This window comes from Mycobacterium sp. NGS50, assembly GCF_059812545.1.
The window spans coordinates 112,647-162,050 of the sequence record NZ_JCALCW010000009.1; the positions used below are offsets into that span (position 1 = coordinate 112,647).

Annotated in this window: 47 protein-coding genes (1 of these 47 cut by a window edge); 29 read left to right on the forward strand and 18 right to left on the reverse strand. The window is 65.3% G+C overall.

Annotated features, from left to right (window positions below; translation table 11 throughout):
- The 6 genes from AC5Y36_RS08795 to AC5Y36_RS08820 form a co-directional block, all read left to right on the forward strand.
- Positions 1-396, forward strand: partial view of a sigma-70 family RNA polymerase sigma factor gene (locus AC5Y36_RS08795; RefSeq protein ID WP_500040483.1) — the final stretch only. 498 nt of this gene lie to the left of the window's left edge; the window shows 396 of its 894 coding nt (coding positions 499-894); the start codon falls outside the window, past its left edge; it ends in the stop codon at positions 394-396.
- 91 nt (positions 397-487) lie between these two features.
- Complete coding sequence (locus AC5Y36_RS08800) at positions 488-1,810, forward strand: ABC transporter substrate-binding protein (protein WP_500040484.1); 1,323 nt, start codon at positions 488-490, stop codon at positions 1,808-1,810.
- Positions 1,807-2,697 (forward strand): carbohydrate ABC transporter permease, encoded by an 891-nt coding sequence (locus AC5Y36_RS08805; RefSeq protein WP_500040485.1) that lies wholly within the window; start codon positions 1,807-1,809, stop codon positions 2,695-2,697. The genes AC5Y36_RS08800 and AC5Y36_RS08805 overlap by 4 nt, the downstream gene beginning before the upstream one ends.
- Positions 2,697-3,548, forward strand: coding sequence for a carbohydrate ABC transporter permease (locus tag AC5Y36_RS08810; protein ID WP_500040533.1), 852 nt, complete (start codon positions 2,697-2,699; stop codon positions 3,546-3,548). The genes AC5Y36_RS08805 and AC5Y36_RS08810 overlap by 1 nt, the downstream gene beginning before the upstream one ends.
- The gene (locus tag AC5Y36_RS08815; RefSeq protein ID WP_500040486.1) at positions 3,548-4,600 is read left to right on the forward strand and encodes an ABC transporter ATP-binding protein; all 1,053 of its coding nucleotides are present in this window, start codon (positions 3,548-3,550) and stop codon (positions 4,598-4,600) included. The genes AC5Y36_RS08810 and AC5Y36_RS08815 overlap by 1 nt, the downstream gene beginning before the upstream one ends.
- 23 nt (positions 4,601-4,623) lie before the next feature.
- The gene (locus AC5Y36_RS08820) at positions 4,624-5,589 is read left to right on the forward strand and encodes a patatin-like phospholipase family protein (RefSeq protein ID WP_500040487.1); all 966 of its coding nucleotides are present in this window, start codon (positions 4,624-4,626) and stop codon (positions 5,587-5,589) included.
- A 62-nt stretch (positions 5,590-5,651) separates the two neighbouring features.
- On the opposite strand, the gene AC5Y36_RS08825 is transcribed toward AC5Y36_RS08820, so the two are convergent.
- From AC5Y36_RS08825 to AC5Y36_RS08855, 7 genes are all read right to left on the reverse strand, one after another.
- The gene (locus AC5Y36_RS08825; protein ID WP_500040488.1) at positions 5,652-6,116 is read right to left on the reverse strand and encodes a hypothetical protein; all 465 of its coding nucleotides are present in this window, start codon (positions 6,114-6,116) and stop codon (positions 5,652-5,654) included.
- A 160-nt stretch (positions 6,117-6,276) separates the two neighbouring features.
- On the reverse strand, positions 6,277-6,615 hold the full coding sequence (locus tag AC5Y36_RS08830) for a carboxymuconolactone decarboxylase family protein (RefSeq protein ID WP_500040489.1): 339 nt from the start codon (positions 6,613-6,615) through the stop codon (positions 6,277-6,279).
- A gap of 18 nt (positions 6,616-6,633) precedes the next feature.
- Positions 6,634-9,435: an aconitate hydratase gene (locus AC5Y36_RS08835; protein ID WP_500040490.1), complete on the reverse strand. Its 2,802-nt coding sequence runs from the start codon at positions 9,433-9,435 to the stop codon at positions 6,634-6,636.
- Between the two features lie 90 nt (positions 9,436-9,525).
- A complete protein-coding gene (locus AC5Y36_RS08840; protein WP_500040491.1) occupies positions 9,526-9,861 on the reverse strand; it encodes a DUF732 domain-containing protein in 336 nt (111 codons plus the stop codon).
- A gap of 69 nt (positions 9,862-9,930) precedes the next feature.
- A complete protein-coding gene (locus tag AC5Y36_RS08845; RefSeq protein WP_500040492.1) occupies positions 9,931-10,563 on the reverse strand; it encodes a maleylpyruvate isomerase family mycothiol-dependent enzyme in 633 nt (210 codons plus the stop codon).
- Positions 10,560-11,048, reverse strand: coding sequence for an SRPBCC family protein (locus AC5Y36_RS08850; protein ID WP_500040493.1), 489 nt, complete (start codon positions 11,046-11,048; stop codon positions 10,560-10,562). The genes AC5Y36_RS08845 and AC5Y36_RS08850 overlap by 4 nt, the downstream gene beginning before the upstream one ends.
- Positions 11,045-11,395: an ArsR/SmtB family transcription factor gene (locus tag AC5Y36_RS08855; protein WP_500040494.1), complete on the reverse strand. Its 351-nt coding sequence runs from the start codon at positions 11,393-11,395 to the stop codon at positions 11,045-11,047. The genes AC5Y36_RS08850 and AC5Y36_RS08855 overlap by 4 nt, the downstream gene beginning before the upstream one ends.
- Before the next feature lie 289 nt (positions 11,396-11,684).
- On the opposite strand from AC5Y36_RS08855, the gene AC5Y36_RS08860 reads away from it, so the two are divergent.
- On the forward strand, positions 11,685-12,056 hold the full coding sequence (locus AC5Y36_RS08860; protein WP_500040495.1) for an STAS domain-containing protein: 372 nt from the start codon (positions 11,685-11,687) through the stop codon (positions 12,054-12,056).
- A gap of 132 nt (positions 12,057-12,188) precedes the next feature.
- On the opposite strand, the gene AC5Y36_RS08865 is transcribed toward AC5Y36_RS08860, so the two are convergent.
- Together AC5Y36_RS08865 and AC5Y36_RS08870 are read right to left on the reverse strand one after the other, a co-directional pair.
- Positions 12,189-13,241, reverse strand: coding sequence for a DUF6670 family protein (locus AC5Y36_RS08865; RefSeq protein WP_500040534.1), 1,053 nt, complete (start codon positions 13,239-13,241; stop codon positions 12,189-12,191).
- A gap of 19 nt (positions 13,242-13,260) precedes the next feature.
- A complete protein-coding gene (locus tag AC5Y36_RS08870) occupies positions 13,261-13,890 on the reverse strand; it encodes a TetR/AcrR family transcriptional regulator (protein ID WP_500040496.1) in 630 nt (209 codons plus the stop codon).
- Between the two features lie 88 nt (positions 13,891-13,978).
- On the opposite strand from AC5Y36_RS08870, the gene AC5Y36_RS08875 reads away from it, so the two are divergent.
- Positions 13,979-14,809 carry a phytanoyl-CoA dioxygenase family protein gene (locus AC5Y36_RS08875; RefSeq protein WP_500040497.1) on the forward strand — a complete coding sequence of 277 codons (831 nt, stop codon included), beginning with the start codon at positions 13,979-13,981 and terminating at the stop codon, positions 14,807-14,809.
- Positions 14,810-14,826: 17 nt separating this feature from the next.
- Positions 14,827-15,210 (forward strand): RidA family protein, encoded by a 384-nt coding sequence (locus AC5Y36_RS08880; protein ID WP_500040498.1) that lies wholly within the window; start codon positions 14,827-14,829, stop codon positions 15,208-15,210.
- Positions 15,211-15,220: 10 nt separating this feature from the next.
- On the opposite strand, the gene AC5Y36_RS08885 is transcribed toward AC5Y36_RS08880, so the two are convergent.
- The gene (locus tag AC5Y36_RS08885; RefSeq protein WP_500040499.1) at positions 15,221-16,189 is read right to left on the reverse strand and encodes an acyl-ACP desaturase; all 969 of its coding nucleotides are present in this window, start codon (positions 16,187-16,189) and stop codon (positions 15,221-15,223) included.
- Positions 16,190-16,477: 288 nt separating this feature from the next.
- Here AC5Y36_RS08885 and AC5Y36_RS08890 point away from each other — a divergent pair, with 288 nt between their 5' ends.
- The 10 genes from AC5Y36_RS08890 to AC5Y36_RS08935 all read left to right on the forward strand — a co-directional run bounded on the left by AC5Y36_RS08890 (position 16,478) and on the right by AC5Y36_RS08935 (position 26,392).
- Positions 16,478-16,819, forward strand: coding sequence for an ArsR/SmtB family transcription factor (locus AC5Y36_RS08890; protein WP_500040500.1), 342 nt, complete (start codon positions 16,478-16,480; stop codon positions 16,817-16,819).
- Between the two features lie 4 nt (positions 16,820-16,823).
- Positions 16,824-17,306 carry an NADH-quinone oxidoreductase subunit B family protein gene (locus tag AC5Y36_RS08895; protein ID WP_500040501.1) on the forward strand — a complete coding sequence of 161 codons (483 nt, stop codon included), beginning with the start codon at positions 16,824-16,826 and terminating at the stop codon, positions 17,304-17,306.
- The gene (locus tag AC5Y36_RS08900; RefSeq protein WP_500040502.1) at positions 17,303-19,273 is read left to right on the forward strand and encodes a proton-conducting transporter transmembrane domain-containing protein; all 1,971 of its coding nucleotides are present in this window, start codon (positions 17,303-17,305) and stop codon (positions 19,271-19,273) included. The genes AC5Y36_RS08895 and AC5Y36_RS08900 overlap by 4 nt, the downstream gene beginning before the upstream one ends.
- 5 nt (positions 19,274-19,278) lie before the next feature.
- The gene (locus tag AC5Y36_RS08905) at positions 19,279-20,229 is read left to right on the forward strand and encodes a respiratory chain complex I subunit 1 family protein (RefSeq protein WP_500040535.1); all 951 of its coding nucleotides are present in this window, start codon (positions 19,279-19,281) and stop codon (positions 20,227-20,229) included.
- 5 nt (positions 20,230-20,234) lie between these two features.
- Complete coding sequence (locus AC5Y36_RS08910) at positions 20,235-20,897, forward strand: hypothetical protein (protein WP_500040503.1); 663 nt, start codon at positions 20,235-20,237, stop codon at positions 20,895-20,897.
- The gene (locus AC5Y36_RS08915) at positions 20,897-22,366 is read left to right on the forward strand and encodes a proton-conducting transporter transmembrane domain-containing protein (protein ID WP_500040504.1); all 1,470 of its coding nucleotides are present in this window, start codon (positions 20,897-20,899) and stop codon (positions 22,364-22,366) included. Before AC5Y36_RS08910 ends, AC5Y36_RS08915 begins: the two co-directional genes overlap by 1 nt.
- A gap of 32 nt (positions 22,367-22,398) precedes the next feature.
- A complete protein-coding gene (locus AC5Y36_RS08920; protein WP_500040536.1) occupies positions 22,399-23,835 on the forward strand; it encodes a hydrogenase large subunit in 1,437 nt (478 codons plus the stop codon).
- An 87-nt stretch (positions 23,836-23,922) separates the two neighbouring features.
- Positions 23,923-25,128 carry a sodium-dependent bicarbonate transport family permease gene (locus tag AC5Y36_RS08925; protein ID WP_500040505.1) on the forward strand — a complete coding sequence of 402 codons (1,206 nt, stop codon included), beginning with the start codon at positions 23,923-23,925 and terminating at the stop codon, positions 25,126-25,128.
- A gap of 171 nt (positions 25,129-25,299) precedes the next feature.
- Positions 25,300-25,677 (forward strand): nitrite reductase small subunit NirD, encoded by a 378-nt coding sequence (gene nirD / locus AC5Y36_RS08930; RefSeq protein WP_500040506.1) that lies wholly within the window; start codon positions 25,300-25,302, stop codon positions 25,675-25,677.
- 193 nt (positions 25,678-25,870) lie between these two features.
- Positions 25,871-26,392 carry a DoxX family protein gene (locus tag AC5Y36_RS08935; protein ID WP_500040507.1) on the forward strand — a complete coding sequence of 174 codons (522 nt, stop codon included), beginning with the start codon at positions 25,871-25,873 and terminating at the stop codon, positions 26,390-26,392.
- On the opposite strand, the gene AC5Y36_RS08940 is transcribed toward AC5Y36_RS08935, so the two are convergent.
- A complete protein-coding gene (locus tag AC5Y36_RS08940) occupies positions 26,389-28,728 on the reverse strand; it encodes an arylsulfatase (RefSeq protein ID WP_500040508.1) in 2,340 nt (779 codons plus the stop codon). The genes AC5Y36_RS08935 and AC5Y36_RS08940 overlap by 4 nt on opposite strands.
- Positions 28,729-28,902: 174 nt before the next feature.
- On the opposite strand from AC5Y36_RS08940, the gene AC5Y36_RS08945 reads away from it, so the two are divergent.
- From AC5Y36_RS08945 to AC5Y36_RS08955, 3 genes are all read left to right on the forward strand, one after another.
- Positions 28,903-29,499, forward strand: a complete 597-nt coding sequence (locus tag AC5Y36_RS08945) for a TetR/AcrR family transcriptional regulator (RefSeq protein WP_500040509.1) — start codon at positions 28,903-28,905, stop codon at positions 29,497-29,499.
- A complete protein-coding gene (locus tag AC5Y36_RS08950) occupies positions 29,496-30,749 on the forward strand; it encodes a cytochrome P450 (protein ID WP_500040510.1) in 1,254 nt (417 codons plus the stop codon). The genes AC5Y36_RS08945 and AC5Y36_RS08950 overlap by 4 nt, the downstream gene beginning before the upstream one ends.
- A 156-nt stretch (positions 30,750-30,905) precedes the next feature.
- Entirely contained in the window at positions 30,906-32,234 is a 1,329-nt protein-coding gene (locus tag AC5Y36_RS08955) for a multicopper oxidase family protein (protein ID WP_500040511.1), read from the forward strand.
- Positions 32,235-32,257: 23 nt separating this feature from the next.
- Here AC5Y36_RS08955 and AC5Y36_RS08960 read toward each other — a convergent pair whose 3' ends face one another.
- The 3 genes from AC5Y36_RS08960 to AC5Y36_RS08970 form a co-directional block, all read right to left on the reverse strand.
- The gene (locus AC5Y36_RS08960) at positions 32,258-33,940 is read right to left on the reverse strand and encodes a hypothetical protein (RefSeq protein WP_500040512.1); all 1,683 of its coding nucleotides are present in this window, start codon (positions 33,938-33,940) and stop codon (positions 32,258-32,260) included.
- A gap of 576 nt (positions 33,941-34,516) precedes the next feature.
- Complete coding sequence (locus AC5Y36_RS08965) at positions 34,517-35,701, reverse strand: TetR/AcrR family transcriptional regulator (RefSeq protein ID WP_500040513.1); 1,185 nt, start codon at positions 35,699-35,701, stop codon at positions 34,517-34,519.
- 189 nt (positions 35,702-35,890) lie between these two features.
- Entirely contained in the window at positions 35,891-36,367 is a 477-nt protein-coding gene (locus AC5Y36_RS08970) for a MarR family winged helix-turn-helix transcriptional regulator (protein WP_500040514.1), read from the reverse strand.
- Positions 36,368-36,465: 98 nt separating this feature from the next.
- Between AC5Y36_RS08970 and AC5Y36_RS08975 the strand changes: the two genes are divergently transcribed.
- The 5 genes from AC5Y36_RS08975 (at position 36,466) to AC5Y36_RS08995 (ending at position 42,024) form a co-directional block, all read left to right on the forward strand.
- A complete protein-coding gene (locus AC5Y36_RS08975; RefSeq protein WP_500040515.1) occupies positions 36,466-37,089 on the forward strand; it encodes an NADPH-dependent F420 reductase in 624 nt (207 codons plus the stop codon).
- 297 nt (positions 37,090-37,386) lie between these two features.
- Entirely contained in the window at positions 37,387-38,106 is a 720-nt protein-coding gene (locus tag AC5Y36_RS08980; protein ID WP_500040537.1) for a TnsA-like heteromeric transposase endonuclease subunit, read from the forward strand.
- A 98-nt stretch (positions 38,107-38,204) separates the two neighbouring features.
- Positions 38,205-40,202 carry a transposase gene (locus tag AC5Y36_RS08985; protein ID WP_500040538.1) on the forward strand — a complete coding sequence of 666 codons (1,998 nt, stop codon included), beginning with the start codon at positions 38,205-38,207 and terminating at the stop codon, positions 40,200-40,202.
- Positions 40,199-41,215 (forward strand): TniB family NTP-binding protein, encoded by a 1,017-nt coding sequence (locus AC5Y36_RS08990; protein ID WP_500040539.1) that lies wholly within the window; start codon positions 40,199-40,201, stop codon positions 41,213-41,215. Before AC5Y36_RS08985 ends, AC5Y36_RS08990 begins: the two co-directional genes overlap by 4 nt.
- A gap of 308 nt (positions 41,216-41,523) precedes the next feature.
- Entirely contained in the window at positions 41,524-42,024 is a 501-nt protein-coding gene (locus AC5Y36_RS08995) for a hypothetical protein (protein WP_500040516.1), read from the forward strand.
- Positions 42,025-42,400: 376 nt separating this feature from the next.
- On the opposite strand, the gene AC5Y36_RS09000 is transcribed toward AC5Y36_RS08995, so the two are convergent.
- From AC5Y36_RS09000 to AC5Y36_RS09010, 3 genes are all read right to left on the reverse strand, one after another.
- Complete coding sequence (locus AC5Y36_RS09000; protein ID WP_500040517.1) at positions 42,401-42,841, reverse strand: hypothetical protein; 441 nt, start codon at positions 42,839-42,841, stop codon at positions 42,401-42,403.
- 268 nt (positions 42,842-43,109) lie between these two features.
- The gene (locus AC5Y36_RS09005; protein ID WP_500040540.1) at positions 43,110-46,157 is read right to left on the reverse strand and encodes an MMPL family transporter; all 3,048 of its coding nucleotides are present in this window, start codon (positions 46,155-46,157) and stop codon (positions 43,110-43,112) included.
- A 150-nt stretch (positions 46,158-46,307) separates the two neighbouring features.
- Positions 46,308-46,733, reverse strand: coding sequence for a DUF6188 family protein (locus AC5Y36_RS09010; protein WP_500040518.1), 426 nt, complete (start codon positions 46,731-46,733; stop codon positions 46,308-46,310).
- 282 nt (positions 46,734-47,015) lie between these two features.
- Between AC5Y36_RS09010 and AC5Y36_RS09015 the strand changes: the two genes are divergently transcribed.
- Entirely contained in the window at positions 47,016-47,720 is a 705-nt protein-coding gene (locus AC5Y36_RS09015) for a TetR/AcrR family transcriptional regulator (RefSeq protein WP_500040519.1), read from the forward strand.
- A gap of 717 nt (positions 47,721-48,437) precedes the next feature.
- On the opposite strand, the gene AC5Y36_RS09020 is transcribed toward AC5Y36_RS09015, so the two are convergent.
- The gene (locus AC5Y36_RS09020; RefSeq protein ID WP_500040520.1) at positions 48,438-49,052 is read right to left on the reverse strand and encodes a TetR/AcrR family transcriptional regulator; all 615 of its coding nucleotides are present in this window, start codon (positions 49,050-49,052) and stop codon (positions 48,438-48,440) included.
- A gap of 89 nt (positions 49,053-49,141) precedes the next feature.
- Here AC5Y36_RS09020 and AC5Y36_RS09025 point away from each other — a divergent pair.
- Positions 49,142-49,404 (forward strand): alpha/beta fold hydrolase (locus tag AC5Y36_RS09025; protein WP_500040521.1); only part of this gene is annotated, 263 nt, incomplete at its 3' end.

The window sequence follows — 49,404 nt, forward strand, 5'->3', positions numbered from 1 at the left end:
TCCGAGGCATCCACCGACAACCGGGGTACCGCCGAGCATCTCAAGATAGCCGAGGCGTTCCTGGCCGCGTCACGACACGGCGACATTCCCCGCCTGCTCGAACTATTGGCGTCCGGCGTGGTGCGCCGTGTCGATCGTGTGCTGGTGCCCGCCGATGTTGCCACCGAGGTGTCCGGCGCGACCCGCGTCGCCGAGGAGACCCGGCGCTTCACCCGGCGCGCCCGCGCGGGCGTCGTGCTGCTCGTCGACGGCGCACCCGGTATCGCCATCGCGCCCCACGGCCGCCTGGAAGCGCTGCTGCGCCTCGGCATCGGTGAGGACGGACGCATCCACACCATCGACATCGTCGGCGACGCCGATCGCCTCGACGCCGCCGTGCTGAGACTGACCCCGTGACTCAGAACGGTCTGTCGGCCCCTCCTTGGGTCTGATTACCCGTTCGGTGCGAGAGGATGGACCGCGAGGACCAACAGGCGGACGGAGCGCCATGGCCGACACAGCGATAGGGCGGCGGACGATACTGCGTGGCGCCGCCGCGCTCGGTGCGGCGGCGTTGGCGCCGTGGGCTGGCGGATGCGCAAGCAATGACGACGCGTTGACGTTCTTCTTTGCCGCCAATCCCGAAGAGGCCGACGCCCGGATGCGGGTGATCGAGGCCTTCCACCGCCAGCACCCCGACATCGCCGTGCGCACCGTCTTGTCGGGGGGAAACCCGATGCAGCAGATGTCCACCTTCTGCGCCGGCGGCAAATGCCCGGACGTGCTGATGGCGTGGGAGTTCTCCTACGCCGGCCTGGCCGAGCGCGGGGTGCTGCTCGATCTGAAGGCCCTGCTGGCGCGGGATCATGGGTTCGCCGCCGAGTTGCGGGCCGACAGCATCGGGCCCCTCTACGACACCTTCAACTACGGCGCAGGACAGTACGCGTTCCCCGAACAGTGGTCGGGAAATTTCCTGTTCTACAACAAGCGGCTGTTCGCGCAGGCCGGTGTGACCGCCCCGGCCCGCTGGGATCAGCCGTGGACGTTCGCGGAGTTCCTGGCCGCCGCCCGTGCCCTCACCCGGCGCGACAGCCAGGGCAAGGTCACCCAGTGGGGCTTCGTGGACACCTGGGTGCCCGCCTATTCGGCCGGCCTGTTCGGCATGAACAACGGAGTCGCCTGGTCGACGCCACGAGTCAACCCCACCCGGCTGAACTTCGGTGACGATGCCTTCATCGACGGGGTGCAGTTCTACGCCGACCTGGCCAACACCCACAGGGTGGCGCCCAGGGCGTCTGACGCCCAGTCCATTTCGACGATGAACCTGTTCGCCTCCGGCAAGGCCGCGATGGCGCTGGGTGGGCACTGGCGCTACCAGACGTTCGCGCGGGCGCCCGGGCTGGATTTCGACGTCACGGTGCTGCCGGTGGGACCGTCGGCGCCGGCCGGCGGCGCCTACTCGGACATCGGCACCACCGGTCTTGCCATCGCCGCCAGCAGCCCACGCAAGGAACAGGCCTGGGAATTCGTCAAATTCGCCACCGGCCCGTCGGGTCAGTCCGTGATCGCCCAGTCGGGGCTGTTCGTGCCGGCGCTGCGATCGGGCATCGGATCGTCCGGATTCGCCACCGCGCACCGGGGTTTGGAACATCTGACGGTACTGACCGATGGCCCCGCGCGTTCGCACGGTCTGCCGATCACGCCGGTGTGGGAGAAGGTCAACGCGCTCATCGACCGAGCCTTCGGGCCGGTGTTGCGGGGGAGTAGGCCCGCCACCTCCCTGAAAACCCAACTGACACCGCAGGTCGACGACGTGCTGGCCGGCGCATGACCGCGCGTGCACCGGTGCGCCGACGTGCGCGGGCCGGCCGCATCTTCGTCGCCCCGAATCTTGCCGCGATCGCGGTGTTCATGCTGTTTCCGCTGGGCTTCTCGCTGTATATGAGTGTGCAGCAGTGGGATCTGTTCACATCGCCGCAGTTCGTCGGCCTGGGCAACTTTCGCGGGCTCGTCGACGACCCGCTGTTTGTGATCGCGCTCCGCAACACGGCGGTGTTCATCGTGGGCAGCGTGGTTCCGACCATTGCCGTCAGCCTGGCGGTCGCCGGGGCGCTGAACCGGAAACTTCGAGGTATCAGCGTGTTCCGGACGGTGGTGTTCCTGCCGCTTGCGGTGTCGTCGGTGGTGATGGCGGTGATATGGCAGTTCGTGTTCAACACCGACAACGGGCTGCTCAACATCATGTTGAGCTGGGTCGGGCTCGGGCCGGTGCCCTGGCTGATCGAGCCGCGCTGGGCGATGGTGTCGTTATGCCTGGTCAGCGTGTGGAAAAGTGTGCCGTTCGCGGCCGTCGTTCTGCTGGCCGCGATGCAGGGTGTCCCGGAAAGTCTGCACGAAGCAGCCCGGATCGACGGCGCCGGTGAGCTGCGGCGGTTCTTTTCCATCACGGTTCCGATGATTCGTGGCGCGTTGTCGTTCACGGTGGTCATCTCGGTGATCCACGCGTTTCAGGCATTTGACCTGGTGTACGTGCTGACCGGGTCGAACGGCGGACCGGAAACCGGCACCTATGTGCTGGGGATCATGCTTTTTCAGCATGCGTTCGCCTTCCTGGACTTCGGCTATGCCTCGGCGCTGGCCTGGGTGATGTTCGCTGTTCTGCTGGTGCTGACCGTGTTGCAGCTGCGGCTGGCGCGTCGAGACACGGTCGAGCAGTGATGGTTCCGGCACTGACCCAGCGACGGATCACCGCCGGTGTCGTCCGTGCGCTTCTCTGGTACGCGGTGCTGGCCGCCATCGCGCTGTGTGCGCTGTTCCCGATCCTGTGGGCGCTGGCGGGGTCGCTCAAGCAGCAGGCCGAGGTGACCGAGCCGATCCTGTTTCCGGCGCATCCGCAGTGGTCCAACTATGCCGACGTGTTCGCCCGGATGCCGTTCTGGCGGATGTTCTGCAACACCGTCCTCTATGCCGGATCTGTCACGGCCGGACAGGTTTTCTTCTGCTCGCTGGCCGGATACGCGTTCGCCAGGCTGCCGTTCAAAGGCCGCGACACGTTGTTCGTGCTGTATCTGGCGACGCTGATGGTGCCGCTGACCGTGACCGTCATCCCGCAGTTCATCCTGATGCGGGTGTTCGGCTGGACCGACACCATGTGGGCGATGATCGTGCCCGGGCTGTTCGGCAGCGCGTTCGGCACCTACTTGATGCGGCAGTTCTTTCGCACCTTGCCAACGGATCTCGAGGAGGCGGCCATCCTCGACGGATGTTCGCCGTGGCAGATCTACTGGCGGATTCTGTTGCCGCACGCCAAACCCGCTGTGATGGTGCTCGCCGTGCTGACCTGGGTCAACGTATGGAACGACTTCCTGTGGCCGTTGCTGATGATTCAGCACAAAGACATCGCGACACTTACCCTCGGTTTGGTGTGGATGCAGGGCCAGTATGTCGCCGAGTGGCCCGTGCTGATGGCTGCCTCGATGCTGATTCTGGTGCCGTTGGTGGCGATTTACGCCGTCGCACAACGCGCCTTCATCAGCGGGATCGCCATGACCGGATTCGGTGGTCGCTGATGGCATCGGTGACGTTCGACCAGGTGACGCGACGCTACCCCGGCAGCGACCGGCCGGCGCTGGACCGGCTGGATCTGGCGGTGGGCGACGGTGAGTTCGTGGTGTTGGTCGGGCCGTCCGGTTGCGGGAAGACGACGTCGCTGCGGCTGGCGGCCGGACTGGAAACGGTGGATTCGGGGCGCATCCGGATCGGCGACCGCGACGTGACCGATGCCGACTCCAAGGACCGCGACGTGGCCATGGTGTTTCAGAACTACGCGCTCTACCCGCACATGACGGTGGCGCAGAACATGGGATTCGCGTTGAAGGTCGCCCGCACCGCCAGATCCGAGATCCGGGCGCGGGTGCTCGACGCGGCGAAGCTTCTGGACCTCGAGCCTTACCTGGGCCGCAAACCCAAAGATCTCTCCGGCGGGCAACGGCAGCGCGTCGCGATGGGCCGGGCCATCGTGCGGCGGCCCCGGGTGTTCTTGATGGATGAGCCGCTGTCGAACCTGGACGCCAAATTGCGGGTCCAGACCCGCAACCAGATCGCGAGTCTGCAACGTCGCCTGGGCACCACCACCGTCTACGTCACCCACGATCAGGTGGAGGCGATGACGATGGGCGACCGGGTGGCGGTGTTGTGCGACGGAGTCCTTCAGCAGTGCGCCGCCCCGCGCGAGCTTTATCGGGCTCCCGCCAACGTGTTCGTGGCCGGGTTCATGGGCTCACCGGCGATGAATCTGTTCTCCCTGCCGGTTGCGGACGGCGCGGTGTCGATCGGCGGCTGGCCCGTCCGGGTGCCGCGCGAGGTGGCGGATGCTGCCGGTGAGGTGGTCGTCGGAATCCGGCCCGAAGATCTTGAGGTGGACGCGGCCGGTATCGAAGTCGTCATCGATGTCGTCGAAGAACTTGGTGCCGACGCGTATCTGTATGCCAGCAGCGACGAAACCCCCGTCGTGGTACGGGTGGACGGCCGCCGGCCGGTGCACCGGGGCGACCGATTGCACCTGCGCCCGGTGGCGGACCACCTGCATTTCTTCGGCGCAGACGGTAACCGCATCGGCTAGCCGTCAACGACTATCCTGACGATATGGTCTCTGCGCGAGCCGATCTGGTTTGCGAAGGCGGCGGTGTACGCGGCATCGGCCTGGTCGGCGCAATCGACACGCTGGCCGGGGCCGGCTACCGGTTTCCGCGGGTTGCCGGCTCGAGCGCGGGCGCGGTTGTGGCCGCCCTGACGGCGGCCTTACAGACCGCCGGCGAACCATTGAGCCGGCTGGAGGAGACGATGCGCAGCATCGACTACCGAAAGCTCGCTGACCCCAGCCTGATCGGGCGGGTTCCCGCAATCGGCGGTGTGCTGTCGGTGCTGGTCCACGACGGCTTGTATCGGGGCGACTACCTGGAGAAGTTGCTCACCGGGCTGCTGGGCGACCTGGGCGTGCACACCTTCGGCGACCTGCGCACCGGGGAGATCCCCGCTCAGTACGGCTGGTCGCTGGTGGTGACTGCCAGCGACCTGTCCCGACGCCGGCTGGTCCGGATCCCGTGGGATCTGAGGAGCTACGGCATCGATCCGGACGAGTTTGCGGTGGCACGGGCGGTGCGTGCATCGTCGGCGATCCCATTCGTGTTCCAACCGCTGCGGGTGCGCGGCGCCACCTGGGTCGATGGCGGACTGCTGTCCAACTTTCCGGTCCAGCTGTTCGACCGGCCCGATGCCGACCCGCGCTGGCCGACGTTTGGTATCCGGTTGTCGGCCCGACCCGGTATCCCACCGACACGGCCCGTGCACGGACCGTTTTCACTGGGTTTCTCCGCGCTGGAAACATTGATCAGCAATCAGGACACCGCCTACCTCGACGACCCGTGCACGGTGCAGCGGACCATCTTCGTGCCTGCCCAGGAAGTCAGCGCGATCGACTTCGAGATCACCGCTCAGCAGCGCGAGGAACTCTACGACCGCGGCGTGCAGGCGGCGCGACAGTTCCTGCGGGCCTGGAGTTTCCCGGACTATCTGGCGACGTGCCAGGCGCCGCCGACGATCGCGCAGTAGGGCGCGTTGCCCGCAATGAACACGGCACTCGCGCCCAATCGCCACCGGTGCTCGATAAAAAGTCACGCTGCACGCGGTATATCCGGTCGTGAACCGGCTGGTTGCGGAGCAGACTGACTCGCTGCGGGCTTCCAGCCGACGTAGGTCAGATACAGGCCCGCCAAGGCGAACCCCACATAGAGGACCCGCCACCACAGCATCGCCGCACCCACCGTGTCCGCGACCGACATCATCGCGGTGGGGAAGGCCACCAGCAACAGCCCTTTGAGCGCGGCCAACCATCCCATCGCGGAGACGATGCTCGCAGGAGCGCCGCGCCAATAGGGGTGCAGCGCGATGACCACCAGACCGGCCAAGAGTGTGAATGCGCCGGCCGTCCACGTCCACAGCGGGCTTGAGTCGACATCGGAGACACGGGCGAACAAGTCCGGTGCACGCACGATCGCCACGATGGTGGCGATCGCAAGGAAGGGGCCGATCACGCGGGCGAACAGGCGTGTCTTGGCCTCAGTCTGTGACGTGTTCATCGTCGTTTCCTTCCACGACCTGTCATCTGAGGCGATGACCCCTTCATCTGACCCGATACCGGCCGCAGGGTGGCAGAGGCCAACGGCCCGGCACCCATGGGTCATAGGTCACGAACCGATCGGCGTGGACCGGGATGCGAGGTTACCGCGGGCTCAGCATTCAGTGCTGGTGCAGACTGCCGAGCACGTCGAGGGCCAGGGTTGAGTGCGCGTAGGCGCCGCCGGCGCGCATCTCGGCGGCCACCCAGATCGCCTCCATGATCTCCTCGTCGCTGGCACCCTTGCGATGGGCGAGTTTGGTGTGGCCCTGGATGCAGTACGGGCACTGGGTGGTGTGGGCGACCGCGACGGCGATCAGTTGTTTGGTCTTCTCCGGCAGCGCCCCGTCAGCGAACACCGCGCGGGAGAACGCCTCGAAGGCCTCGTGGGTGTGCGGCGCGAGTTCCTTACGGCGCTCGTAGACCTCGCGAGTGGCCGGGGGATACAAGCCGTCGCTCATGGGTGTCTCCGTCTCTACTCAGTCCAGCAGTTGCCGCAGTACGTACTGCATGATTCCACCGTGGCGGTAGTAGTCGGCTTCTCCGGGGGTGTCGATGCGCACCACCGCGTCGAATTCGACGTCACCGGCGCGCACCTGCACGGTGTCCGGGATGCTTTCAGCCAGCGCGGTGATCCCGGTTACCTCGAAGGTCTCCTCGCCGGTCAACCCGAGCCGGTCGGCATTTTGTCCGTCCGGGAACTGCAGCGGTAGCACACCCATCCCGATCAGGTTGGAACGGTGGATGCGCTCATAGGATTCGGCGATCACCACCCGCACCCCGAGCAGGACAGTGCCCTTGGCAGCCCAATCCCGCGAGGAGCCCGAACCGTATTCCTTGCCGGCCAGGATCACCAGCGGGGTACCGGCGGCGAGGTAGTTGACCGACGCATCGTAGATGGTGCTCACCGGGCCGTCCTCGCGGGTGAAGTCGCGGGTGAAACCGCCTTCGGTGTCCGGTGCCAGCTGGTTGCGCAACCGGATGTTGGCGAACGTGCCCCGAATCATCACCTCATGGTTTCCGCGTCGCGACCCGTAGGAGTTGAAGTCCTTGGACTCGATACCGTGCTCGGACAGGTATGTACCGGCCGGCGAATCGGCCCGAATCGATCCGGCCGGGCTGATGTGGTCGGTGGTCACCGAGTCTCCCAGCTTGGCTAGCACCCGTGCGCCGGTGATATCGCCGAGTGGCTGCGGCTCGCGCTGCATCCCGTCGAAATACGGTGGCCGGCGGACATATGTCGACTCCGAATCCCACGCGAAGGTATCGCCTTCGGGCACCGCGAGGCTGCGCCAGCGCTCATCACCGTCGAACACGTCGGCGTAGCTGTCGGTGAACATCTCCGCCTGCAGGTTGGCGCTGACAACGGAGTCCACCTCGGCTTCCGAGGGCCAGATATCGCGCAGATACACCGGCCGCCCGTCGCCGTCGGTGCCCAGCGGATCGCTCAGCAGATCGGTGTGCAGGGTGCCGGCCAGCGCGTAGGCCACCACCAGCGGCGGGGAGGCCAGGAAGTTCATTTTGGTCTCGGGGTGAATGCGCCCCTCGAAATTGCGGTTGCCCGACAGCATCGAGCACACCGTCAGGTCGCTGTCGGTGACGGCGCGGCTTACCTCGGGGATCAGCGGTCCGGAGTTACCGATACAGGTGGTGCAACCGTAGCCGACCAGGTTGAAGCCGAGCTTGTCCAGATACGGTGTGAGCCCGGCTCTCTCGTAGTACTCGGTGACCACGCGCGAACCCGGCGCCAGGGTGGTCTTGACCCAGGGTTTGCGGGTCAGGCCCTTCTCGACCGCGTTTTTGGCCAGCAGTGCCGCACCCACCATCACCGATGGGTTGGATGTGTTGGTGCAGGAGGTGATGGCGGCGATCACCACGTGGCCGTTGTCCAGTTCGACCGTGGAGCCGTCGGCCATGTCCACCGGTGTCGGCGCTGACGGCCACTCGTGGTCCTGGCCGTCGCTGCACGGGGTGCGCGGTCTGCCCGCGGCCTGGCTGGTCTGGCCGAACGCGATCGGGTCGCTGGCCGGGAAGGAGTCAGCGGACGCCTCGTCGAGTTCGGACAGCGCCTGCTCGGTCGTCTCGGCGCCGGCCAGCAGTGCGGCGACCGCGCGCGGCGCGACCCGCAGCGGGATGCGGTCCTGGGGCCGTTTGGGCCCGGCGATGGACGGTTCGACGCTGCCCAGATCCAGTTCGATGGTCTGGGAGTAGCTGGGCTTGCGATCGGGGTCATGCCAGAGGCCCTGCTCCTTGGCGTAGGCCTCCACCAGTCGGATGTGGTGATCGGAGCGTCCGGTCAGCCGCAGGTAGTCGCAGGTGACCGCGTCGATCGGGAAGATCGCGCAGGTGGCCCCGTATTCGGGGCTCATATTGCCGATGGTGGCCCGGTTGGCCAGCGGCACGTTGGCCACGCCGGGCCCGAAGAACTCGACGAACTTGCCGACGACTCCGGTGCGGCGCAGTAACTCGGCCACGGTCAGCACCAGATCGGTGGCGGTCGTGCCGGGCTGCAGTTCGCCGGTCAGCTTCAGCCCGAGGACCTGCGGGATGAGCATGCTCATCGGCTGACCCAACATGGCCGCCTCGGCTTCGATACCGCCCACACCCCAGCCCAGTACACCAAGACCGTTGACCATCGGGGTGTGCGAGTCGGTGCCGACCAGGGTGTCCGGGTACGCACTCGGCCCGCCGGATCCGTCACGAGTGAACACCACGCGGGCAAGGTATTCCAGGTTCACCTGGTGACAGATTCCGGTGTCGGGAGGCACCACGGAAAAGTCGGTGAATGCGTGCTGTGCCCAGCGCAGCAGTTGGTAGCGTTCGGCATTGCGCTCGAACTCCAGTTCGGCGTTGATCCGGAACGCGTCGCCCCGCCCAAACGCGTCGGCGATCACCGAGTGGTCGATCACCAACTCGGTGGGACACAGCGGGTTGATGCGGTCGGTGTCGCCGCCCAGGTCGGTGATGGCATCGCGCATGGCGACCAGATCGACCACACACGGCACACCGGTGAAGTCCTGCATCAGTACTCGGGCCGGGGTGTAGGCGACCTCCCGCCCGCGTTCCGCGCGGGGATCCCAGTCCGCCAGCGCGCGGACCTGTTCGGCGGTGACCAGTCGGCCGTCCTCGTTGCGCAGCAAGTTCTCCAACAGCACCTTCAGGCTGTACGGCAGCGCTTCCGAGCCATCGATGCGGTCCAAGCGGTGGATCTGGTAGGTGGTGTCGTCGACAGCGAGCCCAGTACGCGTTCCAAAACTGTCGAGAGCGGTTTCGGAGGCCATGATGACCCTCTCGCGGGGGATTGGGTTTCACTACCCAACGTAGTCGCAGAGCGCAGCCCGCGGCAGGGCCTTAGGTCCTGTGGTCGACTCTTAGCCCGGGTGGTTGGCCGCGCTCTGCAGGACCGGCAGTTGTTCGGGGCAGTAGGTGTTGATCCCCGCACCGACGAACTGCCACGCCTGGGCGTTGGTGGCGCCCTTCTGCAGGTTGGTGTTGACGAAGTGCACCGACTGGGCAGCGTCGTGATCGACGCCCTTCTCCAAGCGTTCGCAGGTGATCTTGGCCAGCCAGGCGTTGTAGTCCCGCGGGCCGTAGATGCCGTAGCCCTGCAGCTCAGCGGCGAAATCGGTGTCGACATCGGCTGACGCCGGTGCGGCGAGCGCAACACCCAACGCGGCGACGATCGCGGCCAGCCCGGTTACCTTCATAGGCTGAATAGTACATCTAACGTTTTTGTGTGTGCACCCCACGGGACGGCGGGTGTTTTCAGCCGGGTGTCACAACCGGGCCGCGAGCGCCGGCACTCCGGGTCCGGTGAGTTCATCGACTGCGCTGCGGCGGCCGGTGATCGCCATCAGGAGCGCTTCTCCGGTTCCGGTGACCTCGGTGCCGCGGCCGTGTGCCCAGTCCACATCGGTGGCCCGCAACCGTAGACCGCGGATCCGTCGCCAGGCTCCCAGCCTCGGATTCGGTGGTACCGCGTTCAATACCCGAAGCAGCCGGTCGGTCGGAATGGTGCGGGGCTGTCCCAGAGCGCGACGGATGTCTTGGTGATGGACGGTGCCATCGACCAGGGCGATCATGCCGCCGAAGCCGGCGGTCAGCCCGTGTGGGTAGAGGTGCTCGTCCAGGAAGTCGAGGAGTTGCTGCGGGCTCAGCGGGGCGAATTCGTCGACGCCGATCTGGTTGGTCCGCACGAAATAGCCCTTGACGAATCGCGCGATCAGCGCGACGGTGTTCAGCTCTTCGTAGCTGACCATGTGTGCGACGACGTCTTTCACCGTCCATCCGGCGCACAGGCTCGGCTCGTACCACTGCTGGGGGCTCAGGGTTGCCAGGTATGCGGCCAGCTCGGTGCGTTCCGCCTGGGCCATCTCCATCAGCGACGGCCCGGCCGATTGGGCCGTCATGATTGCCCGCCCTGCTCGACCAGGTCGATATAGCGCTGCAGATACAGCGGCCAGCCGGCATCGCCACCCACACCGTTACCGACCGCCTGCCAGCCTGGGCCGTGGCGGTCGAGATGCCGATGTTCGAGCTGTACCCGGGTTCGCTGCGGCGTCTCGGCGATGAAGCGAACCTCCACCTCGCTGGCCTTGGCCGGATCCGCCTGCACCTGCCACGTCGGGCCGATGTCCCAGCTGAACATGACCCGGTCGGGTGGCTCGTAGGCCAGCACCCGGGCCCAGCAGCACTCGCTGCCGTCGATGCCGCGGTCATAGATGCGTCCGCCAACCCGGGCCTCGAAAATGGTCTCGGTGATCGGCACGCTGAGCAGATTGTGCTCACGCGGCTTGAAGTCACCGAATCGAGCGGTGAACGTTTCGAAGGCGCGCTCGATGGGTGCGTTGACGACGATGTGCTGATGCACCGACGTTGAATCCGGATGGCTCATGACTTCGCTCCTTTGTCGGACTTTCTGCCGGCCCGGCCATCCGGCTGCTCAGCCACCTCCTGGAAGGAAGCCAGGGCCTGTACCCAGAACTGATCGAGTTGCGTACGCAGCGCCTCGATGCCGGCCGGGTCGAGTTGGTAGAGCCGGCGCGTCCCCTCCGCCCGATCCCGTACCAACCCAACAGATTTGAGGACCTTGAGATGCTGCGATACTGCCGGCCTGCTCACTGGCAGATCGCGGGCCAGATCGCCCACCGCGCGCGGACCCGATGCAAGCTGTTCGACGATCGCGCGGCGGGTGCGGTCGCCGAGGACGTCCCAGAAATCCTCCGCTTGGTAAGTCACCACGAACCGTAAGTTACCACTTACGCATACGGGAACTCAAGGCTACTGATGAGTAGCTCCGAGATTTGCTGGCCGGACCCGAATTCGAATCCTCACCAAAGTATTAAAGGTGCCACCCCACGGCCTTAAAGAGGAGCTTTAGCTTTGAGGTCACGTGGAGGTAACGGGGGCTCCGGTGACGGGATTCCTGCGTACAACAGGGGAGGCGGATATGACTACTGCGAATGTCGACTCGGCTCGGCGGTTGACGTACCGGTACGGAAACCCCATCGTCGAGTGCGATGGAGCCCATATGCGCGCCCAGTGCCGTCAGCTTGCCACCGTGGTGACCATCGCCGGTGACATCAACACGACCAACATCGATCGTGTCACCAAGTACGCCACCCGTTACGTACTCACCGAAAAGCCTTTTGTGCTCGATCTCAGTGAGGTGCACACCTTCTCGCCTGAGGCCATCGCATTGCTCTGGGCTGTTGAGCAAGCCTGCTCCGCCGCGGGGGTGGAGTGGTCCTTGGTCGCCGGTGACCCGGTAGACGTCGTCCTACAGGCTCAAGGTGAGCCGGCCTTCGCGACCGCTGACTCGGTGCCCGAAGCGCTCAACATTTTCCTCGAAGGCATGCTGGCGCGCCGCCGGTTACTGCCGATGCTGCACAAGACCGCTTAGAGCAAAGGGATCAGAACAATGCTTATCGACATTCGGTGGCTTGGATTCTTGCTGGGGCACCGGCACCACGCACCCCACCCGGTGGCCTCGCACTCGTAGCGAGCTCCTCGCCGTCTCGACCCGGCGCCTCGACTATCGGGGCTCGCAGTCGATCCACTCGAGGTAGCCGCTGCCGGTGATCGGGCGGCTATGAAACGCGCCGGTATAGGTGTAGGCGCCGACGTATCCGCGTCCGTGCCCGTAGCGCAGCGGTGTATCGACGTCGGCGGTGAATCCGATCAACTCGTTGCCGTTGTCGCGCACGCTCCACCGAAGCCGGGCGGGAACCCGCATGACTCGGCCACGCTCGTCGACCTGATCGTCGTCCTGGTAGGCGAGCACTTCGAAGCGCACATCGTCGAAAACCTGTGCTGGCCCGTTCAGGGTGCGTAGATGCGCGAGTCGGCATGCGGTGGCACCGGCGGCACGCACGTCGGTCAGCAGTAGTTGGGTGCGTTCGTCGAGGTTGACGATCTGATAGGTGAAGAAGTCCACCGGTAGCTTCAGCCAGTCGGGAACGGGCCGGCGCGTGAGGGCCTGATGCGTGCGGGCGCGGGCGTACTCGACCGTGCACAACCCGGAGATCTTGGTGGAACCGGTGGTGTCGGACAGCGTTCCGGTGTAGGTGGCCAGCAGACTCAGGTGGTCGTAGACCGGCGTGCGGACAAACCAGGAAACGTGGGGTGTCGTCGCGATCGCGAGGTTGGTCTGCATCTGCTGGTAGCGGGCGTCGACGGTGAAGTTCGGATAATCGGCGGTGATCGTCAGGTCGCTGCCCCATGCCAAACGACTTCCGTCGGCGGCGAATTCGCAGTCCGCGACGACGTCGTAGGCGCGGTAGTGATGTTGGGCGCCGCTTGCGGTGGACGACAGCACGGTGGCGGTGTTGCGAGCGTCGGCCGCCGCCAGGTAGTCGTTGTCGAACGCGGTCAACCCGGTGGGGCCGATCAGGGTCATGGTGTTGAGGTAGCGATACGGGGCGGGCAGCTCGGGGATGAACACACCGTAGTGAACACACGACCACTGTCGCGAATCATGATGGGGGCGAAGGATGTGCGGGCTGGCGAACGGCCGCGTGGAGGCCTGCATGCGCGAATCGACCCGGGGCAGAACCTGGTTGACGACAAACCTGCCCAGCGTCCGCATCGCGGACTCGTGTGTGGGCCTACCCACCGGCCCTCAGCTTCTCCAGTTGCTGCAGCACCACGGCCTCCAGGTGGCCCGGCGGAAACCGGTTGGGTTCACTGACGGCATGCAGCGCCAGTCCGTCGATAAGCGCGCAGAGCACGTCGCACTCCACTCCGGGATCGAAATCCTTCCGCAGTGATCCGGTGCGCTGGCCGCGGGCCAGCAGCGAGCGAACCTCCTGCCGGATTTCCCCATAACGGGCGTGGAAGGCCGCGGTGAACGCCGGTGCGGTCTCGGCACTGGCGAGGACCTGCGCATAGATGCGCCAGAGGACTTCCTTGTCGGGGTCGCTGGGCAGCGGCAGTACGCACAGGCGGCGGAGGTCTTCGTACGCACTGTTCTGCGGAGCCGTTTGCGACAGCAGATATTCGAACGGGGTGAACGCCGCTTCGGCGACCGCCACCAGCAGCTCTTCCTTGTCTTTGAAATAGTGCATCACCACGCCGGTGGTGTAGCCGATCTCGCGGGCGATCGAGCGAAGCGATGCCCCGGAGAGGCCGTCGCGGGCGATGACCCGCACCGCCGCATCCACGACTTCGGCCCGTCGGTCGCTGCCGTTGGCCGCTGACAAGCGGGTGGGCACGTGGGCGACTTCATTGACTGACATCACCGCACCTCCGGGTCTTGACAAACGCAACGAACGTGAGCAGCATAACACTCGTTAGGTACATCACAACTGTTATGAGGTAGAGGTCATGCAGGTAACCGAGCAGATGAAGCGGGATCTGGCCGACGACGGGGCGATCGTCGCCCGGGGCCTGTTCACCCCCGAGCGACTCCAACGCGTCCGCGATTCATTCGACTACGGGATCGCCCACCCGAGCCCGCAGCACGGCTTGGCGTACGCGGGCACACCCGATGAGCATTTCAACGATTACGGCAACCCGGATAACGCCGAGGTGCACCTGGCGACGATCAAGGAGTTGCAACTCGCCGATTTCGTGGCGTCACTGTGGGGATCCGAGCATGTGTGGTTCCTGGGGGAGGAGCTGTTCATCAAGAAGGGTGGCAAAGCCGGCCGGTCACCCTGGCACCAGGACACGTCCTACATGCCGGCCAACGGGCCCCACCTGCTCAATATTTGGATCAGCTTCGAGAAGCTGCCGCGCAAGAACGTGCTGGAAGTGGTCCGGGGCTCGCACCGCGGCCCACAGTACAACGGCACGAGTTATGGCAATGCGACTGACCACACCAGTCCGCTGTTCACCGACACCGACTGGCCCCGATTGCCGAACATCGAGGCCGAGCGCACCCAAGACCCGGCGTCCTGGGACGTCATCTCCTGGGACCTGGAGCCCGGTGATGCACTGGTCTTCCACTCCGGTGCCCTGCACGGCGGCGCCCCGGTGACGCCGGACTGCCCGGACCGCCACACGCTGGTGTTCCGCTTCTTCGGCGACAAGATGTTCTACCGGCCGCTGCCGACCGGCCCGGTGGACTTCAAATACGACATCAGCGAGCTCAACGACCCGTCGCTGACCCCGGGCGACCCGTACCATCCCGGCTACTACGCCCAACTGCGCTGAATCCCGAAGGAGCGACGATGCAGGTCCTGATCCCGGCCTGGATGCAGCCGATGTACGACACCTACCACTTCGCGCCCGCTGTCATCGACGGCGATCACCTGCGTTGCTCGGGCATGATCGGCCTGCATCCGGATCTCACCGTTCCCGAGGACCCGGCCGCGCAGTTCACCTTGGCCTTCGAGAACCTCGGCGGACTGCTCGCGCAGGCAGGTCTCACCTTCGCCGACGTGATCGAGATGACGACCTACCACGTCGGGCTGCAGGCACATATGGAGGCGTTCGTCGCGGTCAAGGACACGTTCATCGCCGCGCCCTACCCGGCGTGGACAGCGGTCGGCATCTCCGAACTCGCCACACCCGGTGCCCTGGTCGAAGTCCAGGTCACGGCGCGAATGCGCTGATCACCGGCCGCTAAACGAATTGCACTTCCCGTTGGCGATCTTCGCGGGCGAGCCGGCGGTCGCGCTGTTCCTCGAACTTGATCACTTGACGTTCGAGGCCTTCCAGATAAGCCGCGAGCTGTTCGCGGCGTTGCTCGCCCCGGGCGGTGAAGTCATCGCGTTCGAAGATTCGCCACTTGCGCAGGTTCGGAGTCACGACTTCGTCGAGATGCTGGCGGGGGTCGTAGATACCGTGCTTGGCCATCAAGACCCCGTTGCGACGAAAGTTGGGCATGCCTTGACCGGGCATCCGGAAGTTTTCGACCACATCGGCAACCGCCTCGATCGCCTGGTCGGGCGCAAGGTCCAACGCCGCACCGCAGATGTTCCGGTAGAAGATCATGTGCAGGTTCTCATCGGCGGCAACGCGTTGCAGCATCCGGTCTGCGACCGGGTCGTTGCAGACCTTGCCGGTGTTGCGGTGGCTCACGCGGGTGGCAAGCTCCTGAAACGTCACATAGGCGACCGACAGCAAGAAATCGGTCTTGTGCCGTGCCTCTTCCTCGGGGGTGGCCGCAAACCCGTTGGTCATGTGCTCCAAACGGGCCCGCTCCAGGGCCTCCGGGTCCACGCCGCGGGTGACGACGAGGTAGTCGCGAATCACGATGCCGTGGCGGCCTTCCTCGGCGGTCCACCGGCCGACCCAGGTGCCCCAGGCGCTATCGAGAGAGAAGTACTTGGCCGCCTCACGATGGTAGGAGGGCAGGTTGTCCTCGGTGAGCAGGTTGGTGATCATCGCAGCCTTCGCGACGTCGCTGAGTTGCGAGTGTTCCTGCGACCAAGACGCGCCGCCCAACGGCGCGGAATTGCGACCACGATCCCAGGGCACATAGTCGTGCGGATGCCACTCAGTTGTCACCGCCAGATGCCGGTTGACGTTCGCTTCGGCGATCGGCTCGAGCTCACTGAGCATCTCCCGATCGGTCAACTGTCTCGACATCGCACCTTAACTTTTCAGTACCCGGGCGGCCCCCAAGGCCAGGGCAGCGTAACTTACCCGCGCAGGGCACAGCGAAACCGCAAGAGCGATCCGGCGGTCCTGATCGCATGCTCGCCGTGGCGCAATCGTCTCGAAAGCGATCTCGTACGCCCCGGCCGAGGGCTGGTGAGCGGGCGCAAACCCGCTGATCACTAGCCGAATCCAGCCGAACGCGTACGCATCGATCAACAAGATGATAAATTCTTCAACTTGTTGATCACATAAGTGTGCAAGTTCTGAGGAGTACGTGTGGATTCGCAGCCGCTGTACAAACTCAAGGCCGAGTTCTTCAAGACCCTGGGTCACCCGGCGCGGATCAGGATTCTGGAGCTTCTTTCCGAACGGGACTGGGCGGTGGGCGAGATGCTGCCGGAGGTGGGGCTGGAATCGTCCAACCTCTCGCAGCAGCTGGCCGTATTGCGGCGCACCGGGGTCGTGCAGGCGCGTAAGGACGGCACGTCGGTGATCTACTCGATCACGTCGCCGGATATCGCCGAGCTGCTGGCGGTGGCGCGCCGGGTGCTGACGCGAATGCTCAGCGACCGCGTTGCGGTGCTGGAGGATCTGCGCACCGTCAGCGCGGCGGAATAGCGCGATGCGGGGCTGGCTGTCCAAGATTGTCCGCGTCGGCCGGGTCGTCGAGCCCGCCGAGCCCGCGCCGGTCGCCGCAATCGAGCCACCCGCAGGAGTGCGAGGTTCGCTGCAGATCCGGCACGTCGACGCCGGATCGTGCAACGGCTGCGAGGTGGAGATCTCCGGAGCGTTCGGGCCGGTCTACGACGCGGAACGGTTCGGTGCACGGCTGGTGGCCTCACCGCGGCACGCCGATGCCCTGCTGGTGACCGGGGTGGTGACGCGGAACATGGCGGGGCCCTTGCGCAACACGCTCGAGGCGACACCGCGACCGCGGGTGGTGGTCGCGTGTGGAGACTGCGCGTTGAACCGTGGCGTGTTCCAGGACGCCTACGGCGTGGTCGGCGCCGTCGGCGAAGTCGTCCCCGTCGACGTCGAGATCCCGGGATGCCCACCGACACCCGCCCAGATCGTCGCGGCGCTGCGATCGGTCACCGGGAAATGAGCACAGCGCTGGCACCGGCCGCAGCGCCGGAGATTACTCCCCGCAACGGGTTTGGCCCGCTGGCTACCGGGATCGCGACGGCGGCCATCGGCGCGGTCGGGGTCGCAACGGGACTGGCGGGTGTGTCGGGTGCCGCGCCGTCGGTGCGTATCGGCTGGCTGCTTCCGCTGAGCGGGGTGCAGCTGAGCCTCGACGCGCTTGGTGGCCTGTTCATGGCACTGACCGGCGCGGTATCGGTCGCGGCCGGCATCTATGTGATCGGCTACGCGCGGCGCGGACATTTCGGTGCTCTGCAGCTGCTGATCCTGCCGCTATTCGTAGCGGCGATGCTCACGGTGCCGGCGGCGGCGTCGGCGACGACTTTCCTGTGGGCGTGGGAACTGATGGCGGTGACCTCGCTGATCTTGGTGCTGACCGACCACACCCGCCCACAGGTTCGTGCCGCCGGATTCGTGTACGCGGTAATGACGCAGCTCGGCTTCGTCTGCATTCTGATCGCGATGGTGGCGCTCGCAGCTGCCGGCGGAGCGGATCGGTTCGCTGACCTCGGTCCGGTGCCCGACAACCTACGCACCGTCGTGTTCGTACTGACGCTGGCCGGCTTCGGATCCAAGGCCGGGCTGGTGCCGCTACACATCTGGCTGCCACGCGCGCATCCGGAGGCACCCAGTCCGGTGTCGGCATTGATGAGCGCGGCGATGGTCAATCTGGGGATCTACGGCATCATCCGCATCGATCTGCAGCTGCTGGGCCCGGGCCCACGCTGGTGGGGGCTCACCCTGCTGATCGTCGGCGGTGTATCCGCCCTCTACGGCGTGATGCAGGCTTCGGTGGCGACGGATCTCAAACGGCTGCTGGCATTCTCGACGACCGAGAACATGGGCCTGATCAGCCTCGCGTTGGGCGCGGCCACCCTGTTCGCCGGTTCGGGCGCACACGCCCCGGCGACCGTGGCCGCCGCGGCGGCGCTGCTGCACGTCATCGCGCATGCCGCGTTCAAGAGCCTCGGCTTCCTGGCGGCGGGTTCGGTGTTGGCGTCGACCGGGCTGCGCGATCTCGACCGGCTCGGCGGGCTGGCCCGGCGGATGCCGGTGACCACCACGCTGTTCGGGGTGGCTGCCCTCGGGGCGTGCGGGTTACCGCTGGGGGCGGGCTTCGTGGGGGAGTGGCTGCTCATCCAGGCCTTGATCCACGCCCCGCCCGGCCACGACACGCTGCTGGCGCTGACGGCGCCGGCCGCACTGGGTACCGTCGCCCTGGCCACCGGCTTGAGCGTGGCGGCAATGGTCAAGGCGTGGGGCATCGGATTTCTGGCGCGCGCCCGTTCGGAGCAGGCCGCCGCCGCGGACGAAGCACCACCCGCCATGGTGGCCGGCATGCTGGCCCCGGCACTGGCCTGCGTGGTTCTGGCAGTGGCACCGTCGGCCGTCGCGCCGATCCTGGCGGATGCATTGCGGACGCTGCCGGCCGCCCAGTCCGTCGACTACGCGGGGTTGGGCGCCATGGTGCGGCTACCGGGACTACCGGGATCGATCGCACCGGCGGTGATCGCGGTCGGCGTCGTCGTCGCGGCACTGGCCGCCGCCGGGCTGGCGCGATGGCGTTCGCGACGCCGCCCGGCGCCCGCAGCATTGCCGTTATGGGCCTGCGGTGCAGACGATCTCACCGCCCGCATGCAGTACACCGCCACATCCTTCGCCGAGCCGCTGCAGCGGGTATTCGACGACGTGCTGCGCCCTGACATCGATGTCGATGTCACCCATACCGCCGAGTCTCGCTATCTGGCCGACAGGATCGTCTACCGCTCCAGGATCGGCGATGTGACCGAGCGGTGGCTGTACGCACCTGTTGTCGGGGCGGTCCAGTCGGCGGCAGGCCTGATGCGGCGCGCCCACACCGGCAGTGTGCACCTCTATTTGGCGTACGGCGCACTGGGTGTGGTGACGGTCCTGGTGGTGGCGCGGTGAACGTCATGTCATATGTGGCCGGTGCGGCACAGATCGGGGCGGTCATGTTCGGCGCCCCGGTGGTGATCGGCCTGACCCGGCAGGTGCGGGCCCGTTGGGAGGGCCGTGCCGGAGCCGGGTTGCTGCAGCCGTGGCGGGATATCCGCAAGCAGCTCGGAAAACAACAGATCAACCCGGCCGGCACCACCGTCGTGTTCGCCGCGGCGCCGGCCATCATCGCCGGCAGCACACTGCTCATCGTCGCGATCGCGCCGCTGGTGGCCACCGGGTCCCCGCTGGATCCGGCCGCCGATCTGTTCGCCGTGGTCGGGCTGCTGTTCCTGGGCACCGTCGCGTTGACGTTGGCCGGCATCGACACGGGAACGTCGTTCGGCGGCATGGGTTCCAGCCGCGAAATCACCATCGCCGCCCTGGTGGAGCCCACCATCCTGATGGCCGTGTTCGCGCTGTCGATCCCGACCGGGTCGGCCAACCTCGGCGCCCTGGTGGCCACCACGACCGCACACCCGGACCAGGTGGCCACGCTGGCCGGGGTGCTGGCCTTCGCCGCGTTGGCGATCGTCATCGTCGCCGAGACCGGGCGACTGCCGGTCGACAACCCGGCCACCCACCTGGAACTGACCATGGTGCATGAGGCGATGGTGCTGGAGTACGCGGGTCCGCGGCTGGCGCTGGTGGAATGGGCGGCCGGAATGCGGCTGACCGTGTTGCTGGCGCTGCTGGCGAACCTGTTCCTGCCGTGGGGGATTGCCGGGACGCGGCCCACTGCTGCCGAGCTGCTGATCGGGGTCGCCGTGATCATCGTCAAAGTGGCCGCCCTGGCGGCGGCGCTGGCCACGGCTGAAGTGTTCCTGGCCAAGCTCCGGTTGTTCCGGGTACCCGAGCTGCTGGCCGGATCGTTTGTACTGGCGCTGTTGGCGGTCAGCGCTGCCAACTTCTTTCGGGCGCAGGGGTGACCACCATGGCCGGCCCCGACTTCGCCGCACTGATCGACTTCGCCGCGGGTGGACTTATGCTGGCGGCCGTCCTGATGGTCTGGCGACGCGACCTACCCGCCATCGTGCGGTTGCTGGCTTGGCAAGGCGTTGCGTTGGCGGCCATTCCGATGCTGCGCGGCCTGCATGACGGCGACCTCGAACTGATCGGCCTGGGTGTCGCGGTGCTGGCGTTACGGGCGGTGGCGCTGCCCTGGCTGCTGGCCCGGGCCGTCCGCGGTGAGCCGCCCAACCAGCGCGAGGCGACCCCGCTGGTGAACACCGCCAGCTCGCTGCTGATCACCGCCGGGCTGAGCGTGGCGGCGTTCGCCGTCAGCCAGCCGCTGACCCACCTGGACCCGAGCGCATCAGCCACCGCCGTTCCCGCCGCGATCGCCGTCGTGCTGATCGCCCTGTTCGTGATGGCCACCCGCCGGCACGCGATCTCACAGGCAGCCGGATTCCTCCTGCTGGACAACGGGATCACCGCAACCGCGTTTCTGCTGACCTCCGGCGTGCCGCTGACCGTCGAACTCGGCGCGTCGTTGGATCTGCTGTTCGCGGTGATCGTCATCGGAGTCCTGACCGGTCAGTTGCGCCATATCTTCGGCGGGGCCGACCTCGACGCGCTGCAGGAGCTACACGACTGATGACCGCATTGCTGCTCACCGCGATCGCCGCTCCGATGATGGCGGCCATCGTCAACCTGATCCTCGGCTGGCGGCGGCCGACCGCCGCGCTCACCGTGGCAGCCACGGTGGTGGTGTTGGCCTGCGGTGTGCTGGCGGCACTTCGCGTCGGCTCCGGGGTGCAGCTGTCCCTGGGCGGGGTACTGCGTTGCGATGCGCTCACCGCCGTCATGCTGATCGTGATCGGGATCGTCGGGACGCTGGCGACGTGGGCCGGCATCGGCTACATCGATGCCGAATTGACCAGCGGCCACACCGACACCGGCGGCGCCCGACTGTACGGGGTGCTGACGCCCGCGTTTCTGGCTGCCATGGTTCTGGCGGTGTGCGCCAACAACATCGGTGTGATCTGGGTGGCCATCGAGGCCACCACCGTCGTCACCGCATTCCTGGTGGGACATCACCGCACCCGCACCGCGCTGGAAGCGACATGGAAGTACGTGGTGATCTGCTCGGTCGGCATCGCGGTAGCGCTGCTCGGTACCGTGCTGCTGTACTTCGCCGCGCGGCATGGCGGCGCCCCTTCGGCCAGCGCACTGAACCTGGACGTGCTCACCGGCCGCGCCGGCAGCCTGGACCCGGGAGTTGCCCGACTCGCCGGTGGGCTGCTGTTGATCGGATACGGAGCCAAGGCCGGCTTGTTCCCGTTTCACACCTGGCTCGCTGACGCTCACAGTCAAGCGCCCGCACCGGTGTCGGCACTGATGAGCGGAGTGCTGTTGTCGGTGGCGTTCTCCGCGCTGATCCGGCTCAAGCCGATCATCGACGTCGCCGCAGGCCCCGCCTTCCTGCGCACGGGTCTGCTGGTGGTCGGGTTGGCCACCTTGACAATCGCGGCATTGATGCTCGTCGTGACCGGCGACGTCAAACGAATGCTGGCCTATTCGTCGATGGAGAATATGGGCCTGCTGGCTATCGCGGCCGCAGTCGGGACCACCCTGGCGATCGCCGCGCTGCTGCTGCACGTCCTGGCTCACGGCGTCGGAAAGACCGTGCTGTTTCTGGCCGGTGGACAACTGCAGGCCGCGCACCGTTCGACGGCCATCGCAGACATCACCGCCGTGGTGGGGCGTTCGCGGTTGGTGGGCGGCACCTTTGTGGTCGGGCTGCTGGTGTTGCTGGGGCTTCCGCCGTTCGCGATGTTCGCCAGCGAGCTAGCGATCGCCCGCTCACTCGCCGACGCACACCTGGCGTGGGTGCTCGCTGCCGCCATGCTGCTGATCGCGGTCGCCTTCGCCGCACTGGTCCGCAACTCCGGCCGGATGCTGCTGGGCCCCGCGAACGGTGCGGCGCCGGCGATTTCCACCCCGGCAAGCGTCGCCGGAGCCCTGCTCGCCGGAGCCGCCGCAGCCACGGTGCTCGGAATCACCGCGGGCCCGTTGACCGGCCTGTTCACCACCGCTGCAACACATCTCGGGGTTCACCCGTGAACCGGCAGCAGTGTCAGGTTTCCCAGACCGACCTGGCCCACCGCGCCGGGGAACTGTTGGACGGCGGGTTCCGGCTCGGGTTGGTCGCCGCACACGACGACGGCGCTGAGCTGCGCATCGTCTACCTGTTCTTGGCGGGCTACCCCGATCGCCGGATCGAACTGGAAATTTCGGTACCCCGCGATAAACCCTCGCTGCGATCACTGGCGCACCTGTCATTTCCAGCCGGACGGTTCGAACGCGAGATGGCCGACCTGTTCGGTGTCGAGCTGGTCGGCCATCCCAAACCGCGGCGTCTGGTCCGCCACGGCCACTGGCCGCAACACTGGCATCCGATGCGTCGAGACGCCACGCCGCCGGCGCGCTTCGAAGCACCCGATAAGTTCCCGTTCCTGACCGTTGAAGGGCCCGGGGTCTACGAAATCCCGGTCGGTCCCGTCCACGCCGGGCTGATCGAACCCGGCCACTTCCGCTTCTCGGTGGCCGGCGAAACCGTGCTGCGCCTCAAGGCCCGGCTCTGGTTCGTGCACCGTGGCATCGAGAAACTCTTCCACGGCCGCACGGCCACCGACGCCGTCGGCCTCGCCGAGCGCATCAGCGGCGACACTGCGGCGGGCCACGCGCTCGCGCACAGCCTGGCAATCGAAGACGCGCTGGGCCTCGTACTGCCCGATGCGGTGCACCGGCTGCGAGCCCTGCTGGTCGAACTCGAACGGCTCTACAACCACGCCGCCGATCTGGGCGCCCTGGCCAACGACGTCGGGTTCGGGCTGGCCAATTCCCATGCCCAGCGGATCCGGGAACGGCTGCTGCGGCTCAATGAGGCCGTCACCGGTCACCGGTTGCTTCGCAACGCCATCCGGCCCGGCGGCATCACACTGCGCGCGCTGCCGGACCCGGGGGAGCTGCGCTCGATCGCCCTCGATCTCGCCGAGGTGGCCGAGCTGACTCTGGCCAACACGATGGTCCATGAGCGGTTCGCGGGCACCTCGGTGCTGCGCAGCGAGGATGCGCGCGCGTTGGGCTGCCTGGGTTATGTGGCCCGTGGCAGCGGGTTGGGCTGCGATGCCCGCCTCGAGCATCCCACCGCAGCGCTGCCGGTCACCGAAGTCACGCACCCGGGCGGGGATGTGTTGGCCCGTTATCTGGTGCGCCGCGATGAGTTCGCCGCGGCCGCCGAGCTGGCCGGACAGTTGATCGCTTCCCACACCGGTGCAATCGAATACGCCGCTCCGGCACCGGCAGTGGGGGTGGCGATCAGCGGTGTCGGCATTGTCGAAGGCTGGCGCGGCACCATTGTGCACCGCGTCGAACTCGGCGCCGACGGGCGAATCAGCCGCGCCAGGATCGTCGACCCCTCCTGGTTCAACTGGCCCGCGCTGCCAGTCGCGATGGCCGACACCATCGTTCCGGACTTCCCGCTGACCAACAAAAGCTTCAACCAGTCCTATGCCGGCAATGACCTCTAAGGCACCGTCAGTCCGCATCGGGCGGCCGGCAGCGGCGGCCATCGAACCACTCACAGCTCTCGGCGACGATGCCGAAGGGAGATGCTGATGCTGCTGGATTTCTGGGAGAATTTCCGCCACAACTTGTTCCAGCCGCTGCTGCTGTTCTTCTACCTCGGGTTCTTCATCCCGATCCTGAAGGTGCAGTTCGAGTTCCCGTACGTGATCTACCAGGGCCTCACGCTCTACCTCCTGTTGGCGATCGGTTGGCACGGTGGCGAACAACTGGCCACCGTCGACCCCTCCACCATCGTGGGTGTGGCCGGGTTCATCGTGTTGGGCTTCCTGTTGAACTTCACGATCGGCCTGCTCGCCTACCAACTGCTGCGCCGGTTGACCACGATGCGCCGCATCGACAGGGCCACCGTCGCGGGCTATTACGGATCCGACTCGGCCGGAACCTTCGCCACCTGTATCGGTGTGCTGGCCACCGTGGGGATGGTGTTCGACGGTTATATGCCGGTGATGCTCGCTGTGATGGAGATGCCCGGCTGTCTGGTGGCGCTGTATCTGGTGGCACGGCTGCGGCATAGCGGGATGGACGCGTCGGGATTCATGCCCGATGAGCGCGGCTACAACGGGATGGCCAAACTCGGACCAGGTGCTGCCACCCAGCCCGGACTCGGACAGCATCTCGACGCCGAATGCGAGCGCGAACTCGAAGAGTTGGAGATGTCGCTGGAGCGGCGGGAGCATCCTCGGCAATCCGCCACCCGGGCCACCGGCACCGCGACCTTGCTGCGCGAAGTGCTGCTCAATCCGGGTGTGTATCTGTTGTTGGGCGGCATCGCGGTCGGCTTCATCGGCGGCCTGCAGGGAGAGAAGGTCACCCACGACGCGGACACCGTCTTCGTGGGTGCATTCCAAGGCGCCCTGTGCTTGTTTCTCCTGGAGATGGGAATGACCGCGTCCCGTCATCTCAAAGACGTCAAGGCCGCGGGCCGCGGCTTCATCATCTTCGGGCTTTTGGCCCCGAACCTGTTCGCGACTCTGGGTATAGCCGTCGCGCACAGCTACGCCTACCTCACCCACACCCACTTTCAACCAGGCAGCTACATCCTGTTCGCGGTGTTGTGCGGGGCGGCGTCCTACATCGCGGTCCCGGCGGTGCAACGGTTGGCAATACCCGAAGCCAGTCCCGCGCTGCCGCTGGCCGCGTCGCTGGGGCTGACGTTTACCTACAACGTGACGGTCGGAATCCCGTTCTACATCGAAGTCGCCCGCGCCATCACCGAGCGGTTTCCCATCACGTGACCGTCGGGCCCGCGACCACCCAGTGCGATCAAGATCACACTGTCCCGTCACGGTAGGTGCGGTCTCACAACGGTTTTGGCAGAGCCGCACAGCTGTTCCGCAAGTTGGTGTTACATCGCGGCAACATCGCCTTCCTAGCCTCGTGGCATAGCCTTCAACAGAGGAGAGGTCATGACGCTGCTGGACGATCGCAACGATGTGCAGGTTTCCTCAGGCCAGGTGTGGACCGTGGCGTGCAGCTATGACCATCTGATTCCCGGCCGCGGTGTCGCAGTGCTGCTCGACGACGGCTCCCAGGCCGCATTGTTCCGCCTCGACGACGGGACGCTGCGCGCCCTGGGTAACGTCGACCCCTTCTCCGGCGCGGCCGTGTTGTCGCGCGGCATTGTCGGCGACCGGGCCGGCCGCGCCGCCGTGCAGTCGCCGATCAAGAAGCAAGCATTCGCTCTCGACGACGGGAGTTGTCTGGACGACCCGGCGGTGACGGTGCCGGTGCACCCGACCCGACTGAGGGCCGACGGCACGATTCAGGTCGGGCGCGCCGCGTAGCCCTTCCGCCCCTCGGTCAGCCCTGTGCCCGGTGTGAGGGGGGTGCGGTGTGCCCGCGCCGCGCCGGCACACCGCATTTCAGGATGTGATGTGCTTCACATTTGTGACGGTGAACCGTGGTGTCGGCGGCGGCGTAGATACAGGCGTCTGCACGGCACGCAATCACAGACCTGACTGATCGGAGATGTCGGCCATGACCATGTCCGCGATCCCGGCGTGGCTTCAACGATCCTGCCGGACCAGCGCACCGCCGGCGGTGCTGCTGATCCGGTTCTATGTCGGGGTGGTTTTCCTCGGGGAGGGAATCCTGAAGTTCGTGCGCCCGCAGTCCCTGGGAAGCGGACGATTCGCGAAAGCCGGCATTCGGGCGGCCGAGTTCTTCGCCAACCTGGACGGTGTCTTCGAGATCGTCTGCGGACTATTACTTTTAGCGGGTCTGTTGACCCGGCTTGCGACGGTCCCGATGATCGTCGACATGCTCGGTGCGCTGCTGATCACGAAGTTCCCGATCCTGTGGGCGGGCGCACCGCTGTTCAAGTCCGAACACGGATGGTGGGATTTCCTGCACGAGGCCCGGCTGGATATCGCCCAGCTGTGTGGCAGCGTCTTCCTGCTGCTGGTCGGCGCCGGAACCTGGTCGCTGGATCGCTACGTCGCCGCCCGTGCTGGCGGCGCGGTGGCCACTGCGGTCCCTGATCCGGTCGGGCGGATCTAGGTGTAGGCGACGCGTACCCGGTGGATGCGCCCCTCGAACGGGAACGGCGCGCGGGCACGGTAGTCCAGGGATACCGGGGAGCCCAGGCACGTTCCGATGTCCAGGCAGTCGTTGGCGGTGAACAGCAGCGGTGCGCTGATCGGAACCTGTCCGTCGGCAACGGTCTCCTCGTTGACCGCGACGGTGATGTCGAGGGGTCCGGCTGGACGCGGTTCGGCATACTGCGTGGTCACCGTTACGGTGGCACGCCCCGCCGGAACTTTGTTCGCCGAGCGGATCTTGGTGCGCGACAGGATGAACAGGTTGTACTCGTAGCAGAGATATCCCTCGTCGAAGTAACACGTCAACCCACCGGCCCCGGAGCCCAGGGCATACAGCACCCCGTTCGCGCCGGAGGGGATCTCGACGTCGATGGTGACGACATTGTTCTTGTTGCCGAGCGCGGGCGCGCAGAATTCGGGCATCCGCACCGTCTCGCCGGTGAACTCCCACTCGGTGTAGGGCGGGGCGATGCGCAGCTCGGGGTGATAGACCGGCACCCACAGCCCGCCGCCGATGGGCAGCACCGCATTACGGGCCGCCTCGACCATGAACATCTCCCGCATCTGCGCGAGCTTCTCCGGCAGCTGCTCAGCCAGATCCTCAGCCTGCGCCCAGTCCTCGTCGAGGTGGTAGAGCTCCCACGCATCGCCATCCGGGGTCCAGGTCGCGATACCGTCGGGCTGGCCGGGCACCCAGGGGAGGCGCGGGCCGCGAGCCGACGCCATCCATCCGTCGTGGTAGATGGCTCGGCTGCCCATGATCTCGAAGTACTGCGTCTTTTTGCCGCCGGGGGCACCGCGGTCGGCCAGCGTGCGCGCGAAACTCGCTCCTGCCAAAGGCATTTGAGGCTCTCCGTGGACCACCCGCGGAGCTTCGATACCGACGACCTCATAGATGGTCGGTACAACGTCGTTGCAGTGCAGGAACACCTCCCGCGGTGCGGGGTCCGCAGTGATCTTGGCCGGCCAGCGCACCACCATCGGGTTGCGCGTCCCGCCCAGATGCGACGCCAGTAGTTTCATGCCCTTGTACGGGGTGGAGCCGGCCCAAGCCCATCCGGCGTGGTACTGGTTGTCGACCAACGGAGATCCCAACACATCCAGTCCGCCGAGCGCATCGAGTGCGTCGATGTGCTGGCGCACGGTGGTGGGAATCCCGTTTTGCGCCAGCAGTTCCGAGATCGTGCCGTTCTGCCCTTCACCCGAGGAGCCGTTGTCGCCCCAGATGTAGAAGAACAGCGTGTTGTCGGCATAGCCCAGGGTTTCCAGCTCATCGGCGATGCGGCCGACCTGGACATCGACGTGTTCGGCGTAGCCGGCAGCGACCTCCATCAGGCGGCGCTGGAACGGCTTTTCATCTTCGGGGATGTCGTCCCAGGCTGTCAGGGCGTCATCGCGTGCGGTCAGCGCGCAATCCTGCGGGATCCAACCTTTGGTTTTGGCGCGCTCGAACACCCGCTCCCGGTAGGCATCCCAACCGTCGTCGAATTTTCCGACGTACTTGTCGGCCCATTCCTTCATGATGTGGTGCGGGCCGTGCAGGCAGCCGCTCGCCCAATACATGAAGAACGGCTTATCGGCGTTGAACGCTTTGTGCCGCCGCAACCAGGAGATGGCGTCGTCGGCGAGATCCTCGGACAGGTGATAGCCCTCGTCGGGAGTTTTGGTCGGGGCGACTACGGTGGTGTTGCGCACCAGGTGCGGCTCGTACTGGGATGCCTCGCCCGCCAGGAATCCGTAGAAGTATTCGAAGCCCAGCCCGGTGGGCCAGTTTTCGAACGGCCCGGCGGCGGTGGTTTCCTCCGCGGGGGTGTTGTGCCACTTTCCGAACGCCGACGTCGCGTAACCGTACTGCTTGAGCACCTCGGCAACGGTGGCACTCGAGGCCGGAATCTTGCCGGCATAGCCGTCCCAGTCGTTGGCCAGCTCCGCGATCTGTCCGTTGCCGATCTCATGGTGATTGCGTCCGGTCAGCAACGACGCCCGGGTCGGCGAGCACATCGCCGTGGTGTGGAACCGGTTGTAGGACACGCCCTGCGCGCAGATCCGGTCGAGGGTGGCAGTGGCGACCTCACCACCGAACGTCGACGGTAGGCCAGGGCCGGCATCGTCGATCAGCACGATCACGACATTGGGCGCCTCGGCGTGCAGCCGTTTCTGCACCGCCCGCGGGCTGTAGGTCGACTCCTGCAAGGTGCGCCCCGCGACACTGCCCGATCCGGCCGGCGGGAACGGCAACACCGCACCGCCGGGCAACACCGGAGCCACCACCTCATCACCCAGCGTCTCAGGCAACACCTGCTCCTTTCGTCCCGGCACCCCGGCATGAATCCCTGACAGTCTGGCATGACCTGATCGGGACACCGGGCGTTCCTGCAAGCCTCCGCGGTGACGGTCGGCCGGAGGTCTTGTCAGCTCAGCGGAGTAAGCATATGGTTGGTTTTAGCAATCACTCGATTGGAGAGTCCGGTGGTCGACAGCACGCGGGACCGCATCCTCGATGAAGCGCTGCGATTGTTCGCCGAGCACGGCTACGCCGGCACATCGGTCGGGTCGATCGAAGAGGCGGCCGGACTCTCTCCGCGTTCGGGTGCGCTGTACACCCATTTCGGGTCCAAGGAACAGGTCATGGCCGCCGCCGTCGAACGGGCCATTCAGACCGCCGATATCAGCCTGACGCTCGCACCGATGCTGTCGCTGGGCAATCTCGAGGCTGAGTTGACCTTGGTGGCGCGGGGCTCGCTTGTGCTGATGACCAACTGGCGAGATCTGATCCGGGTGATGGCCAAAGAAGGGGACCGGTTCCCCGATGTGATGGCAACCGTCCGGGACCGGCTGTTCGACCGGTCCCATGAGTTCCTCGCCAAGTGGCTGCAGGACAAGTCACCGGATGAAGGTTCGTCCGAGCGGGACTTCGAAGCGATCACCTCGATCTGGCTCGGTGCTATCGAAAACTACTGGATCGCCTCCTATATCCACGATGACCGTCCGTTCGGAATCGACGAGGACCGCTTTGTCCGGCAATGGGTACGCACCCTGATGAACGCGATCGGAACAACGTCATGACACCGACACATTTCGACCTGAATGACCCGGCTCTCATCGTGGATCCGTACCAGCACTACGCGTGGCTGCGTGACGAGCATCCGTTGTATCACAGCACCGACCCGGACCTGTGGATCCTCAGTCGCCATGATGACGTCGCGGTCGCTGTACGGGACGCCGGCCGATTCTCCTCAGATCTGGGCAACGCGTCGCGATTCGCCGACAACCCGTTCAACCCGACCATGAAGCTACCGAGCCTGCTCATCCACGTCCTGGGCAGCATTGCGCCGATCCGTTCGTTGCTCACCAGCGATCCGCCGGACCATACCCAGTTGCGCCGTAAGGTAAGTCGCGCATTCACCCCCCGACGGATCGCCGAATGGGAAACGCAGATCTGGGAGATCGCCCAACGCCTGGTCGATGACATCGCCGCCAAAGCCGACGGGGCACCGGTTGATCTCGTGCGCGAGCTGGCATCCCCGCTGCCCACGATTGTGATCGCCGAGATGATGGGGATCCCGACCGATCGCCACGACGACTTCAAACGCTGGTCGGATAACCTGGTCAACGGTCTACTGACCGACGGCAGCAAGGCCAAACTGCTCTCCAGCGCGGTGGAAATCTCGCTGTTCTTCGCCCGCACGGTACGGAAGCGCCGGCGCAACCCGGGTGACGACCTGATCAGTCTGCTGGTGGCGGGTGACCGCGATACCGAGGCACTGAGCCTGGCCGAACTCATCAACTTCTGTGTCCTGCTGTTGGTCGCCGGCAACGAGACAACCACCAACCTGATCTCCAATGCGATGCTGGCGATGCTGGACCGCCCGCAGGTGTGGCAGCAGATCGTGGCTGAGCCGTCGTTGGCGGCGGCCGCGGTAGAAGAGACCCTGCGCTTCGACGGTCCAGGGCAGGGTTTGCTCCGAATCGCCACCACCGACATCACGATCGGTGACGCCACCATTCCTGCCGGTGCCAGAGTGCTTCCCCTGATCGCTTCGGCGAACCGGGATCCTCGCCACTGGGATGAGCCGGATGAGTTCCGCCTCGACCGAAAGACGGGTGACCACATCGCGTTTGGATCTGGAATCCACTTTTGCCTGGGAAACGCGCTCGCCCGCATGGAGAGTCGGGCGGCGATCGAATCACTTGCGCGCCGACTGCCAGACCTGACCCGCTCCGGAAATCCAACCAGGATCGCCAGCCCGGTCCTCCGAGGACACCGAGCGCTTCCGGTCGTCATCGGTCGCGACGTCCGGGCTGCCGTCGGCTGATCTGCGATGCGGCTCGACCGGCGTCGATTCTTGGCCTTGAGCGCAGCCGGGGCGGCAGCCCTGGCCACCGCGAGCACCGATGTGGCACTGGCTGGGTGTAGCCGTCAGACGTCGGCTGTTCCAGCCGATTACACGCTGCGCATCGGTCAAGGACTCGTGGAGCTTGCCCCCGACAAGGTGGTATCGACAACGCTGTACAACGGACAGTTTCCCGGGCCACTGCTGCGATTGACCGAAGGTAGACAGGCCGTAATTGCCGTCCACAACGACACCGACACGCCAGAGCAGCTGCATTGGCATGGCCAAACTCTGCCGGTGGACGTCGACGGCTCGGCGGAGGAAGGGACCCCCTACATTCCTGCACACGGCATGCGGCGGATCACGTTCACGCCGGGACCGTCGGGGTTCCGCTTCTACCACACCCATCTGGTGCCGGGGGCTGATCTGAGTCTGGGGCAGTACAACGGGCTGGTCGGACCGGTCTACATCGAGCCCAAACGTAATCCGGGGGAGTACGACCAGGAGATTTTCCTGACCCTCAAGGAATTCGAGCCGACCCTCAGCACCTCGGGCGATATGGACGCCGGCTTCGTCGCCGGCGAGCCCATCCCTGAATTGCGCGACCGGGGCGAGAAGGCGATGGCCGCGTCGCTTGCGGCGGGTAAGCCGCACGGGTTCGAGGTGGGTTATCAGGCCTTCAGCGTCAACGGCCGCATGCTGGGCCACGGTGACCCGATCAAAGTCAGCGAAGGACAACGCGTGCTGCTGCACGTCCTCAACGGCAGCGCCACCGATAACCGCAGTCTGGCCCTGCCGGGGCACACCTTCACCGTGATGGCACTCGACGGCAACCCGGTGCCCAATCCGGCAGCCGTACCCGTGTTGTGGCTTGGTGCCGCCGAGCGCGTCTCGGCGATCGTGCACATGACCAACCCGGGAGTGTGGGTACTCGGTGATCTCTCCGATGACGACCGCGACCAGGGCATGGGTGTCACGGTCGAGTACGCCGGACGCGGCGGGGAACCGCAATGGGTGCCGCCGCCCACCTTCACCTGGGACTACCGGATCTTTGCCGCATCAGGCGGACCAGCCGTGGCCCCCGACGAAACGATCGAGCTGCTGATCGAAAAGCGCAACGCCGAACACGACGGCTTCAACATCTGGACGCTCAACGGCAACGCCTACGACATGGATTCCCACACACCGCAATTCGATCTCACCCACGGCCGCCGCTATCGGCTGCGGTTACGCAACGCCACCGACGACATCCATCCCATCCACCTGCACCGGCACACCTTCGAAATCACCCACATCGCCGGCAGTCCGACAGCCGGGCTGCACAAAGATGTCGTCATGCTCGGCGGCTACCAAGAGCTCGCCTTCGACTTCACTGCGGACCAGCCCGGCCTGTCCCTGCTGCATTGCCACCAACAGCTGCACATGGATTACGGCTTCATGGCCCTGCTCAACACCACCGAGCGCTGATACCGGCGGGCCGCGGCAGCCGGCTAGGCGCCCAGGTCAGCGCCCAGTGCTGCGATGTCGCCTAGATCCAGCGCAGAACCGACCGAGCCGGGCGCACCGAATGCGTATTCGAGTCCCGACCAAAGCATTTGTGACACCGATTGCTCGAACTGGGCGAGTTCATCCCAGGAGGACATGAAGTCGCTCGATGTGACGGGGGAGTAGCTGCCGGCATTCATGAGCGAAACCGCCAAGTCGTCGCGCGCGTTCAGGAAGCCGGCCGTGATGCCGGTAGCCGGATCCGAGAATGTCTGGCTCAGGATCGTGTCCAGCGTGCTCGCCTCGGGAGCCTGCCCGAGGAACAGGTCGAGACGCAACGCGGCCAGAACCATCGGCAGCTGCATGTCTTTGACCAGGAGCGGGAAATTCTGCACGATCGCCGACAAAGCGCCCTGTGGGTTGGCGAACATGTCGTGTGCGACGGCGTCCAGGCTGGGAACCAGTGTCGGATCGGTCATCCGGTCCAGCACCGATGGCACGTCGGTTTGGCCGCCGAACGCCGCGGTGAATTGGTCGACGCCAATCGCGTTCTTGAGCTGGTCGACCTCGAGGTTATTCGTGACCCAACCCGAGGTGTAACTCTGGTCGCGGGCGTAGTCGTATTCGAACATGCGCTCCTGGATGTCGGCCGCACGCTCCGCGGCGGTAACCAGAGGTGTGTCCGCCGGCAGCAGGTTGCCGATCTCACCCTTGACGTCGGCGACATTGACGACCTCGGCCTGGATGGGGATGTTCGGAATCGTGCCCGTTGCACCCTGCCACCGAATGGCAAGGATGCCGTCGTCATTACCCGAGGCATCGATCCAGTTCGCGACGCCGGGGTCTTGGCTGCTGACAACGTAATAGGTGTAGCCGTCGGGATCGTGGAAGGCTTGGACGTCGTTGAGGCTGCCCGTCGCGGTCGTGGCGGGAAGATTCACCGCCCACGCGTTGAACGCCTGCATGCTGGCGTAGGTAGAGGCTACGTCGGGAACCTTGACGATGAGCGCCTGATCTGGCTCGAGGGCGAAATGACTGAAACTGGTCAGTTGGCCCGGCAGCACCGGCCCGAGCGCGGCGGAGGTCGGGGCGATGGGGCTGAATATGTTCTCCGGGAGCGAGTTCAGGGCCTGCTGAATCCCGTGGTTCACCGGAGCGCTGTTCACCTCTGTCATGTTCGTGATCACGTTGCTCAGCACCGACGAAATCTGGTCCTCGGTGAGCACCGGGACGACAAACGGCGCCTGTGTCTCCGGCTCAATGGTGAAGGTGTTGTGCGGCAGGCCCCAGTCACCAGCGGCGGTGGTGATCATCGTGTCGGCGGACCCGCTGGTGTCGATCCAGTTTCCCGACTGCTCAGTGGGACTCATGACGATTGTGTAGCTACCGTCGGGGTTCGGCGTGAACTCCGACAAGCTGTAGGCGTGCGGAACGTGAAAGTCCGTTGTTTGCGGCCGGAAACTCATGTCCTGCGAGCCCGGGCCGGGATGGACCGTCATCGTGAAAGTCTGTTGATCTCCGGCGTAGTACAGAAGATATTGCTTGTCCGCGGCGGGCGCGTTCAGATAGAACGCGTCGGCGGCGGGGGCGTTCCATCCGGTTGGGGCGAAAACCAACGGGTCGTACGAATTGCTCTGGTTGAGGGTGCCCAGCTCATTTTGCAGCGCGACAACCCCCAACGTCTGCACGTATTGGGGCAGCGTGGTCTGGTCGAATGCCGTGATGAACGGGTAGGCGCCGTTGGTGTCGAGAATCTGCTGATGGGTTTGCAGTAGCTGGTCGATCACCGGTTGCAGCGAATCCGACGCCGCGAGTCGCGCCGCGCGCATCTGGATCCCGACGGCGCCGGGAACCGTCGCGGTAGCGGCGATCAAGCCGGCACCGAGCAGGACCACGCCGGCGGTGGCGTAGCCACGAACGCCGCCTTTGAAGCGACTCCGCTGTGCGCCATGGCCATCAGAAGCAGGTTGCACTCGCATCTGCGAGTGAGCGGAACATCCGAGAGTCGGCCCGAGCCCCAGTCCGATGGTCGACATGCTGCTCTCCTTGCACCTGAGGAACCTTAGGCCTGACCGTAAGTGAATCTAGCCTAACTGTCAATGGCTAGCGACGGACGATCGGAAATGCGCGAGCACCGGCTGCGCGCATTACCGGCTTGCGCACGCCCGTACCGCACACATCACGTCGCGCATACGCCCGTTCAGGCCGAAAACGGTTGTGTCGCTGGTGTTCCGCTGGTCCGCAGCGCGGGGATCCGACCGGTCTCAGGCGGCCTCGCGCAGATCCAGTACCGCACTGGCCATCGCGAATGTGGTGTCCGGAGTCGCGTCGTAGTCGCGTACCTGGGAATCCACGGCAATGTCGTTGATCAGCATCTGGACTGCGTGAACCCGGATTCGGGCCTCGATCGGGGTCCAGTCGCCGTGCACCTGCCGCAACAGATGCACCCATTCGTCGAGGTAGACATGCTGGGCGGCCCTGACCTGATGGTAGGCGGCCTCGGTCAGGTGATGTGCTTCCGAGACCAGGACTCGGGCCAGGTGCGGATTGTCGTAGGCGAGCGCGTTGTAGACGCGTACCAATTCGGTCATCGCGCGCTCGGGGCCACCGGCCTGAGCGAACACCCGGTTGAGGTCTTGCCGTAACCACTCGTCGCCGCGCACCAGCACCGCGGCGAGGATGTCAGCCTTGCTCGGGAAGTATTTGTAGAGAGCAGGACCGACGACGCCGACGACGGCACCGATGTCGTCCATGCTGACGCCGGCGAAGCCGCGTTCGGACAGCAGTTCGACAGCGCTGGTAAGGATTTCCTCGCGGCGCGATCGGGCGCGCAGCATCGGTGTGGATGCACGGCGCTGCTTCCCCCAGCGGGCAACCGAGCTGGTGAGGACCGTGTGCACGATATCGGCCAACAGGAGGGGCAATTGCGGATCGGGCAGGGTGAGGCGGTGAAATGAGATGCTGTTGGCGGCGGCGAATGCGCACCGGGCCAGCAGGTCACTCTCGGCCGACGTGAGTTCGGCTCGGTTCTCGTGAATGGTGTCGCTGAGCCGCTGCTCGACCTGGCGAATCTGGCGTTGATGTTCGCGCCGGTCGTCATCGGTCAGTTGACGGGCCTCGCGCTGCCAGAGGACCCCGAAATTACGGTTGTCGATCGCCACCCGCGCCAGCACCTTGGCAACCTCGTCGAGGGCTGCTGGCCCAAGGTCGTCGATGACCTGCGCTGTGCGCGTGGTCGCGTCGCCGATGGCCGCGTCGAGCAGCTTCTGTTTGTTTGTGAAATGCCGGTAGAGCGCTGACGGTCCGATGGCGACGGCTTCGGCGATCGCGCTCATGCTCACCTGGGCATAGCCGTTGCGGGCGAACAGGTCGGCTGCGGCGGCGACGATGAGTTCGCGCCGATTCCGCGGCCGTGTTCCCCGAGCGGGCTGCGCGTCAGTTGCAGTCATCGATCAGCAGACCCCCTTGGACATGCCGTCCACACGTCCACACGTCGCCTCACCTAAGTGAATATATACTAATCAACGTGCGTCGTTCTGCATCGACTTGACCGCCGCCACCGGAGGTCGAACCAGTGCGTAGAGCCGGCTGCCGGCGTAGCCGGTGTCGGATCGGGGCCCTTCGAGACATCTGGGCGATCAGGACTCGGCCGCCGCGGGGGAGCCGTCGTTGGCCAGGTGGCGCAGGACGCGCTCGTTGAGGGCGGCCAGCATGTCGAGTTCAGGCGGGCTGAGCAGGTCGATGAAGTTCCTACGGACCTCCGCGACGTGCGCAGGTGCCGCCGTTTCGATCGCGGAGCGGCCAGCCGGCAGCAGGCAGACCATCGTGCTGCGGGCGTCGTCGGGGTTGGGCTCGCGGCTGATCAACCCGCCCGCCTGCATGCGCCGCACCTGGTGGGAGACACGGCTCTTCTCCCAGCCCAGTGTGTTGCACAGCGCGTGGGCGGGCATGCGGCCCTCGTCCTGACCCGAGAGCACCGCCAGGATCTCGTAGTCGGCGCCGGACAGGCCCGATTCCTGCAGGCATCGGTTCAGGTGCGCGACGAGCTGATGATGCGCGTGCATGAAGGCCCGCCAGGCGCGGTCTTCAGGCGGGCTCAGCCAGTTCGGTTCCATTCCACCTCCACGTTTGCCCAATTGGTTGACACATCATCCAAATGACCTTACGGTGGACGCGTCAACCTTTTCAAGCGTAATCCACGACGGGACATCTCATGAGCAACATCAGCATCATCGGCACCGGGAATATGGCCCGCGCCATCGGCGCGCTGGCGGTAGCGGGCGGCAATACCGTCGAGATCATCGGCCGTGACCAATCCAAGGCCGCCGACCTGGCCAAGGCTCTCGGCGGCAACGCCACGACGGGAGAGTTCGGTGCCGTCCCTACCGGGGACATCGTCGTCGTTTCCGTCTTGTACGCCAATGTCGTTCCGGTCGTCATCCAGTATGGGGACGCCCTCGCGGGCAAGGTCATCGTGGACATCAGTAACCCGTTCAATTCCGCGGCCGACGGGCTCGCCATCCCCGCCGACACCTCGATCGCGCAGGAAGTTGCCAAGGCGGCCCCGGCCAGCGCCAGCGTGGTGAAGGCATTCAACACCGTCTTCGGTGTGGTCTTATCCCAGGGTCGGCCGCTCGACGTCTTCATCGCCGGCGACGACGCGCGCGCCAAGGCGGCCGTCGCGGAGTTCATCAAGAGCCTGCGGTTGCGCCCGCTGGACGTCGGCGGTGTGAATATGGCGCACTGGCTGGAAGGAACGGGCCTGGTCATGATGGGTCTCGCCCGCCACGGGGTGGGGAACTTCGACTTCGCCCTTGGCGCCGCCGCTGCTGCCTGAGCCGCACCGCCGCCGCTGTCCGCCGTGAACGAACAGGGGTCAAATGAAAACGGACAGTAGGCGCCGCGGCACAGTCTCCCCCGTCCGACCGACCCCATTACGTCACTGTGACGAATCTATGAGCAGCAGGCGGGAGTGGAGAGCGCGGCCTGCGACAGGGTCAGTCCCGATCGGCGGAGCTGTCCGTTTTCATTTGACCTGGGGTGTTTTCATTTGACCTGAGGCATGTGCGTGTCGTTTTCACTTGATCTGAGGCATCGGTTCTAGCATTGGTGCGTGCGGGCGTCTTCGGCGCTCATGGCGTCGCGTGTTGCTAGTGACGTTGACTTGGAGTTCGTGACCGACGGTCAGCGCCACCGTCGCGCGCTGCAGCGCAGCGCCACGATCAGGTTCGAGTCCGATTGTCGCCCTGTGCGAAAGTTTCCGTGTTTCCGTGGCCAACGCAATTATCCAGGTCTGTGGTGGTTCGCTACGACCGGGCAGCATGTTGGTCACGAATCGTGGCTGGAGCGAGACCATTTGATGCTGTTGGACGCTGATCCCGACGTGATCGGTGTTGCTTCTCAACCGTTTCGCTTCTGCTGGGGTGATGGGTCCTGTCATGTGCCTGATTTCTTTGCTCGAACCGCTGATGGTTTAGCGGTGGTATTCGATGTTCGGGCCGACAACCGGATCGATGCCGCCGATGAGGAAGTCTTCGCGAAGAGCGAGATAACTTGTCGCTCAGTTGGTTGGGAGTATCGGCGGGTCGGAATGATTGATCCGGTACGGCTGGCCAACGTGCGCTGGTTGTCGGGCTATAGGCATCCGCGTGTGTGCCGTATTGGTATTGCTGAAGAACTTTTGGGCGTGTTTTCGCACCCCAGGCCGCTGCTGACAGGCGTTGGTTTGGTTGGCGACCCAGTGCACGTGTTGCCGGTGTTGTTTCATTTGCTGTGGCATCAGCGCCTGAGCATCGATCTGCTCAGAGCCCCGTTGTCGGAGATGACGGTGGTTTCACCGGTCAGGATCCGGTGATCGGGGTGCGGGCCGGGATTGTTCGGGAAGGCGATGAGATACGGCTCGCGGGCGAGGTGTTCACGGTGCTGGCGCTGTCGGGTGGGGCTGTGCGGCTGATGAATTCAGCTGGCGACCGTTGTGCGGTTCCGCTATCCCAATTGCGAACCGACCCGACGTTGGAATTGGTGTCGTCGTCGTGGCCGCCGTTGTGTTCGGAAGAGTCGCTGAGCGGCGTGCCGCCGGCTGTGGCTGACCGTGCCCGCTGGTGGGAGCGGCACCTTATCGAAGTTCTGACGGGCACTGGTGACGCCGGATCTGATGCGGGGCGGTGCGCGTTCGACGTGTCCGTGACGACGTTGAGGCAGCGAGAACTGGCCAAGTTCGAGGAGTTGCAGGCCGCGGGTTATAAGGTGAGTTTCAAGACGCTGCAACGGCAGCGCCGCGCCTATGAGCGCGATGGCCTGCTGGGTGTGGTCGATCGGCGCTATCTGCCACAGCGGGCGGTGTTCGGTCGGGTGGATCAGCGGGTGGTCGAGGTGGCGCGCCGGCTGGTTGACGCCGAGACCGATCAGTCGACGGGGACGGTGCGCCGGTTCCGTCGTCGGGTGGCGCGCGAACTCGTAGCCGAACACGGGCCTGATGCAGCCGACGCGATGCCCTCGGAGACTACGTTTTATCGACTGATGTGGCGCTTGTCCGCGGGTAAGCACACATTCGGGTCAGCCCGCACCCGCAGATCGCTCGCTAAACAGCCTGAGAAGCCGTTTGGGGCGTTGACGGTGGCCCGCCCGGGCGAGATGGTCGAAATCGATTCCACACCTCTGGACGTCCTTGTGGTTCTTGACGACGCCACGGTGGATCGCGTGGAGCTGACCGGCATGGTTGACAATGCGACCCGCTCGATTCCGGCAGCCGTGTTGCGGCCGACGACGAAAGCGGTAGATGCGGCGCTGTTGCTGGCGCGGGCGTTGACACCGGAGCCGATGCGGCCGGGTTGGGTGGATGCGTTGCGGATGTCGCGATCGGTGCTACCGCACCACCGCCTCACCGAGATCGATCATCGGCTCGAGGATGCGGCGGCGCGGCCGGTGATCGCTCCCGAAACGATCGTGTGCGACCACGGCAAGGCGTATCTGTCGCAGACGTTTCGGCAGGCGTGCTGCACCCTGGGGATTAACCTGCAGCCGGCACACCCGGATCAACCGACCGACAAACCAAAGGTGGAGCGCACACTTCAATCGGTGTCGACCCTGTTTGCGCAGGAGGTCGCCGGGTATGTGGGTTCCTCGGTGGAACACCGCGGCAAGAACGCTGATCGGGAGGCAGCGTGGTCGATCGTCGAGCTGCAAGCCCTGCTGGACGAATGGATTGTTGCCGTATGGCAGAACCGCCCCCATGACGGGCTACGTGACCCCGTCACACCAGGAAAGGCGCTGACACCGAACGAGAAATACGCCGCCCTGGTCGAGTTCGCTGGCTACGTGCCGATGCCGTTGACCGGTGAGGACTACATCGAGTTGCTGCCCGCTAAGTGGCGCACAATCAACTCCTACGGGATCCGCATCAACAACCGCATCTACGACGCTAAAGCGTTGAATCCCCACCGCCACCAGGATTCCGGTGTGCATGCCCACAAGGGCCAGTGGGAGGTGCATCACGACCCCTATGACGTGTCACGGATCTGGGTGCGAAATCACCACGACGGCGGCTGGATGATGGCCACCTGGACGCATCTGCGGACTGCTCCCGTTCCCTTCGGCGAGTCGATCTGGCAGCAGGCACGCTCCGTGCTTGCCCAACGAGGCCACGACCGACCCACCGAGGACGAGCTGGCCAGGGCGGCCGCAGATCTGCTGGACCGAGCATCCGACGGCCCAGCAAGCACCGAGAGCCTGGACACCAAGCAGCGGCAGGTGGCGGCCCGCAACCGTGTCACCGCCGAACCGAACTGGCCGCGCCCTGCTCCACCCCCGGCAGATGACGATGGCAACGAGAAACCATCGGCGCTGGCCGATGGCACAGACGACGCGAACGATGACCAGATTGACGTTTCGAAGGTGATCCCGTTGCCGGTATTCGACGCGCGTAAGGAGGCCAAATTGTGGCGACTATGACCGAGATCGCGGCGGTCAGTCAGCTCGAAGAACGCCGCCAGCCCACCACCACGCTGGAGGGCTGGCGGCGTTTCGTCGATGCCGACCCTCCCGAGTTCACGCTGCTCGACGACGACGTCTGGGCTGGCCTCGGCGATGCGGAGCGGACCGCCTATGACGAGGCGCGGGTGGCCCATCATTCGGAGCTGGTGGTGGTGACGACCTCGACTATCCAGGAGATCCGCAAACAAGGCCGGATACTGACCTTGCTGAATCAGCGGGAGATCGGCGCCCGGCGGGGCCTGATCATTTCCGGGGGTGCGGCGACCGGCAAAACCACCGCGATCAAGCAGCTGGGCCGATTCCATGAACTACTCACGCGCGACCGTTTCCACGACGAAGACCGCATCCCCGTGGTGTATGTGACCGCGCCACCGAAAGGCTCGCCCCGCAAGCTGGCCATGGAGTTCGCCCGGTTCTTGGGGCTGCCGACGCTCAACCCGCGGATGAATGTCACCGACATCTCCGATGCCGTGTGCCAGGTGCTCATCGACGCGCGGACCGACATCGTCGTCGTCGACGAGATTCACAACCTGAACCTCGATACACGCGCCGGAGAAGAACTCTCCGACCACTTGAAGTACTTCACCGAACACCTGCCGGCCACGTTCGTCTACGCAGGTATCGATGTGGAACGCTCAGGACTGTTCACCGGCACGCGGGGACGCCAGCTTGCTGGCCGCTGCGCGGTGATCCACACCAGCCCCTTCCCGTTCAGCGCTGAATGGACGTCGCTGGTCGCCGCGATGGAAGGCACGCTGCGACTACATCGCCACCAGCCGGGAACCCTTGTCGCCGAAACCAAATACCTGCACCGACGCACCAACGGGATGATCGGCAGCCTCGCCCACCTCATCCGGTCCGCGGCGATTCAGGCCATGCTCGCCGAAACCGAACAGGTCACCCGCGAATTGATGGACACCGTGCTCATCGACTACGCCGCCCACACCGCAGCCCAACGCAGCGCAAACTGAACATGACGCGTCTGATTCGGCCCTGGCCCGCCGGTCCGAATCGGCAGCTCCCGAGAACAGTGGCACCGTTTCAGGCCGAGACCGTCGTGTCCTACCTAGCGCGACTGGCACACGCCAACCACCTCACGCCGCAACAACTTCGCCGATATGTCTCCCAAACAGAGGGAGGCTATCCGTGCGTCGACTATCTGGCGATCGCCAGCGGCCAGCCGCGGCAGCTATTGTGTGCCCGTTTGCGGGGACTGTTCGCTGGCGATCGCGATGGCAACCGCCAGGCATACCAGTCCCGCCCGATGTGTCGACTGTGCATGGCCCGACGCGGAGTCGCGCAACCGGTCTGCTGCTGGCTCCCGATGCACGTCACGGTCTGCCAACGCCACCAACGGTGGATCGGAGCGCCGGCGCGCACTCTCGACGACCAGAAGGACCTCCGCAATCAACCCCACGTGCTCGCTGCCGCCCGCAGACACGGCGCACTGGTCCGCCGGTGCGGTGCCCAGCGCAGCATCACCACGCTGCGCGAATCCCGCCATATCCTGATTTACTGGGCCAACGCCGAGAAGTCGGTCACGGCTTCGATCCTGCGCACAACACTGGCCGCCCACATCGCCGCATACCCAGACCTCGTCGGGGTCGCCTCGGTGCTCGCCGCATATAGCGACCACGTCGAGCAGCCCGCCACCGCAACAGGCATCGGCTGGCCCAGCTACCTGCTAGAGCAAATCAATCAACGCACCGGCCGTGTCCACCGCGATCCCGGACCCCTGCAGGACTGGGTCAACCACCAACGGCTCATCGCGGAGAACTGAGCGCTCGCGCCGCCACTTTTCAGTGCATAGGCAGCCCTCTCACCGAAACCGGCCACTGCTCAAGCAAATCCGTTTTCACGCTACGGAACAAGCGGCGACGGACTGCTCAACCAGCCGCAACCAGTCGGCTGAGTTGCGCGTTAAAACGGACGCGCGGCTACTGCTGACGGGTGTGGGGGGGTGTTGGGGTGACCGCTGAAGGTGGTGGACGCGCGTGTGCAGGCCGGTGTGTTCGACGACGGCGCATATCGACGTTGTGGGAGAAGGCTGCTTGCACTCGCTGGTGCGTAAGCACGCCTTTGTGGACGGCAACAAGCGGCCAGCGTGGGCGGCGCTTGGGCGTTGTGCGTGTCAATGGTATTGACCTGCCCGACGCCTACGACGTGGATTTCGCTGAGCAGTTGGTGCTGGACGTGGCCACTGGTGAAACCGAGGGGAAAAGGATTGCCAGCGGGTTGCACAGATTGGCGGTGTCCTGATCGCGGGTCATGCGCCGTGCCGTGTGCTGCGGTAGCCAGATGAGTAGATCGGCCATGTCGGACAGTGGGTCTGCGGGCGGGGGCGGCGATGCCTTCTGCGCCAGTCGGTTGAGTATGTCGGTCATTGAGTCTGGGGGCGCGGTTGGGTTGATCTGGCCGGGCAGCAACCCCTGCTGGGTGGCCATATCGTCGGAGCCGGGCAGCACCCCAGATTCGTGTATCTGTGCAGAGGCGTGGTCGTCAAGCGTTTGAAGCGCCAGCGCGACCGTACAGCCTAGGGCGATGGCGGCGGTGGACGCGATCAGGAGTTGCGCCCATCGGGGCTGCTTGTGCATCACTTGGTCGCCCCCGCTATCAGGGCGTTACCGGCGGGGTGGCGCTGCACTGCAGCGTCCCCGTCGAGCCGTTCGACAACGTCAACCACGGCGTGTACATCCTCGGCGTGGCCACCGCCCCCGCCGCAGCACTTGCGGGAGGGAGTCGACAGGGTAGGAGTTGACGGTGAAGGTCATGATCTTTTGGTGTTGTCTCCTCGCGAGAACTGTTGGGTTTAGTCGGGTATTTGGGCTGTGCTGGTGGCCCCGGTGTCGCGGGTCATGCATAGGGTTAACCTCGGTCTATGGTGGTGTTGTCGCTGATCGTTGGCGGTGTGTTGGGCCACCAGCTTGCTTCGCGGAGCAGGGTGGCGATGGCGGGGACGGTCAGGGTCCGTACGAGGAAGGTGTCCAGCAGCAGACCGCAGCCGATGATGAGTCCGACTTGGATCATGATCGCGACCGAGCCGATCATGAGGCCGAACATGCTGGCGGCGAAGATGATGCCCGCGGAGGTGATGACCGATCCGGTGTTGGCGACGGTGCGTAGCACCCCGACGCGGATATTGCGGCCGGATTCCTCGCGTAGCCGCGAGACCAGCAGCATGTTGTAGTCGGCACCGACAGCGACCAGGATGATGAACGCCAGCAGCGGCACCGGCCAGGCGATTTCGTAGCCGAGTATTCCTTGGAATATCAGCACGCCGATACCGAGCGAGGCCAGGTAGTTCAGTATCACGGTGCCCAGCAGGTAGAGCGGGGCCAGCAGGGCCCGTAACAGCAGCACCAGGATCAGCCCGACGATGAGCAAGGTGGCGGCGGCGAGCTGGGCGAAGTCGGCTCGCAGGAGTTGCTGGATGTCGGAGTTGACGGCCGGGAATCCGGCCACCGAGATCGAGGCCTCAGCGAGGGCGGTGTTCGGGCGGGCGGTTTGAGCGGCGGCCGTGATCTGGTGGGCCAGCTTCATCGCCTCGATGCTGTAGGGGTCGAAGGCGGTTTCGATCGCGAAACGCGCGGTTTTGCCGTCTGGAGACAGGAATTGTTTGGCGACCGCGGCGAATTGGCGGTTATCGAAGACGTCGGGGGGCAGGTAGAAGCCGCTGGCGGCGTCCGAGCCGGTGCTAGCGTGTGCCGAGTTCTGCAGTTGGGCAGCGACCTGACCCATCTTCGACAGCATCTCGATGTTGCTGTCGGCCAAGGCGTGCACCCCGCCCGCTAGTGCGTGGGCGCCGGCTGCGAGTTGGCCGATACCGTCTTGGAGGCGGCCGATATTGGTTGTCAAGTCCGCGGGGTTCCCGAGGGACCCGAATACCTTATCCAGTGCGGTGACAGCGGATTGGACCTCGTCCAGCGTGGCGGCGACAGTGGCGTTGGTGGCCGGGTTGTAGTGGTCGCCCAGGTCAGCGACCTGAGCGAAGAAGCCGTTGTCGCGCAGACTGACCAGAACCTGGATCTGGTCGCGGATCTGGACACACTGCGGTGTGGTGGCACACCACGGCGACTCGGCCAGACCCGCGGCCAGGGGATCCACGATCGCGATGGCGTTTTGGGCTTGGTCAGCCGAGGCCCGCAGCCCTGGTCCTGATTGGATGGCCTCATCGATGGTTGGGGCGCTCGCCGATAGTTGGTGCAGCAGCGGTAGGAATCGTTGGGCCTGGGTGCGGCTGGACTGCGCGTTGGTCAATATCCCGGCCAGCGGGGTTAGGGCGGTGCGCACGGTGGCGTCGAGTTGAGCCAGGCCGCCGGCGAGCGCATCGGCGCCGTCGGTCAGTTGGGTGAGGTCGGTTTTTCGTGTGTCACCGTCGGCGACGGCGCCGGCCATTTTGTCGCCGATCTGACCGTTTTGCCAGGACAGCTGTGCTTGTTCGAGGCGTTCTCCGGTGGGGCGGGTGATACCGGAGACTTTGGTGACCCCGGGCACCTGGGCCACGCGGGAGGCCATCTCGTCGAGGTCGGCCAGTCCTTTGGCGGTGCGCATATCGGTGGGGTTGGCCACGACCAGGAATTCGCCGATGACGACGTCTTTGCGGAAGTGGCGATCCAGCAGCTGGTAGCCCTGGTTGCTGGCGGTCGTGGCGGGCTGTCCTTTGCGATCGTCATAGCTGATCTTCATCATCCCCGCGGCCGCGGCCAGGGCCAGCAAGATGACCAGGCTGGTGATCAACAGTGTGACGGGGCGGCGCACCACGGCGACCGCGACACTGTTCCAATAGCGGCGGGTGCGATCGGATTTGGGTTCACCGATCCCGCGTTGGGCGGCCAACGCCAGCACCGGCGGCAACAAGGTCACCGTCGCCAAGAACCCGACGAACACCGCCACCGCGCACGCTGGACCTAGCCCGGCGAACACACTCAGACGGGCGAACACCATCGCCAAAAAGGCCAGCGCCACGGTCGCCGCGGACGCCGCGATCACCCGACCGATACTGGCGGTGGCCGCGATGACGGCCGCATCGGCGGGCACCTGGGCGCGCCGCTGCTCGTGATAGCGGCTGATCAAAAACACCGTGTAATCGGTGCCGGCCCCGAGCAGGATTGCGGTCATGAACGCCACGGTGAACTGCGAGACCGGCATACCGATCTCACCGAGCGCCGAAAGCACCCCACGGCCCACCGCCAGGCTCACCCCGATCACCAGCAGCGGTAATACCGCGGTGAACACCGACCGGTAGACGATCAGCAAGATCAGGGCGATCAGCCCGGCAGTGGCGATCGACACCAGCAGCAGATCATGTTCAGCCGAGGCGATCTGGTCGCTGAAGGTGGCCGCCGGACCCGTCACATACACCGTCGTCGACGAGCCGGCGAATACCGCATCGGCGATAGCACGCACGGCCTGCACAGATTCGGCCGCCGTCGGATCACCCAATGTGCCGGCCACCCCCACCGGCAAAAACCAGGCTTGCTGGTCCTCGCTGAGCGTGTGTGCCTTGGTCACCGGGTCGGCCAGAAGGTCTTGAACCCGCAACACGTGATCGGTATCGGCGCGCAGCCGCGCAACTAGCTGCTCGTAGTGCTGACGCACCGGCGGGGTCAATCCGGCTGGGTCTTCCATCGCGACGAATAACATCGTCTGCGAGCCCTGCTCACCGAACGCGGCGCTCATCTGATCCACGGTCTGAAACGACGCCACATCACGCGGAATGAGGTTGACGGACTGCTGGCGGACCACCGTCTCCAACTGCGGAAACAGCAACGCGAGCACCACCGCGACCCCCAACCAGCCCGCGATTACCCCCGCCTTATGGCGCACCGTGAACCCGGCCAGCGCCGCCAGCCGCGCACTGTACTCACCAGAGGAGGATCTGTGCAGCACGCGGCCGCCGCGGCGAAACGCCACCGATGTCGCGGTGCCCGATGGCCCCCAATCGCCCTCAGTCACCACAACCGCACCCCCCAACAAACACTGTTGGTAGCGCTACGCCATCACACGGGCCAGGGTGCCCAACCTCGACACGCGCGTACGCGCCGTCAGGCGCCGCCCCCCGCATCACCGGAGCGCGGTATCGACGCCGGCGTCCTCGGGCAGATCGTGCCGAACCACCCGAACCCGCCCACTGGGCAAACACGCCATATAGCCGTGATGTTTCCCGTACAACTCCCAGGCTGTGGCATGCGCCTCGGCGTCGACGTCGATCCGGTGCCCTGCAGAAAACCCCAGGTGCAGCGCACCGTCGTCGCCGTACCAGGCGCTGGTGCACACCGTGCCCGCCAAATCGAACAACGGACGCTCATAAACAGCGACCCGATCGGGATCAATGAGCACCATTTCGACCGGGAACTCGCCGACGGCAGGCAACGTCAGACGCAGCGGCCGAGAGATCACCACCTCGTTGTAATCGGCGAACCCCAATACCACCCCGTCATGCAACGACACTCGCTGCACAACACAATCTTCGATCCACGCGGTATACATGGCGCCTCCCTCGACGCATCGGCGAGCGGTGCCCGAATAGTACACCGAGTATCGCTGCGCTACTAGTAGTATCGTTTTTGTGATGATCGGGTGGCGGCGGCCCCGCCGGGCCCCGTCGAGTTGTGCAGATAACCCGCGGCACCTGCTACCCAACAACCCTTACGCAGCTCGCCGAAACCCCTGACTACCAGCCGTTTCAGTGCGCTACTGGTGGTACCATAATGGGCCGGGTAGCGGCGTCCGCGCGCCAGAAGAATTCAGAACGAGGTGAGGTGAGTCGGTGTGAGCGGCCAGCAGGCACCAGTCCACAACGAAGATGATGACGACATCGACCCCCGCCGCATCCGCTCCCGCAACCGCCTACTCGACGCCGCGGCCGCGCTGCTCACCAGCGGCGGCATCGAAGCCGTCACAATTGACGCAGTCACCAAAGCGTCCAAGGTCGCCCGAACCACCCTGTACCGCCACTTCAGCAGCTCATCGCAACTGCTTGCGGCCACTTTCGAACGGCTCCTGCCGCAAGTCACCTCACCGGCCCCGGCAAGTGGCACTCTGCGAGAACGGCTCATCGAGCTGCTCACTCGCCAAGCTAACTTGTTTGCCGACGCGCCGGCGCACATCACCCTGCTGGCCTGGCTCGCTCTAGGCCCCACGACCATCGACCACCCCAGCGATGAGCACCCTCCGCGCGCACTGCGAGCACGCGTGATCGAGCAATACCGGCAACCCTTCGACGCCATCCTGCAAGGCGGCGAAGCCGGCACCGAACTCGACGAACTCGACCACGACCTCGCAATATGCCAACTCGTCGGACCACTCGCCTTCGCCCGAATGACCGGTCTGCGATCCACCACCGCCAACGACTGCACACAAATCGTCGATGACTTCCTAGCCGCACACCAGCGCAAACAGGCCCAGCCCGAACGGCACCAACTAGGAACCATGACCCTCACTTCCAACGATGACCACGGGGCCACCCGCAAATGAAAACGCCCATCGGGCAGCAAATCCGACCGAGAGCTCACCAGGCACCAAGAGCTGATCACGCACCACACAACGTCGACCTGTCAGAGCTACAACCGTCTCGCTACACACCCCAAAAGCCGATTTACCCCAAATGAAATCGCAAGCCACCATCAACGCATTGTCACTCAGTGGACATCTACCAGCCCTGCGCCGCCGAGCATGCCGCGGCCGCGGCGCCCGAAATGGCAGTCGGCCGGTAGCCGGAAAAGGCCATCACATCATCACGAAGGCTCGAACGAGCTGAATTATATTGACGGACCCAAATGCCTCAGATCATGTGAAAAACCACCCATTCAAACGCGCAGGGGATTTTCACATGACCTGAGGCACCGCAGCTCACAGGCCATCCAATGCCTCACCTCGAATGAAAACGGACAGGAGCCCAGCGACCGCCGCGAGTACCGGCGGGTGAATCCAAGCCGGGGCCGGCGGGCGGCAACGGGGTCCTTGGCCGCGCGGCCGACTCCGCGACGCTTGTGCGGTTTGCACATTGCGCAACCGCGCCAGCTGCGTGACGGGTGATGGTTGGGCATCGGAAGCTCCCGAAGGGTGACTCCGCATGACGCGAAGAGAATGACTGTACGCCCGGCTAGACGTCGTGGCCAGCCCATTGGTTATTACCGATAAGCTACACTATGTCAAGTTACGGACTTCTCGTTCGAGCCTTGCCCATCAGGTTTAAACCCCCCGCTGAAGTCCTTGCAACACTTTTGAAATTGCGGCAAGCAGATGGCTGCGTAACCGTGTCCGCTGTCGCGCGGGTGCCTCAGCGAGAGCAATACCGGCGTGGGTAATCATCCCGGCAATGATCTGGGTCATGGCTTCGGTCGGAATATCATCGGCGAAGAGATCGGCCTGGATACCGCTCTGCAGCATTTGGCGGACGTTGCGGTGGGTGTACTGCTGCTCCAACTCACGCCACCGCCGCCAACCCAACCCAACGGGCCCTTCAAGGTACATCAGCCTCCCTGCGATCGGGTCAGCTCCCACACGCAGGGTCGCGTCGAGGCCGGCCATCGCGGCCGCCCACACATCATCCGGATACCGCGCGATCGCAGCATAGACGCGCTTCTGGGCCAGCTCATTGTGCCAACCCACAACAGCTTCAAACAGTGCTTGCTTATCTGAGAAGTGGTGATACACCGCCCCTTTAGTCACCCGAGCCGCCGCCGCGATCTGCGTGATCGACACCGCAGCGAAGCCGTGCTCGGCGAAGGCCTGTGCGGCCGCAGTAACCAGCGCAGCTCTGGTCTGTTCCGCGTACTCTGCGCGGCGGCCCTTGACAGCATCCACACCCCGAGACAATAGTCGATCAGATGCAGTTCGCATACCCTAAGTATGTGACAGTCTCGCGGTATGCATGACTGAGAGGCGCCTGAACCATGGAGCTTTCCGGACTCACGGCTCACCGCCGTCACGCCACAACGGCGTCCGGCCCGATCAGCTACCTCGATGTCGGCAGTGGCCATCCCGCCCTCTTCATACACGGGATCCTGACCAACAGCCTTCTGTGGCGCCACGTTATCTCCACGGTTGCCGGTGATCGGCGGCGCTGCATCGCCGTCGACCTGCCCGGCCACGGACACACACCCCCGGCCCCGCCACAAGCTGACGTCACACTGAGCGCCCTCGCCCGACGGGTCAT

Excerpts from the sequence above, each read along its gene's own strand:
- AC5Y36_RS08850 (WP_500040493.1), bottom strand. The coding sequence starts at position 11,048 with ATGAGCCATCCGGATTCAACGTCGGTGCATCAGCACATCGTCGTCAAC.
- AC5Y36_RS08840 (WP_500040491.1), bottom strand. The coding sequence starts at position 9,861 with ATGAAGGTAACCGGGCTGGCCGCGATCGTCGCCGCGTTGGGTGTTGCG.
- AC5Y36_RS08805 (WP_500040485.1), top strand. The coding sequence starts at position 1,807 with ATGACCGCGCGTGCACCGGTGCGCCGACGTGCGCGGGCCGGCCGCATC.
- AC5Y36_RS08915 (WP_500040504.1), top strand. The coding sequence starts at position 20,897 with ATGACCGCATTGCTGCTCACCGCGATCGCCGCTCCGATGATGGCGGCC.
- AC5Y36_RS08875 (WP_500040497.1), top strand. The coding sequence starts at position 13,979 with ATGCAGGTAACCGAGCAGATGAAGCGGGATCTGGCCGACGACGGGGCG.
- AC5Y36_RS08935 (WP_500040507.1), top strand. The coding sequence starts at position 25,871 with ATGACCATGTCCGCGATCCCGGCGTGGCTTCAACGATCCTGCCGGACC.
- AC5Y36_RS08980 (WP_500040537.1), top strand. The coding sequence starts at position 37,387 with ATGGCGTCGCGTGTTGCTAGTGACGTTGACTTGGAGTTCGTGACCGAC.
- AC5Y36_RS08815 (WP_500040486.1), top strand. The coding sequence starts at position 3,548 with ATGGCATCGGTGACGTTCGACCAGGTGACGCGACGCTACCCCGGCAGC.
- AC5Y36_RS08885 (WP_500040499.1), bottom strand. The coding sequence starts at position 16,189 with ATGTCGAGACAGTTGACCGATCGGGAGATGCTCAGTGAGCTCGAGCCG.
- AC5Y36_RS08865 (WP_500040534.1), bottom strand. The coding sequence starts at position 13,241 with ATGCGGACGCTGGGCAGGTTTGTCGTCAACCAGGTTCTGCCCCGGGTC.
- AC5Y36_RS08970 (WP_500040514.1), bottom strand. The coding sequence starts at position 36,367 with ATGGAACCGAACTGGCTGAGCCCGCCTGAAGACCGCGCCTGGCGGGCC.
- nirD (WP_500040506.1), top strand. The coding sequence starts at position 25,300 with ATGACGCTGCTGGACGATCGCAACGATGTGCAGGTTTCCTCAGGCCAG.
- AC5Y36_RS08990 (WP_500040539.1), top strand. The coding sequence starts at position 40,199 with ATGACCGAGATCGCGGCGGTCAGTCAGCTCGAAGAACGCCGCCAGCCC.
- AC5Y36_RS09010 (WP_500040518.1), bottom strand. The coding sequence starts at position 46,733 with ATGTATACCGCGTGGATCGAAGATTGTGTTGTGCAGCGAGTGTCGTTG.
- AC5Y36_RS08910 (WP_500040503.1), top strand. The coding sequence starts at position 20,235 with ATGGCCGGCCCCGACTTCGCCGCACTGATCGACTTCGCCGCGGGTGGA.
- AC5Y36_RS08860 (WP_500040495.1), top strand. The coding sequence starts at position 11,685 with ATGCGCGCCCAGTGCCGTCAGCTTGCCACCGTGGTGACCATCGCCGGT.
- AC5Y36_RS08820 (WP_500040487.1), top strand. The coding sequence starts at position 4,624 with ATGGTCTCTGCGCGAGCCGATCTGGTTTGCGAAGGCGGCGGTGTACGC.
- AC5Y36_RS08895 (WP_500040501.1), top strand. The coding sequence starts at position 16,824 with ATGCGGGGCTGGCTGTCCAAGATTGTCCGCGTCGGCCGGGTCGTCGAG.
- AC5Y36_RS08900 (WP_500040502.1), top strand. The coding sequence starts at position 17,303 with ATGAGCACAGCGCTGGCACCGGCCGCAGCGCCGGAGATTACTCCCCGC.
- AC5Y36_RS08965 (WP_500040513.1), bottom strand. The coding sequence starts at position 35,701 with ATGACTGCAACTGACGCGCAGCCCGCTCGGGGAACACGGCCGCGGAAT.
- AC5Y36_RS08845 (WP_500040492.1), bottom strand. The coding sequence starts at position 10,563 with ATGACGGCCCAATCGGCCGGGCCGTCGCTGATGGAGATGGCCCAGGCG.
- AC5Y36_RS08810 (WP_500040533.1), top strand. The coding sequence starts at position 2,697 with ATGGTTCCGGCACTGACCCAGCGACGGATCACCGCCGGTGTCGTCCGT.
- AC5Y36_RS08905 (WP_500040535.1), top strand. The coding sequence starts at position 19,279 with ATGTCATATGTGGCCGGTGCGGCACAGATCGGGGCGGTCATGTTCGGC.
- AC5Y36_RS08975 (WP_500040515.1), top strand. The coding sequence starts at position 36,466 with ATGAGCAACATCAGCATCATCGGCACCGGGAATATGGCCCGCGCCATC.
- AC5Y36_RS08830 (WP_500040489.1), bottom strand. The coding sequence starts at position 6,615 with ATGAGCGACGGCTTGTATCCCCCGGCCACTCGCGAGGTCTACGAGCGC.
- AC5Y36_RS08950 (WP_500040510.1), top strand. The coding sequence starts at position 29,496 with ATGACACCGACACATTTCGACCTGAATGACCCGGCTCTCATCGTGGAT.
- AC5Y36_RS08925 (WP_500040505.1), top strand. The coding sequence starts at position 23,923 with ATGCTGCTGGATTTCTGGGAGAATTTCCGCCACAACTTGTTCCAGCCG.
- AC5Y36_RS08880 (WP_500040498.1), top strand. The coding sequence starts at position 14,827 with ATGCAGGTCCTGATCCCGGCCTGGATGCAGCCGATGTACGACACCTAC.
- AC5Y36_RS08995 (WP_500040516.1), top strand. The coding sequence starts at position 41,524 with ATGGCCCGACGCGGAGTCGCGCAACCGGTCTGCTGCTGGCTCCCGATG.
- AC5Y36_RS08870 (WP_500040496.1), bottom strand. The coding sequence starts at position 13,890 with ATGTCAGTCAATGAAGTCGCCCACGTGCCCACCCGCTTGTCAGCGGCC.
- AC5Y36_RS08825 (WP_500040488.1), bottom strand. The coding sequence starts at position 6,116 with ATGAACACGTCACAGACTGAGGCCAAGACACGCCTGTTCGCCCGCGTG.
- AC5Y36_RS08985 (WP_500040538.1), top strand. The coding sequence starts at position 38,205 with ATGAATTCAGCTGGCGACCGTTGTGCGGTTCCGCTATCCCAATTGCGA.
- AC5Y36_RS08835 (WP_500040490.1), bottom strand. The coding sequence starts at position 9,435 with ATGGCCTCCGAAACCGCTCTCGACAGTTTTGGAACGCGTACTGGGCTC.
- AC5Y36_RS08800 (WP_500040484.1), top strand. The coding sequence starts at position 488 with ATGGCCGACACAGCGATAGGGCGGCGGACGATACTGCGTGGCGCCGCC.